Source organism: Streptomyces sp. NPDC002602 (assembly GCF_042889445.1).
Taxonomy (GTDB): domain Bacteria; phylum Actinomycetota; class Actinomycetes; order Streptomycetales; family Streptomycetaceae; genus Streptomyces.
In genome coordinates this window covers 1-53,317 of sequence record NZ_JBIAQX010000030.1, presented here as the reverse complement: position 1 = coordinate 53,317, position 53,317 = coordinate 1, and the positions used below count along the sequence as shown (strand labels likewise).

48 protein-coding genes, 6 pseudogenes and 2 CRISPR repeat arrays are annotated in these 53,317 nt (G+C 69.2%); of the genes and pseudogenes, 28 read left to right on the top strand and 26 right to left on the bottom strand.

Annotated elements, in window-relative coordinates:
* Positions 1 to 531 precede the first annotated feature (531 nt).
* The gene (locus ACFYW3_RS38015; RefSeq protein WP_389388886.1) at positions 532 to 1,431 is read left to right on the top strand and encodes a phosphotransferase; all 900 of its coding nucleotides are present in this window, start codon (positions 532 to 534) and stop codon (positions 1,429 to 1,431) included.
* A 9-nt stretch (positions 1,432 to 1,440) separates the two neighbouring features.
* Here ACFYW3_RS38015 and ACFYW3_RS38010 read toward each other — a convergent pair whose 3' ends face one another.
* The 5 genes from ACFYW3_RS38010 to ACFYW3_RS37990 all read right to left on the bottom strand — a co-directional run bounded on the left by ACFYW3_RS38010 (position 1,441) and on the right by ACFYW3_RS37990 (position 5,795).
* The gene (locus ACFYW3_RS38010; RefSeq protein WP_389388885.1) at positions 1,441 to 1,824 is read right to left on the bottom strand and encodes a transposase; all 384 of its coding nucleotides are present in this window, start codon (positions 1,822 to 1,824) and stop codon (positions 1,441 to 1,443) included.
* A gap of 48 nt (positions 1,825 to 1,872) precedes the next feature.
* Complete coding sequence (locus tag ACFYW3_RS38005) at positions 1,873 to 3,414, bottom strand: hypothetical protein (protein WP_389388884.1); 1,542 nt, start codon at positions 3,412 to 3,414, stop codon at positions 1,873 to 1,875.
* Positions 3,411 to 3,746, bottom strand: a complete 336-nt coding sequence (locus ACFYW3_RS38000) for a helix-turn-helix domain-containing protein (RefSeq protein ID WP_389388883.1) — start codon at positions 3,744 to 3,746, stop codon at positions 3,411 to 3,413. The genes ACFYW3_RS38005 and ACFYW3_RS38000 overlap by 4 nt, the downstream gene beginning before the upstream one ends.
* Positions 3,743 to 4,867, bottom strand: a complete 1,125-nt coding sequence (locus tag ACFYW3_RS37995) for a tyrosine-type recombinase/integrase (RefSeq protein ID WP_389388882.1) — start codon at positions 4,865 to 4,867, stop codon at positions 3,743 to 3,745. The genes ACFYW3_RS38000 and ACFYW3_RS37995 overlap by 4 nt, the downstream gene beginning before the upstream one ends.
* A 310-nt stretch (positions 4,868 to 5,177) precedes the next feature.
* Positions 5,178 to 5,795 carry a hypothetical protein gene (locus ACFYW3_RS37990; protein WP_389388881.1) on the bottom strand — a complete coding sequence of 206 codons (618 nt, stop codon included), beginning with the start codon at positions 5,793 to 5,795 and terminating at the stop codon, positions 5,178 to 5,180.
* A 34-nt stretch (positions 5,796 to 5,829) separates the two neighbouring features.
* Between ACFYW3_RS37990 and ACFYW3_RS37985 the strand changes: the two genes are divergently transcribed.
* Both ACFYW3_RS37985 and ACFYW3_RS37980 read left to right on the top strand, forming a co-directional pair.
* Positions 5,830 to 6,030: a hypothetical protein gene (locus ACFYW3_RS37985; RefSeq protein ID WP_389388880.1), complete on the top strand. Its 201-nt coding sequence runs from the start codon at positions 5,830 to 5,832 to the stop codon at positions 6,028 to 6,030.
* A 73-nt stretch (positions 6,031 to 6,103) separates the two neighbouring features.
* Complete coding sequence (locus ACFYW3_RS37980; RefSeq protein ID WP_389388879.1) at positions 6,104 to 7,579, top strand: hypothetical protein; 1,476 nt, start codon at positions 6,104 to 6,106, stop codon at positions 7,577 to 7,579.
* A gap of 19 nt (positions 7,580 to 7,598) precedes the next feature.
* On the opposite strand, the pseudogene ACFYW3_RS37975 reads toward ACFYW3_RS37980, so the two are convergent.
* Together ACFYW3_RS37975 and ACFYW3_RS37970 are read right to left on the bottom strand one after the other, a co-directional pair.
* Positions 7,599 to 8,455 (bottom strand): annotated as a pseudogene (locus ACFYW3_RS37975) (MFS transporter); the annotation flags it as partial.
* Positions 8,452 to 8,871, bottom strand: a pseudogene (locus ACFYW3_RS37970) (ArsR family transcriptional regulator); the annotation flags it as partial. The pseudogenes ACFYW3_RS37975 and ACFYW3_RS37970, both read right to left, overlap by 4 nt.
* Before the next feature lie 23 nt (positions 8,872 to 8,894).
* On the opposite strand from ACFYW3_RS37970, the gene ACFYW3_RS37965 reads away from it, so the two are divergent.
* Positions 8,895 to 9,497: a recombinase family protein gene (locus ACFYW3_RS37965; RefSeq protein ID WP_389388878.1), complete on the top strand. Its 603-nt coding sequence runs from the start codon at positions 8,895 to 8,897 to the stop codon at positions 9,495 to 9,497.
* Positions 9,498 to 9,656: 159 nt separating this feature from the next.
* Here the strand turns inward: ACFYW3_RS37965 and ACFYW3_RS37960 are convergent, their stop codons facing one another.
* Positions 9,657 to 10,211 (bottom strand): barstar family protein, encoded by a 555-nt coding sequence (locus ACFYW3_RS37960; RefSeq protein ID WP_389388877.1) that lies wholly within the window; start codon positions 10,209 to 10,211, stop codon positions 9,657 to 9,659.
* Between the two features lie 313 nt (positions 10,212 to 10,524).
* Here ACFYW3_RS37960 and ACFYW3_RS37955 point away from each other — a divergent pair, with 313 nt between their 5' ends.
* A complete protein-coding gene (locus ACFYW3_RS37955) occupies positions 10,525 to 10,695 on the top strand; it encodes a hypothetical protein (RefSeq protein WP_389388876.1) in 171 nt (56 codons plus the stop codon).
* Between the two features lie 228 nt (positions 10,696 to 10,923).
* Here the strand turns inward: ACFYW3_RS37955 and ACFYW3_RS37950 are convergent.
* Both ACFYW3_RS37950 and ACFYW3_RS37945 read right to left on the bottom strand, forming a co-directional pair.
* Positions 10,924 to 11,130 (bottom strand): annotated as a pseudogene (locus tag ACFYW3_RS37950) (Tn3 family transposase); the annotation flags it as partial.
* A 229-nt stretch (positions 11,131 to 11,359) separates the two neighbouring features.
* Positions 11,360 to 13,297, bottom strand: a complete 1,938-nt coding sequence (locus ACFYW3_RS37945; protein ID WP_389388875.1) for a BTAD domain-containing putative transcriptional regulator — start codon at positions 13,295 to 13,297, stop codon at positions 11,360 to 11,362.
* Between the two features lie 112 nt (positions 13,298 to 13,409).
* Between ACFYW3_RS37945 and ACFYW3_RS37940 the strand changes: the two genes are divergently transcribed.
* The gene (locus ACFYW3_RS37940) at positions 13,410 to 14,288 is read left to right on the top strand and encodes an alpha/beta fold hydrolase (protein WP_389388874.1); all 879 of its coding nucleotides are present in this window, start codon (positions 13,410 to 13,412) and stop codon (positions 14,286 to 14,288) included.
* Between the two features lie 351 nt (positions 14,289 to 14,639).
* Here the strand turns inward: ACFYW3_RS37940 and ACFYW3_RS37935 are convergent, their stop codons facing one another.
* Positions 14,640 to 15,626, bottom strand: coding sequence for an alpha/beta fold hydrolase (locus tag ACFYW3_RS37935; RefSeq protein WP_389388873.1), 987 nt, complete (start codon positions 15,624 to 15,626; stop codon positions 14,640 to 14,642).
* Between the two features lie 145 nt (positions 15,627 to 15,771).
* Here ACFYW3_RS37935 and ACFYW3_RS37930 point away from each other — a divergent pair, with 145 nt between their 5' ends.
* Complete coding sequence (locus tag ACFYW3_RS37930; RefSeq protein WP_389388872.1) at positions 15,772 to 16,377, top strand: helix-turn-helix domain-containing protein; 606 nt, start codon at positions 15,772 to 15,774, stop codon at positions 16,375 to 16,377.
* Positions 16,378 to 16,538: 161 nt separating this feature from the next.
* A complete protein-coding gene (locus ACFYW3_RS37925; protein ID WP_389388871.1) occupies positions 16,539 to 16,721 on the top strand; it encodes a PmrA in 183 nt (60 codons plus the stop codon).
* Between the two features lie 63 nt (positions 16,722 to 16,784).
* On the opposite strand, the gene ACFYW3_RS37920 is transcribed toward ACFYW3_RS37925, so the two are convergent.
* Complete coding sequence (locus ACFYW3_RS37920) at positions 16,785 to 18,344, bottom strand: MFS transporter (RefSeq protein ID WP_389388870.1); 1,560 nt, start codon at positions 18,342 to 18,344, stop codon at positions 16,785 to 16,787.
* A gap of 115 nt (positions 18,345 to 18,459) precedes the next feature.
* Here ACFYW3_RS37920 and ACFYW3_RS37915 point away from each other — a divergent pair, with 115 nt between their 5' ends.
* From ACFYW3_RS37915 to ACFYW3_RS37895, 5 genes and pseudogenes are all read left to right on the top strand, one after another.
* On the top strand, positions 18,460 to 19,401 hold the full coding sequence (locus ACFYW3_RS37915; protein WP_389388869.1) for a TetR/AcrR family transcriptional regulator C-terminal domain-containing protein: 942 nt from the start codon (positions 18,460 to 18,462) through the stop codon (positions 19,399 to 19,401).
* Positions 19,402 to 19,804: 403 nt separating this feature from the next.
* A complete protein-coding gene (locus ACFYW3_RS37910) occupies positions 19,805 to 20,350 on the top strand; it encodes a hypothetical protein (RefSeq protein WP_389388868.1) in 546 nt (181 codons plus the stop codon).
* A gap of 20 nt (positions 20,351 to 20,370) precedes the next feature.
* A complete protein-coding gene (locus tag ACFYW3_RS37905; RefSeq protein ID WP_389388867.1) occupies positions 20,371 to 21,582 on the top strand; it encodes a sensor histidine kinase in 1,212 nt (403 codons plus the stop codon).
* On the top strand, positions 21,579 to 22,256 hold the full coding sequence (locus tag ACFYW3_RS37900; RefSeq protein WP_351751814.1) for a response regulator transcription factor: 678 nt from the start codon (positions 21,579 to 21,581) through the stop codon (positions 22,254 to 22,256). Before ACFYW3_RS37905 ends, ACFYW3_RS37900 begins: the two co-directional genes overlap by 4 nt.
* Before the next feature lie 282 nt (positions 22,257 to 22,538).
* Positions 22,539 to 23,232: a CRISPR direct-repeat array (repeat unit 29 nt; unit sequence CTGCTCCCCGCACGCGCGGGGATGACCCC).
* Between the two features lie 7 nt (positions 23,233 to 23,239).
* Positions 23,240 to 23,332 (top strand): annotated as a pseudogene (locus tag ACFYW3_RS37895) (IS5/IS1182 family transposase); the annotation flags it as partial.
* A 9-nt stretch (positions 23,333 to 23,341) separates the two neighbouring features.
* Here the strand turns inward: ACFYW3_RS37895 and ACFYW3_RS37890 are convergent.
* From ACFYW3_RS37890 to ACFYW3_RS37875, 4 genes are read right to left on the bottom strand one after another with little or no spacing between them, the layout of a single operon-like run.
* On the bottom strand, positions 23,342 to 24,505 hold the full coding sequence (locus ACFYW3_RS37890) for a cysteine desulfurase family protein (RefSeq protein WP_389388866.1): 1,164 nt from the start codon (positions 24,503 to 24,505) through the stop codon (positions 23,342 to 23,344).
* The gene (locus ACFYW3_RS37885; protein ID WP_389388865.1) at positions 24,502 to 25,446 is read right to left on the bottom strand and encodes a hypothetical protein; all 945 of its coding nucleotides are present in this window, start codon (positions 25,444 to 25,446) and stop codon (positions 24,502 to 24,504) included. The genes ACFYW3_RS37890 and ACFYW3_RS37885 overlap by 4 nt, the downstream gene beginning before the upstream one ends.
* 17 nt (positions 25,447 to 25,463) lie before the next feature.
* Positions 25,464 to 26,090 carry a hypothetical protein gene (locus ACFYW3_RS37880; protein ID WP_389388864.1) on the bottom strand — a complete coding sequence of 209 codons (627 nt, stop codon included), beginning with the start codon at positions 26,088 to 26,090 and terminating at the stop codon, positions 25,464 to 25,466.
* Between the two features lie 5 nt (positions 26,091 to 26,095).
* A complete protein-coding gene (locus tag ACFYW3_RS37875) occupies positions 26,096 to 26,641 on the bottom strand; it encodes a hypothetical protein (RefSeq protein ID WP_389388863.1) in 546 nt (181 codons plus the stop codon).
* A gap of 290 nt (positions 26,642 to 26,931) precedes the next feature.
* Between ACFYW3_RS37875 and ACFYW3_RS37870 the strand changes: the two genes are divergently transcribed.
* Positions 26,932 to 27,918 carry a LysR family transcriptional regulator gene (locus tag ACFYW3_RS37870; RefSeq protein WP_389388862.1) on the top strand — a complete coding sequence of 329 codons (987 nt, stop codon included), beginning with the start codon at positions 26,932 to 26,934 and terminating at the stop codon, positions 27,916 to 27,918.
* 28 nt (positions 27,919 to 27,946) lie between these two features.
* On the top strand, positions 27,947 to 29,287 hold the full coding sequence (locus tag ACFYW3_RS37865; protein WP_389388861.1) for a methyltransferase domain-containing protein: 1,341 nt from the start codon (positions 27,947 to 27,949) through the stop codon (positions 29,285 to 29,287).
* Between the two features lie 26 nt (positions 29,288 to 29,313).
* Here ACFYW3_RS37865 and ACFYW3_RS37860 read toward each other — a convergent pair whose 3' ends face one another.
* Positions 29,314 to 29,631, bottom strand: coding sequence for a nucleoside triphosphate pyrophosphohydrolase (locus ACFYW3_RS37860; RefSeq protein ID WP_351751828.1), 318 nt, complete (start codon positions 29,629 to 29,631; stop codon positions 29,314 to 29,316).
* Positions 29,632 to 29,775: 144 nt separating this feature from the next.
* Here ACFYW3_RS37860 and ACFYW3_RS37855 point away from each other — a divergent pair, with 144 nt between their 5' ends.
* Entirely contained in the window at positions 29,776 to 30,057 is a 282-nt protein-coding gene (locus ACFYW3_RS37855; protein ID WP_389388860.1) for a hypothetical protein, read from the top strand.
* 14 nt (positions 30,058 to 30,071) lie between these two features.
* Positions 30,072 to 30,716, top strand: coding sequence for a hypothetical protein (locus tag ACFYW3_RS37850; protein ID WP_389388859.1), 645 nt, complete (start codon positions 30,072 to 30,074; stop codon positions 30,714 to 30,716).
* A gap of 414 nt (positions 30,717 to 31,130) precedes the next feature.
* On the opposite strand, the pseudogene ACFYW3_RS37845 reads toward ACFYW3_RS37850, so the two are convergent.
* From ACFYW3_RS37845 to ACFYW3_RS37830, 4 genes and pseudogenes are all read right to left on the bottom strand, one after another.
* Positions 31,131 to 31,273 (bottom strand): annotated as a pseudogene (locus tag ACFYW3_RS37845) (IS5/IS1182 family transposase); the annotation flags it as partial.
* 43 nt (positions 31,274 to 31,316) lie between these two features.
* Positions 31,317 to 31,931 (bottom strand): DUF3995 domain-containing protein, encoded by a 615-nt coding sequence (locus tag ACFYW3_RS37840; RefSeq protein WP_389388858.1) that lies wholly within the window; start codon positions 31,929 to 31,931, stop codon positions 31,317 to 31,319.
* A gap of 10 nt (positions 31,932 to 31,941) precedes the next feature.
* A complete protein-coding gene (locus tag ACFYW3_RS37835) occupies positions 31,942 to 32,535 on the bottom strand; it encodes a GGDEF domain-containing protein (RefSeq protein ID WP_389388857.1) in 594 nt (197 codons plus the stop codon).
* 1,735 nt (positions 32,536 to 34,270) lie between these two features.
* On the bottom strand, positions 34,271 to 35,161 hold the full coding sequence (locus ACFYW3_RS37830) for an alpha/beta fold hydrolase (RefSeq protein WP_389388856.1): 891 nt from the start codon (positions 35,159 to 35,161) through the stop codon (positions 34,271 to 34,273).
* An 86-nt stretch (positions 35,162 to 35,247) separates the two neighbouring features.
* Here ACFYW3_RS37830 and ACFYW3_RS37825 point away from each other — a divergent pair, with 86 nt between their 5' ends.
* Positions 35,248 to 35,724, top strand: a complete 477-nt coding sequence (locus tag ACFYW3_RS37825) for a MarR family winged helix-turn-helix transcriptional regulator (RefSeq protein WP_389388855.1) — start codon at positions 35,248 to 35,250, stop codon at positions 35,722 to 35,724.
* A gap of 3 nt (positions 35,725 to 35,727) precedes the next feature.
* On the opposite strand, the gene ACFYW3_RS37820 is transcribed toward ACFYW3_RS37825, so the two are convergent.
* The 3 genes from ACFYW3_RS37820 to ACFYW3_RS37810 form a co-directional block, all read right to left on the bottom strand.
* Positions 35,728 to 35,922 carry a hypothetical protein gene (locus ACFYW3_RS37820; RefSeq protein WP_389388854.1) on the bottom strand — a complete coding sequence of 65 codons (195 nt, stop codon included), beginning with the start codon at positions 35,920 to 35,922 and terminating at the stop codon, positions 35,728 to 35,730.
* A 47-nt stretch (positions 35,923 to 35,969) separates the two neighbouring features.
* Positions 35,970 to 36,443: a nuclear transport factor 2 family protein gene (locus tag ACFYW3_RS37815; protein WP_389388853.1), complete on the bottom strand. Its 474-nt coding sequence runs from the start codon at positions 36,441 to 36,443 to the stop codon at positions 35,970 to 35,972.
* A gap of 191 nt (positions 36,444 to 36,634) precedes the next feature.
* On the bottom strand, positions 36,635 to 37,024 hold the full coding sequence (locus tag ACFYW3_RS37810) for a MerR family transcriptional regulator (RefSeq protein ID WP_327387774.1): 390 nt from the start codon (positions 37,022 to 37,024) through the stop codon (positions 36,635 to 36,637).
* Positions 37,025 to 37,103: 79 nt separating this feature from the next.
* Here ACFYW3_RS37810 and ACFYW3_RS37805 point away from each other — a divergent pair, with 79 nt between their 5' ends.
* Both ACFYW3_RS37805 and ACFYW3_RS37800 read left to right on the top strand, forming a co-directional pair.
* Entirely contained in the window at positions 37,104 to 38,294 is a 1,191-nt protein-coding gene (locus ACFYW3_RS37805; protein WP_351751847.1) for an MFS transporter, read from the top strand.
* A 33-nt stretch (positions 38,295 to 38,327) separates the two neighbouring features.
* Positions 38,328 to 38,495 (top strand): annotated as a pseudogene (locus ACFYW3_RS37800) (NADP-dependent oxidoreductase); the annotation flags it as partial.
* Positions 38,496 to 38,623: 128 nt separating this feature from the next.
* On the opposite strand, the gene ACFYW3_RS37795 reads toward ACFYW3_RS37800, so the two are convergent.
* Positions 38,624 to 39,034 carry a hypothetical protein gene (locus tag ACFYW3_RS37795; protein ID WP_389388887.1) on the bottom strand — a complete coding sequence of 137 codons (411 nt, stop codon included), beginning with the start codon at positions 39,032 to 39,034 and terminating at the stop codon, positions 38,624 to 38,626.
* Between the two features lie 364 nt (positions 39,035 to 39,398).
* Between ACFYW3_RS37795 and ACFYW3_RS37790 the strand changes: the two genes are divergently transcribed.
* Positions 39,399 to 39,944 (top strand): AAA family ATPase, encoded by a 546-nt coding sequence (locus tag ACFYW3_RS37790; RefSeq protein WP_351751852.1) that lies wholly within the window; start codon positions 39,399 to 39,401, stop codon positions 39,942 to 39,944.
* Between the two features lie 144 nt (positions 39,945 to 40,088).
* Here ACFYW3_RS37790 and ACFYW3_RS37785 read toward each other — a convergent pair whose 3' ends face one another.
* Positions 40,089 to 40,307: a hypothetical protein gene (locus tag ACFYW3_RS37785; protein ID WP_389388852.1), complete on the bottom strand. Its 219-nt coding sequence runs from the start codon at positions 40,305 to 40,307 to the stop codon at positions 40,089 to 40,091.
* Between the two features lie 2,070 nt (positions 40,308 to 42,377).
* On the opposite strand from ACFYW3_RS37785, the gene casA reads away from it, so the two are divergent.
* From casA to cas2e, 7 genes are read left to right on the top strand one after another with little or no spacing between them, the layout of a single operon-like run.
* Positions 42,378 to 46,901 (top strand): type I-E CRISPR-associated protein Cse1/CasA, encoded by a 4,524-nt coding sequence (gene casA, locus ACFYW3_RS37780; protein WP_389388851.1) that lies wholly within the window; start codon positions 42,378 to 42,380, stop codon positions 46,899 to 46,901.
* A complete protein-coding gene (gene casB, locus ACFYW3_RS37775) occupies positions 46,898 to 47,632 on the top strand; it encodes a type I-E CRISPR-associated protein Cse2/CasB (RefSeq protein ID WP_389388850.1) in 735 nt (244 codons plus the stop codon). Before casA ends, casB begins: the two co-directional genes overlap by 4 nt.
* The gene (gene cas7e / locus ACFYW3_RS37770; RefSeq protein WP_389388849.1) at positions 47,629 to 48,858 is read left to right on the top strand and encodes a type I-E CRISPR-associated protein Cas7/Cse4/CasC; all 1,230 of its coding nucleotides are present in this window, start codon (positions 47,629 to 47,631) and stop codon (positions 48,856 to 48,858) included. The genes casB and cas7e overlap by 4 nt, the downstream gene beginning before the upstream one ends.
* Entirely contained in the window at positions 48,855 to 49,631 is a 777-nt protein-coding gene (gene cas5e, locus ACFYW3_RS37765) for a type I-E CRISPR-associated protein Cas5/CasD (protein ID WP_389388848.1), read from the top strand. Before cas7e ends, cas5e begins: the two co-directional genes overlap by 4 nt.
* The gene (gene cas6e, locus ACFYW3_RS37760) at positions 49,631 to 50,341 is read left to right on the top strand and encodes a type I-E CRISPR-associated protein Cas6/Cse3/CasE (protein ID WP_351751861.1); all 711 of its coding nucleotides are present in this window, start codon (positions 49,631 to 49,633) and stop codon (positions 50,339 to 50,341) included. Before cas5e ends, cas6e begins: the two co-directional genes overlap by 1 nt.
* Positions 50,338 to 51,285 carry a type I-E CRISPR-associated endonuclease Cas1e gene (gene cas1e / locus ACFYW3_RS37755; RefSeq protein WP_389388847.1) on the top strand — a complete coding sequence of 316 codons (948 nt, stop codon included), beginning with the start codon at positions 50,338 to 50,340 and terminating at the stop codon, positions 51,283 to 51,285. The genes cas6e and cas1e overlap by 4 nt, the downstream gene beginning before the upstream one ends.
* The gene (gene cas2e, locus ACFYW3_RS37750; protein WP_389388846.1) at positions 51,282 to 51,629 is read left to right on the top strand and encodes a type I-E CRISPR-associated endoribonuclease Cas2e; all 348 of its coding nucleotides are present in this window, start codon (positions 51,282 to 51,284) and stop codon (positions 51,627 to 51,629) included. Before cas1e ends, cas2e begins: the two co-directional genes overlap by 4 nt.
* An 83-nt stretch (positions 51,630 to 51,712) precedes the next feature.
* A CRISPR array of direct repeats spans positions 51,713 to 52,907; the repeat unit is 29 nt; unit sequence CTGCTCCCCGCACCCGCGGGGATGACCCC.
* Between the last annotated feature and the right edge of the window lie 410 nt (positions 52,908 to 53,317).

The following is a 53,317-nucleotide window of genomic DNA, read 5'->3' as shown; positions in this document are numbered from 1 at the left end:
GCACCCGGGAGCTCACCATCCGGCAGAAGCAGCTCGACTCGGCGGCCAAAGAGCGAGCCGGACGCCGCGGCGCCCCGTCCACGCCTCCCCCGGCCCTAAGCACTCGGTTCCCGGTCTCCGGTTCGACTTCGAACCACCGGCGACCCGCGGCGTGGTCGGGCAACCGTCCAGCTGCACTTGGTCGTCCTTCGGAGCATGGCCCAGCCGACTCCCGCACCCCTGCCAACTCCACCCGGCTGGCCGCACTGCGGTTACGGCGGCACCCCACAGAACCCGGTCGGATGCCCTGGCATTCGCGTGCCCGGCCACACCGAATGTCTCGCCCACGTAATCGACGCCGACCGTAACGCCTAACTGACCAGCCAGCGCCCTGCGCCCGCTGCGCGACCCGGACGCGCCGGATCTGGACGAGGACGACGACGGGGGCGAGCCGGACTAGTGGTTCTGCTCGATTGTTCGACGGGAAATAGATCGGCTGCGGGCGCGTCACCCCCTGAGGGACGTTCGACGTCGATCAGTAGGGTTCGTCCTATGGACTTCCCTCGTATCGATGCCGGCCAGCTCGACCAGTGGTGTTCGCACCACCTCGGATCGAGGATTGTGGCCGAGCGCTTCCGGAGCGGTCGGCTTTCGGTCGTGATCGGTGCCGTGCTCGCCGATGGCCGAGAGGTCGTCATCAAGGTTCGGAAGCCGGCTGCCCGTCTCGAAGGCTGCTTCGCCGTACAGAGTCTGCTGAACGCTTCTGGGTATCCGGCTCCTGCGCCGATCCTCGCACCCACTCCGCTCGGGGGGTGGACTGCCAGCGTCGAAGCACTGGTCGAGGGAGGGGATGAACTCCCGTCTTCGGGGCGGGCTCCGTGGCCGTTCGCGTCGGCTCTCGAAGCGCTCGTGCGCACCGCCCGTCCGTTGGCCGCCGATGTTGACCTCCAACCGAAGCCGTCGTGGAACCGCTGGGACCATGACGAGCCCGGGGCGTGGGCGACCGCCGAGGACGTCGAGCAGCCCTTTCACTTGGTAGCGGGTCCGGACTGGCTCGAACGGGCCGGCCGGGCTGCGCGCGAACGGATCGCTTGTTGGCAGGCACCGAAGGTCATTGGCCACGGCGACTGGTTCCGGGAAAACTTCCGCTGGCGCGGTGAAGAGCTCCACGTCGCGTACGACTGGGACAGCGCAATCGTGGAGACAGAGGCGGTGATCGTGGGTATCGCCGCAGCCTATGTGGCCCCGTCCGTCGAGGAGTCGGCGGCGTTCCTCGCGGCGTACCAGGAGGTGGCCGACCGGCGGTTCGAACGGGATGAGCTTGAAACAAGCTGGGCAACCAGCCTTTGGCTGCGGGGGTGGAAGTCCAAGCGGCAGGTGGTGACCGGCGAGCCGATACGGTCGCTGTCCGAGAACGAGGCGATCCGGCTGTCCGTGCTCGCCGGGCTCTGAGCGCCACGCCTAATGACTTGTTACGCAGCCGCGGATGGGTGATTCGCGAGCGAAGTTGCCCTTTGGCTCGGCTCGTGAGTTGTGCCGGCGGATGTAGGCGTTGATGGCGGTGTTCTGCTCGTCGCGGCTGCGGTGGTCGGTGCCGTTCAGGGCGAAGTGGCGAAGCGCCGCGAACTCGGACTCGATCCAGTTCAGCCATGAGCCGTAGGTGGGAAGGAAGACCAACTCGACCTTGTTCGCCGCCGCCCAGGCCCGAACGTTCGGGTGTTTGTGCGGGGAGGATTTGTCCAGCACGACATGGAGCCTGCCGCTGAACAGGTGGACCCCGTCGTTGCGGACGCCCCAGATGTCGGGAATCTTGTCGCCGGAGGAATCCTCCGAACCCAGGAGCATGGGCCAGTCCGCGCGACCCCCGGCCTTGGTACTGGTGGGCTCGCGTATTCAACTGTCGCGGGTTCCCTTGGGAGCCCAGTCCGCTGGTGACCGGCTGTGGTCGCCTGCTGCGTATCGGCTCCAGGTCCCGCCGCTCTCTCTGAGGAGGCGGCTGGTGGTCTTGTCGTGGTAGCCGAGGGCGTCCGCGACGACGGGGGCGGGAAGTTCGAGGAGTTGTTGTCGGATGGCGGCGCCGCGGGCGGCTGCGACCGGGATGCCGATCTCGCCCAGGAGTGAGGACATGTGGTCGGGACGGGCAGGCCGTCCGGCCCGGCGGCCGGGGAAGAGCCAGCGGGATGCCTGGTTGGTGGCGGTGTTCATGTTGTCTCGGTCCGCGATGTGTGCCAGCAGCAGGGCCGCGACCGGCGCGGGGACGGGGGACGCGGGCTCCCCGAGTCGCAGAAGAGTGGTCTCTCCGTCGTGGAGCACGTCGTCGATCGTCAGTTGGACGATCCGGGTCAGGGGTTGCGCGTAGAGGAGGACGATGACGCCGGCGACGCGAAGGCGCATCGGGGTGTCTGTGTCGGTCAGCAGCTGGCCGAGTGCGGCCAGCCGCTGGTCCTCGCTCAGCGCGGGTCGTCTGGAGATCTTCATGGTGGGGATGGACAGGGAGCGTGGACAACGGCCGCTCTGTCTGGCCCAGTTGAGGAAGGCCCTCAGGCAGGTGCGGCCGTGTTCGGTGTTCTCGGCGAACCAGGCGTCGATGTCGAGCTGGCCGCAGGATGAGAGGGATCTGTCCCGGGTGCTGAGCCACCGAAGGAAGGTCGTCGCGTGCTTGATCTGCTCGGCTGCGAAGCGGCGGACGCTCGGCGTGATGTGACTCCGATCGGCCCGCTCTCGTAAGTGGGGAAGGACGTGCCAGGTCGCGAAGAGCTTGATCGTCTTGACGTGCTCGGGATCGGCGATGTCGGCCAGGTGGCCGGGCAGCCATCGCTGGAAGGAGCAGATGTACTTGTCGACGGCGGGCAGGACTCCGCTGGCCATCAGGAGTTCTTCCAGATGAGCCGCTGCCCGCCAGGGCTGCAGTTCGTGGAAGGCGTCGTGGATCAGGGGGATCTCGCCGAGGCCGAGCCGCCGCAGCATCTGGGAGGCGTTTCCCGGCTGGCTGCGGCGCATCTCCAGCCAGGCCAGGCCGCTTCTGGGCTTGTCCATCGACACCAGCAGGTCGAGCAGGGGCGTCAGCGCGGGGCGGACGCGGCCCGTTCCGTCGTCCAGGAGGGCGGTCAGCCGGTCGGTGAGGGTGCAGCGTTCGCAGAGCCGGCCGCCGAGGAGTTTGCCCTCGAAGCCGCAGCGCGAGCAGTCGAAGGTCTGGGAGAAGCCGGCGCAGGTCGTGCAGATCGCGGAGCCGTTGACGGGGTGAAGTCCGGGGAGGGCCCGGTCCTGGCCGCATCCGGGGCAGGTGCCTCGTGTTCGCACCGCGCGGTCCGAGCAGGTCCGGCAGACGTATCCGTCCGGCCAGGTGCCGGCCTTGTGTCTGCGCTGGCCGCAGCGGCAGCACTCGGCCATGTACCAGCGTTCGTACTGCTCGTCGGTGGCGTAGGGGTGGCTCATGCGTCGGGCAGGATGCGGGCCGCGCGGGGCCGGAGCGTCGCGACGTTCGCGGGCGGGGTGGGCAGGTCCCCGGTGGCGGTCTTGCGGACACCGGCGTTCTCAGCGGTGGTGGTCACCAGGTCGGCCGGGGTGCAGGACAGGATGTCGCAGAGCGCGGACAGGACCTGCAGTGACAGCCGCTCGGGTGTCCCGGAGACCAGGCGGTGGACCTGGGAGGCGGACAGGTCGATAGCGCGTTCGCGCAGCAGCGGCACCAGCTCGGTCGCGGTGAAGATGCGGCGCTGGGCCATCAGTTCACGTAGCCGCCAGGTGTAGCCGACCTTGCGCTTCATGCCTGCTTCCCGTTCTGGGCCTGGAGGGCAGCGGCGACGGTGGCGTCCAGGTGGCGGCGCAGGGTGCGGGTGCGGAAGTCCGAGGAGACGCAGGTGTAGATGGACGTGGTGCTGGCGTGCTCGTGGCCGACCTGTTCCTGGACGAAGCGGGGGTCCCAGCCGTCCTCGATGAGGTGGGTGACGTAGGACCTTCGGAAGGAGTGGTAGTCGAGCCCGTCGTCCAGGCCCAGGGCCTTGCGGTAGGCGATGAAGCGGGAGTTGATGCGCTGGCAGCCGATCCGCAGTCCGCGTTCGGAGGGCCAGGCTGCCGGGTTGCCGTCGGTGCCGAGCAGCGGGCGGACCTCGGTGAACCACTCGTCCAGGACGTCGGGGGTCCAGCCGAACACGGTCAGCACGCCGCGGCGTTTGGGCGGTGAGCCCTTCTTGGCCTTGCCGAACCGGACCTGGCAGCGGCCGAACTCGCCGTACTCGGCGCCGTGCGGGTTGCGGCCGAAGTCGGCGGCGTCGAGCATCCGCGTCTCGTTGCGCCGCAGCCCGTAGGCGTAGGCGGTCTTGAACAGGGTGGCGTCGCGGAACGCCGGCAGCCAGCCCTTGCGGCCGAAGGCCCGGATCCGGGCGACCTCGTCGTCGCAGTGCTCGAAGAACGCGTGCAGCTCGGCTTTGGTGAACGCCCGCTTCTTCGCGTCGGCCTCGTTGTCCTGGACGTGCACCGCGGTGTTCCACTCGTGAACGACCTGGACCGGGTGGGTGCCGAACCGCTCCTCGCACGTGGCCGCCCAGTCGTAGAGCGGGTCGGTGACGAAGTGGCAGAACGCCCGGACCGCCTCCGAGTAGGAGCGGATCGTGGAACGGCGCAGATCCCGCAGCGATCGCAGGTCGCCGAGCCACTCGTCGACCATCGCCGGCGTCCAGAGCCACGGGTAGGTGTTCACGTACGCGGCGAAGGCCTTGACCGTGTTCTCCCTGCCCTCCACCGTCGTCCGGGCCAGATTCCGCGCGAGCTGCTGGTTGGCGAACCCGGTCAGCATCGCGGTGAAGATCTGTTCCTCCGGCCGCAGCAGCGCGACTCCGTCCACCAGGTGCCGCCGTGCCTCACCTGGGATCGACCCGTTGAACCCCACCGGTCCACCACCCTCCGTCACTCGCATCACACGCGAGAAAACCGCATCTGATGCGAGTCGGCGGACAAACCCCAGGTCAGTCAGCCGGACGAGTGACACCAGCTGGCGTCGCCCTCACGTCCGTCGCTACCGTCGCCACCAGCAGGCCGGGCCAAATTCCGTGGTCAGCATGCTGGTTGGCACCGCAGCCCAGGACGATTCGCGAATCGTCGCGAGTTCGCATCAGATGCAATTGGCGGCGCTTGGTACAGCGGTACAGCGGTTAACGCCAAGCCGGTGATCATGGGATCGGTGCAGGTCGTGGGCGGGACTACCGCAGCTCGGCGTTCGGGTGGGGCTGGGCCTGGAGCCGTTCGCGGAGGTCGATCTCTTCGGGGGTGAGCGAGTCCTCGGGCCGGCGGATGCGTACGGGCTTGGGCCGCAGCGGCAGGCCGTCGTCAGCCGCGGCTTCCTCGGCTTCCGCGAGCGCCCGGTACAGCGAGGCGACCGACGAAGACTTGCCCGCGTTCTTCCCGACCTTGATGGTCAACTTCTTTGCGATCTCGGGGACGGGGACGCCCTTGTCCTTGAGCGCGACGGCGAAGGTGAGCATGTCGTCGTCGATGACCTTCGGGCGTCCGCCGTGGTTGCCCTTGGACGCGGCGATGACCTGGCCTTCGAGGGTCTTCTCCCGGATGTAGTTGCGCTCGATCTGCCCGGCCACGGCGAGGACGGCGAAGAACATGGCGCCCATACTGCCCTTGGGGAGGACCGGACCGGCCAGTAGCGGCTGTACTACGAACTGGTGGGCGCGGTCGAACTGGACGCCGACGGCCCATTGTTCGAAGCACTGCCAGTGCCCGGCGTACCCGCGGGCGGTAGCAGCGGGGATGCCCTTGGCCATCGCGGCGCGGGCGGCGGCGGACAACTCCCGGCGGGGCTCGGCCACGACGGTCGTCTCGGCAACCTTGGTCGGGACGAGGGTGCCGCTGAGTCTGGCCGCGGTACGCCGGGAGATCGACCGGCTGATCCGGGCGACCCGGGAATGGGCGGCGGCCGCCGACGAGTACACCCGTGACCTTGCTCAGGAACTCGCGGCCGCCCTCATCCTGGATGCCACTCTGGCTCGGTTGTCCGTCGGCGACCCGGACGCCGAGCGCATCTTCCTTCCGGGCCGACGATGACGCCGGCGACAGGTCAGCAGCGGGACCGGTCCCTGGTGGCTTCGCATGGAAGCCCGCCTGGGATGCTGGCTGCATGGATGCTGACGATCTGACTCCGGTTCACCTCGACAAGGTGATCGACGGGTTGGCGATGAACCCAGCCCTGCCAGCTTCTATGGTCCGGCGACTATTCGCATGGCGGCGGGGCATGGGGAAGGTGGCGAAGCGTCCGGACCTTACCGAGGACATGATCGCCGAGATCGTCGCGATCGACGACCACTGGCTCCTGCACAGCCTGGCGCTCAACGACCGGCTGCCGGACCGGTTCCGCATCCGACTGGCCGCCCATCGGGACGGGGCGGTGCGGGCCGCACTCGTTGTCCACGCCGCGACCGCACCGAGGGAGGTGCTGGAACAGCTCGTCAACGACCCCGATCCACGGGTCCGTGAGTACCTGGCTCAGGGCCAACACACACCGTCCGACCTCCGGTCCCGCCTTTCCGCCGACCCCGACTCCGCGATCCGCGCCGCGCTGGCGAAGCACTGGCCACAAGCACCGGAGGCGGTTCGCCGCATCCTGTTGACCGATCCCGAGGCCAAGGTCCGGGCTGCGGCGTGTTCGACGTACTACGCGCGCCTGCCGCATCCGATACCGCCCTCGGACCTACTCCCGGCGCTGTTGGCTGACCCCGTGACTCGGGCGGGCGCGGTCATTCACGCCGTTCTCGACGCGGACACCCTCCAGCGGCTCGCCACAGATCCGGACAGCGAGGTTCGCGCTGAGCTCGCCCGGCATCCCGACCTGCCGCCGTTGGCCCGCGAGGCCCTTGCGGTCGATCCGGCCTTGGACGTCCGGGTGAAGGTCTTCGCTCGGCCTGACACGCCCGAGGACGTGCGGGCACAGATCCACGCCTCGGTCCACGAACTGTCGCACTCGGCGGCTGATCCGGGCCCCGCCGCGGACGACGAAACGTTCCTGCACTGGTTCCAGAACAAGTTCGCATCCACGGAACTGCGGATCCTGCGGCTGCCCTGGGTGACGGCCGATCCACTGCCGCACATCGACTCGCCCTACGTCAGCTTCCGAGTCTCCGCAGCCGCCAGCAAGGCCCTTCCCGCCAGCGCGGTGGCGCGACTGCTCGACGACGATGAGGAGATGGTCCGCCTCACCATGGCGCACACCGCCCCGCACCTGGTCGATCTCGCGACCGCCGAGAGCATCGAACGCCGCTACCGGCCCCGGCGGGACAAGTTCACGTTCTGGTGGGACACGGAGGAGGTCCTGACGTTCCCGCCGACATCCCTGCGCCGCTTCGCCACCGCCCCTGAGCCCCGGCTCCGGTCCTTCGCACCCCGCGATCCAGACCTGCCCCCGGAACTCGCCGAGAAGCTGGCCGCCGACTCCGAAGACCGCGTCCGCTGCGCGGTCGCGCCCCACCGCAACCTCCCGCTCCAAGCCCTGCTGCGTCTCCTTGCTGACTCCTCGGAGCGCGTTGCAGAAGCCGCCGGCGCCTCCTCGTTCCTTCCGGGCGAGCACATGGAGTGGCTACTGAACCGGGCGGGTCTGTAGCCGCCGACTCGCCCAGGCCTCCCGCGGCTCCCATTACGCTGCCCATCAGGCCGATCGCGGCCGGCCCGTTGCCGGACTCCCTGGCCCAGACGGGCACGAGCACCGCGACGAACGCCGCGTCCAGCAGGTTGGTGATCCCCACCATGGCGATGACGGTGAGCAGCAGCGGCTCGCCGCGCAGGAAGGTGAAGCCCTCGCCGAACCGCCGCCAGTAGCCCGGTTCCGTCTTCCCGGCCGCCGAGGGGGTTTCCTCGGCCTTGTGCCCCATGCCGCGAGGCAGCGCGAGTTTGATGATCACCGATCCGAGGGCGAAGCAGCCCGCGTTGACGGCGAGCGCGGTCAGGGGGCCGAGCAGCGCCACCAGGGATCCGCCGATCGCCAGGCCGATGGTAGAGGCGAGCCGCTCGATCACACCGGCCAGACCGGTGGCCCGCTCCAGCGGCACCCGGCCGCGCTCGGCCGCCTCCGGGACCATCACCTCGTTGGCCAGGTCGCCGGGTCCCCGGGCCGCGCCGATCAGCGCGACCAGAACCGGCAGAAGGGGAAAGGAGAGCAAGTCCAAAGCGCGGAGCAGGGGAACCGCGGCGGCGGCGGTCGCGCTGGCCAGATCGGTGGTCCAGGAAACAGCGCGCGGGCCGATCCGGCCCACCAGCGGTCCGGTGAACACCTTGACCACCACGTAGGGAGTCATCTCGCAGAAGGCGACCAGTCCGGTCTGGGTGGCGCTGCCGGTTGTGACGAGGACGAACCAGGGCAGTGCACAACGGAAATCCGCGTGCCGGTCAGCGACACGGCCATGGCCCCCAGCACCCCGCCCAGCGGCCGTAAGGACCTCTTGCCGGGTATGCCGCCGGCCTCCGAGGCGTCGTCGGTCATGACGTCGGGCTTCCTTCCTCTTCCTGAGGGCCGGAAGGGAGCGACGACACGGCGGGCGCATCCAGTTCGGGCAGGATCTTCGTGATCACGGCGACCCGTTCGGCTCCCTCGGGGGCACTTGCCGCAGTCTCCGGCGCGTCTCGCCGGTAGCGCGCGATGACTTCCGTCAACTCCCGGTACAGGGCGGCGGCTTCCTCGGGCGTGAGCCGCAAGGCCCAGTCGCTCATGTCGAAGGTGTTCCGCCATGCGCGGGGCATCGTCTGAAGCTCGTTCAGGGTCTGCTGCGTGCGCAGGGTGTAGATGGCGGCGACGGACTGCTGGTAGGCCAGTGCGGCCTCGGGCTCCCGCTCGGCCGGCTCCGGATCGTTGAACCAGGTAGTCCGGTGCACCGACCGCCACCAGCGCTCTCGCGCGTTGCAGCCTCGTGGGATACGCACGCGTGTCCACCAAGGGGCAGTTGCTCGACCGGCAGATCCACGCACTCAACACAGCAGGCTGCATCCGGATCTTCTCCGACAAGAAGTCCGGCAGGAACGCCGAACGCGAGGAACTGTGGAAGGCCCTCGACTACCTGCGCGAGGGCGACACCCTCGTCGTCCCGTCGCTGGACCGGCTCGGCCGTTCCATCCAGGACCTCATCGCGATCGTGTCCGGCCTGCGCAAGCGTGTGGTCGGTTTCACCTCGCTGCACGAGGCGCTCGACACGACCACGCCCGGCGGACGCCTGGTCTTCCACGTGTTCGCGGCGCTGGCGGAGTTCATCCGCGAACTCATCGTGCAGGGCACCAACGAGGGCCTGGGCGCCGCCCGCGCCCGCGGCGCCCGACTCGGCCGCCCGCCGGCGATGACGGAGGAGCAGGTACGTCACGCCCGCGACCTGCTCGCCCGCCCGGAGAACACCGTCACCTCGATCGCGAAGCTCCTCGGCGTCTCCAGGAACACGATCTACAACTACGTGCCCGAACTGAAGGGCGGTCGCCTCGCACTCGCCGAGGCAACGAGCACCCCGGAACTGCCCCAACCCACCAGGTCCGAGGACTGATCACCGCCGTTTGCGGCTGGTGACAGCATTCTTACCGGCGCCCCTGCTTCAAGCCGTCCCCTGAGGCCATCGCTGAGGCACCAGCCTGCTCGCGCCCGGCAACAGCAGGCGCTGAAGCCGGCCAGGCGCCCCGTCCCCGAGTCACTTGGGTGCCTGCGGCTACCGGAGCACGACCGTGACGCCGCACCGTTCGAGGAGCCGCACGATCTCCTCGAAGTAGGAGAGCCGGCCCTCCGGATCCTCCACAACGTCCGCCAGTGCGCGGCGTGCGACTTCGGAGTCGTGCCAGGTCAAGGTGAAGGGCGGGGCCACTCCGAATCCACCGCACAGGCAGTCCTTGAAGGCGTTCCACTCCCGACCGAAGTAGCGGCCAGGCCCGAGCAGGGCCTCGGCGATCGCGCAGTGCAGCCCGGGGACGTCCGTGACGAACCGGCCGTCGAGGTGGTACTCGCCGCCGGAGCGGTCCGGTCTGGGCGCGGGCGCCCGCCAGGCACGGGTGGCCAGGTCCAACCACGCTGCCCTGCCCTGCGAGTCGTGCGGAGCCCACATGTTGGGCTCCGCAGGCGGGCCCTGATACCACTCCGCCCAGATCGGGCGGGCCGCCAACGATGGCCGATCGTCTCCACCATCGGTGAGGGTGATGTCGACGAGCGTGCCTCCGAGCACGGACGGTCGCACTCCAGTGATGGCCAGGCCCACGGTGCGGGAGGCCATCACGGCACCATGGCCGATCCAGCATCAGGAGGTGGGCCCAGTCCCGCTCCGACCGACGAGGGCGCCGCAGCGCCGCGAGCAGGGGCTCCGCAGGCTCGCAGCCGATCAGCTCCATCGGTACGGGGGCCGGGTCCACTCGCGCCTTGAACAGGCCGTCCACGCCAGAGCAGCGGCCTGCGCTTGCCGCAGCGGTGGTCGTTCCGGCGAAGAGCTCGAAGCGTGGTGTCGCAGGCAGCTCGAAGAAGCTCTCATCGTTCCTGACGCCGGCGCCGAGCACGATGTCGTACCGCGTCGGGTCGCCGGGGTGGGGCTGATGAGCCACCACGACCGCATCGACGAGAGTCCACCACTGAACGGGCTTCTCGTCGTCCCAGACCTCGACGCACACGTCGCCCAGACTCCGGAGCGAGACATCGGGCTCGGCCAGAACCTCGCTCAGGAAACCGTCGGGGCGGCATCCACGGAGGGTGAGTACCTCCCGTGACGGCAGGACGGGGTCGACGAACAACCCTTCAACACCCGCGCACCTCCCCCAGAGCTGTTCCACGCCGTCTTCGTCCTCCTGAACCAGGAGGTACTTCACCGGAAAGCCCCGGCCCCACCTGGCGTGATCTGCGACGCGCACCCAACCCCCGAACATGCGAGCAACCTTCGCACCCACGATACGGACCCGCCTGGCCCGGGAGGACGGAGGACGGCTACTCGCCCTCAATCACCTCTCGTCGACGGCGCTCAGATCGCGCAGGGGCCGCAGGCCACCGGGCAGCTCCGGTAGTTGGAAGGAGTACCGGCCGAGCATGTTGACGTGGTGCCGCACGAATGGGGAGAGGCGGGCCACGTCTCGGTCGCGGACATCGAAGCCGTCGGCGCGGAGCCGAGCGACAGCAGCGTCCATGTAGCGGGTGTTGAAGAGCACCAAGGCCGGGCGTCAGCTCCATGCGGGAATCTCTCAGAACTGTCGCAACTGTTCATTCATGAGAATCGCCGAGCGTCACACCTGTTGCCAGGAGTTGCGAACGGACCGCTCGGCACCCCCCACGATGCGGTCGTCGGCAGGGACCACCAAGGCTGTCGCCCAGATCGCCACGACGGCCTTCACTGACGGGCAGTGGATCACCACGGGCTCAGGGTTCGCGTATTGCGGTCGCTTACCCCGCTCCGGCGCACGCCTGCGCCTCGGCCAGGTAGCGCGCCACCGGGCCCAGGGTCAGCATTCCGCCGGCGGCGCCTGCGTGTTCGGCACGGGCATCGCGCAGGGCAGCCGCAGCGTGCGCGGCGATTCCGCGCTCGCCGAGGCGTACGGCGGCGCGGGCGGTCAGGCACCACATGGCCTCCTGCATGTGGTCACGCGGTGGTTCGGGCATCGCGGCGAGGGTGGCACGGGCTTCCTCGACCCGGTCCTGGGCGAGCAGCACGAGGGGTCGCGTCCACGGCCTGTACGGGCCCCAGTCGAGGTGCGGGTCGGTGGGCGCGGGCCGGTCGTGCAGCAGGCGCAGTCCCAGTAGGGCGAGCGGGAACAGGCCGCGGTGCAGCCCCGGCATTCCGGCCGTCCGGAGGGTGTCCTCGGCAGCGCGGTAGTGCGCTGCCGCCGTGGCGGCGGTCGGTCCGCCGGGTTCGGTGCTGCCGGCGGCCGTGGCCCGGGCCCTGAACCACCCGGTGAGGACGGAGACGAGGGGCGCCTCGGTGGTGGCGGCGAGCTGGTCGGCTGCGTTGGCGTGCGAGGTCGCGGAGTCGAGGTCGCCGAGAGCCGAGGCGGATTGCAGGCGGACGAGTCGGCCGAGTACGGCGAAGTTCGGCAGCTCGTGCCGGGTGGCCAGGTCGAGGATCTCGGCGCCGGTCCTGTCCCGTGCCGCCGCGAGCCCGGGGCTGCTGAAGGACTGCAGGAACACCCCATTGAGGGCGAAGGCCAGCAGGGCGGGATCGGACAGGTGCCGTGCCAGTGCCTCGGCCTGACGCGCCGCCCGCTGCGCGTGCTTCAGCTCGGTCCCGGACAGATCGGCGCTGCGGCTCTCGACGGCGATCGTGGCCAGGAGGCGGGCGCGCAGGTCGGCGGGGCCGTCCGGGCCGAGCGCGGTGAGCGTGCGCTCGGCAGCCGCGACGACGGTGCGGGACTGCTCGGGGTCGTCGGCCCGGCTCCAGATGGCGGGCACGTCGTAGGCGCCGATGATCCGGGCGGTCAGGCAGAGGTCTCCTGTGCGTTCCGCCGCCTGGATGGCGGCGAGGCGGTCGCGCCGAGAGTGGACGAGGGCATCGCCGCCCGCCAGTGCGAGGGTGCGGGCCAGATCCACGGTGGTGCGCGGGCCGAGCCGGATGCCGGGACCGCTCCACGCGGTACGTGTTCCTTCGGGGCGCGCGGACCCGTTGAGGATGTCCGTCTCCAGGCGTTGGAGGTCGGCACCGGGGTCGAGTCCGAGTTGGTCAACGAGCATCGTGCGGGCGCGGCGGAGGGTGGCAAGCGCGTCGGCCTGGCGGCCCGCGCGGTAGAGCGCGCGGGCAAGGAGCTCCCAGGCCGGCTCGCGCCACGGGTGTTCGGCGACATGGGCACCCAGTTCGGCGACGAGATCGGCCCCTTCCCCGCAGTCGAGGAGGATGCGGGCGCGCAGTTCCACCCCCTCCAACCTCAGTTCCTCCAGCCGGGTCCGCTCGCGCTGCGCCCATGCGGAGCCGGTCACATCGGCGTAGGCGGGTCCTCGCCAGGCCGCGAGTGTCGCGCCGAGGTCGTTCACCACGGCGGCGTTGCGGCGGGCTCGGGCCAGAGTGTCCTGGAACTGATGGACGTCCACGTCCTCGCGCGGCAGGCGCAGCGCGTAGCCGGGACCTTCGGTGACGATGACGCGCGGCGGATTGCGGGGCGGTCGGTCGGGTTCGAGGGCGCGGCGCAGCGCGGCGACGAAGGTACGCAAAGCGCCAAGGGCGCGGGCAGGCGGATCGGTCCACAGGTCATGGACGAGGGTGTCGGTGGTGACCATCCGTCCCTCGGCGGCGACGAGCCGGGCGAGTACCTCACGATGGCGGGGTCCGCCCAGGTCAACCGGACTGCCGTCGTCGTGGAGGGCCCGCACCACACCGAGCACGTCGATTCGCATGCCCCCATCCTCCGTGCCGGAGGCCGGCTGCGCCCAACCGTACTGATCGGCTGCTGATCGCCGTCGCCCAAGCTGATCCGGTCAAGTCCCCGACCCGAAAGGGTGGTCCTTCATGACGCTCACCATTCCCGGCTTCGATCACATCCGCCTACCCGGTGCGGACGGTGTGGAGCTGGCTGCGGCTGTCGGCGGCAGCGGCAGCCCGGTCGTGCTGTTGCACGGTTTTCCCCAGACCCACCTGATGTGGCGACACGTAGCCGAGCGGCTCGCCGACGAGCACACGGTGATCTGTCCTGACCTGCGGGGCTACGGCGCCAGCGACAAGCCGGCGGCCAACGACCCCGATGTGTACGCCAAGCGCACCATGGCCGCCGACGCCGTGACTCTGGCGGCGGCGCTCGGCCACGAGCGCTTTGCCCTCGTCGGTCACGACCGAGGCGCCCTCGTCGCCTTCCGGGCGGGGTTGGACCACCCCGAGACCATCACGCACCTGGGCATCCTCGACATCGTGCCGACGCTCGACATGTGGAACGTCCTGCGCGGTGCCTCGGCGGCGGTCGGCTACCACCTCTTCCTGATGGCGCAGCCGCCGGGCCTGCCGGAGGCGATGATCGCAGGCAGCGCGGACGCGTTCTTCGGCTCGTTCCTCGACGCCTGGGCCAACGACCCGACCGCCATACCGGAGGATGTGCGTGCCGAGTACCTGCGGGCGAGCGCCGCGGCGGTGACGTCGATCGTCGCGGACTACCGGGCCTCGGCGGACATCGACGTCACGCACGACCAAGCGGACCTGGACGCCGGGTCGCAGTTGGCCATGCCCGTGACGGTCGTCCAGCAGGACTGGGGCGCGCAGCTCGGCTACGACGCTGCCGCGGTGTGGAAGGCGTGGGCGCCGGACCTGGACCACCGGCTGACCCGCGCCGGGCACTTCATGGCCGAGGAGGCACCCGACGAGATCGCGGCCGCGATCCGGGGCCTGCTGGCCCGCTGAGCCTCCTGTTCCCGACTCGCCGGCTGGGCCACGGTCGGTCGGCGAGCGCCAGGTTTTCGGCAATGGACCGGTTCCGGGCTCTGCGAGAGACCAGGATCAGCTCCAGTCCCGGGTGCCGCCGCACCCCCCTGGTCATGCCCATATGTCCATTGCCGCGATGGCCGGCACGCCGGACATGGAGGAGGGAGAGAAGGAGAAGGCCGCAGCGGTGATCGCGACGGTACTCACGATGTCGACAGCGTTCTGCGCGCGGGGAGGTTGATCTCCTCGGGGGTGAGCGGGTCCTCGGGCCGGCGGATGCGTACGGGCTTGGGCCGCAGCGGCAGACCGTCGTCGGCCGTGGCCGGCGGTTCAACCCGTGAGGGTGTTGAGCCAGCCGATCAGCAGACGGTTGATCTCCTCGGGGCGTTCCTGCTGGATCCAGTGGCCGCAGCCCTCTACGAGGTAGGAGGTGGTCAGGCCGGGGAGGGTGGCGGGGAAGGCGTCGATGGCGTCGGACATCCAGGTGGTGGAGGCGTCCAGGGCGCCGCCGATGAACAGGGATGGCTGCTTGATCGGAGCTCCGCGGTGGGGGGCGAGGTCCTCCCAGTCGCGGTCCACGTTGCGGTAGCGGTTGAGGGCGCCCGTCAGACCCGTGCGCTCGAACTCTCCGGCGTAGACGTCGAGGTCGTCCTCGGTCAGCCAGGCCGGGAGGATGCCGGCGGGAAAGCGGTCACGCAGCAGGCCGCCGCGGGCGACGAAGTGCGGGTCGGGTTCGCCCTGGGCGGGCATGGTGTCGGCGGACAGGGCGGCGTAGAAGCCCGCGAGCCAGCCCCGCACGTCAGGCTCGATCTCCATCTCGGCGCGGCCGGGCTCCTGGAAGTAGGAGACGTAGAACTCCTGCTCCGGTCCGCCGATCTGGCCGAAGACGTCGGTGGGGCGGGGGCCGCCGGGCGGCGCGTACGGGACGCTCAGCAGGCCGACGGCCCGGAAGGTTCCGGGGTGGAGCAGGGCGGAGGTGGCGGCGATGTTGGAGCCCCAGTCGTGGCCGACGACCACCGCGTTCTCCTCGCCGAGGGCGTGCACGAGGGCGACGTTGTCCTCCACCAGGTCCACCAGCCGGTATGCGTCGGTCGCGGCGGGTTTGGAGGAGCGGCCGTAGCCGCGCACGTCGATCGCCACCGCCCGGTAGCCGGCCGCGGCGAGGGCCGGGAGCTGGCGGCGCCAGGAATACCAGGACTCGGGGAAGCCGTGCACGAGCAGGACCAGCGGGCCGGTGCCCTGCTCGACCAGGTGCAGGCGCCCGGCAGGGGTCTCGACGGTGCGGTGGCGGAGTGCGGCGGACGGCTCGGGCTGCATGGGGTCTTCTCTCGGTTCGCGGGTGGACGCAGGTACGCATCGATCATGCGGCGCAGCGACCGTCCACCGCGATTGCCCTTGCCACTCTGGCAAACTTGCAGGACAGGACGGTGGGAGCGGCACGTCCGGAAAGGGGGCAGAGCGGGTGGCAGGCGACGACGTGGCCGACACGCTGGCGGCGATGGGCCCCCGGCTGCGGGCCGCGCGCGAACACCGCGGCTCCACGCTCACCGGCGTCAGCTGCGCGACCGGCATCTCCCCGAGCACGCTGTCGCGGATCGAGACCGGCCGACGCAAGCCCACCCTGGAAGTGGCGCTGCAGTTGGCGAAGGAGTACGGCGTCTCCCTGGACGAGCTGGCCGGCACCGCTCCCGCCGTCGAGCCCCGCACCTCCGCGCTCCAGCGTTCCGGCGACGACAAGGCGGTGCTGCCGCTGACCCGGTACGTCGGGGGCCTGCACGCCCACAAACACGTCCTACCCGCCGTCCAAGAACCGCCCGCGCGGCCCCGGCAGGTCTCCCACGACGGCTGGGAATGGCTGTGCGTCCTGTACGGGCGGCTGTGGCTCGCACTCGGCGACCAGGACCTGGTCCTGAGTGCCGGGGACGTCGCCGAGTTCGACACCCGCAATCTCCATGGGGTCGCGAACGCCGGCCCCGGCGGCCCGGTCGAGTATCTGATCATGTTCGGGCCGCAGGGAGAGCGCCTGCGACCGCGCACCCCGCCCGCCCCCGGCCTCAGTGCCCGGTAGCGAGCACGGGTCCGAGTAGTTGCGCCACAGGATGCAGCGCTGAGATTGATCATGGCCGTGGGGTGGGAGTTCTCCGTGCCCCTCTGTCCTCAACACGGGTCGTCCTGGTGCCGCATCCCGTCGTCCGCAGGTAGACGCGGGCGAAACGGGCCGCCGGCTGAATGAGCCGTACCGGGTGGGCGACCGGATCGCGTAGCCGTCACACGGCCGGTGCCGCCGAACCCGCCCGTTCGCGTTCCCGCCACGCCTCCGTTCGCTCCCTGGAGCGGTACGCACGCCCCGGCGTCGACTCCGTCGCCCGGCACGTCGCCGAGCGCGACCCGGCCGCCCGCCGCCGCAAGTGAGCCCTCAAGAGTTGACCTCGCGGCTATTCGCTCTCCTGGTGTCCGAACCAGGACTTCCGGCCATCACAACGCGAGTGTCGCGGGCCGCGGGTCGACTGATTCCGTCGGGCGCCTCGTCTTGCCCGCACCCCTCAGCCATGTGAACGAGAAGAGGCAAGCTGCGGCCATGACAACGGCCGCGCCGACGGCGGCGAAGCTCATCCCGTGTGTGAAGGCGTCGCGCGCGGCCGCCAGTACGGCATCGGCCTTCTCGTCGGGCAGTTGGGACGCGGCGGCCGTCGCGCCGCCCAGCGTTTCCCGCACGGCTTCGGCCCGCGGCACGGCAGAGGGCAGCGCGCCGGCCATGTCCCGGCTGTAGACCGCTGCCCCGATGGATCCCAGGATGGCCATGCCCAACGCTCCGCCGAGCTCCTGGCCCGACTCCAGCACGGCCGCGGCTGATCCCGCGCGCTCCGGCGGGGCCGCGCCGAGGGCGAGTTCGTTGGCGAGGGTCATAGCGGCGACCAGTCCGCCCGCGTACAGGGAGACGCCTGCGAGGGTGAACCAGAGTGCCGAGTCGGTGTGCACCTGGGTCACCCAGAGGAACCCGCAGCCAGAGAGGAGGAAGCCTCCTCCCATGACGTACGCACGGTCCATGCGCTGCGCGAGCGCAGCTCCAGCCGGGGCCATGATGGCCACTCCGGCGGCCGGCACCAGGCCCCACAGTGCGGCGTTGAACGGGCTCAGGCCGAGGACGGACTGCAGGTACTGGGTGAGGAAGACGGCCATCCCGACGGTGGCGAACATCGCGAGGAGATTGGCGAACACCGGGCCGCCGAAGGTACGCCGGCCGAGCAGGCCGAGGTCGATCATCGGATGCGCGAGGTGCTTCTGGCGGCGGACGAAGACGAAGCCGAGCACGAGCCCCACGCCGATGGCGAGGGCCGGCAGCGGCTCGTACCCGTGCCGGGCCCATTCCTTGATGCCGTAGATGACCAGGAGCACAGCACCGAGGGACAACACCGCGCTCAGCAGGTCGAAGCGCTCGCGCTTCGCCGACTTGAACTCAGGCACCAGGAACGGCACCAGCACGACCAGCAGCACCATCGCGGGCAGGTTGATCAGGAAGACCGCACCCCACCAGAAGTGCTCCAGCAGCAGACCGCTGACCACGGGCCCCAGCGAAATGCCCGTCGTCATGACGCCGGTCCACAGGGTCACCGCCTTGCCGCGCTGCTTCTCGTCGTGGAAGAGGTTGCGAATCAGGGCGAGAGTCGAGGGCATCAAGGCGGCGCCGCCGAGACCCAGCAGAGCGCGTACGGCGATGAGCAGTTCAGCCGTGTGCGCGTACGCGGCGGCGACCGAGGCCGCTCCGAAGAGCACCGCTCCCGCGAGCACCAATGCGCGCCGGCCGATCCGGTCGCCGAGCGCACCCATCGTGATGAGGAGCCCGGCGAGGACGAAGCCGTACATGTCGAGGATCCACAACTGCTGCGTCGCGCTGGGCTCCAGGTCCTGACTGACGTAGGGAATCGCGAAGTACAGGACCGAGACGTCCATCGAGACCAGGAGCAGAGGCAGCATCAGGACGCCCAGGGCGGTCCATTCCTTGCGCCCCGCGCGGGGGCCGGGTGTGTTCTCCATGGACGGCAGGGAACCGGGAGCCGGCGTACGCCGCAAACAGATACCTAGTGCACTCCGCCGTGTCTCGGTCTCCAGCAGCCTGAATGCCCTGTAAGTGCACTAGTACAGTGCAGTCATGGCCATGGAACCGCCCTACCTCCGCATCGCCGGCGACATCCGTCGGCGAATCGCCTCGGGTGAGCTCGCACCCGGCGACCGCATCCCTTCCACCCGGCACATCACCCAGGAGTGGGGCGTCGCCATGGCGACCGCGACGAAGGCGCTCTCCACCCTGAACCGGGAGGGTCTGGTGCAGGCCGTGCCCGGCGTCGGCACCGTGGTCGCCGAGTCAGGACGAGAACGGTCCCCGGCTCCGCACCAGGGACTTACCCGGGATCGGATCATCCGCACCGCGATCGCTCTCGTCGACGCCGAAGGGCTCGCCGCGCTCTCCATGCGCCGAGTCGCAACCGAGTTCGGGGTTTCCACCATGGCGCTCTACCGCCACGTCCCGAGCAAGGGCGAGCTCGTACGGCTGATGTCGGAGACCGTGTTCAACGGAGAACCGCCGGGGTCGCGACCGCCCGGCTGGCGCGCACAACTGGAACGGGAGGCCCGCTGGCTGTGGGCCCTGTACCAGCGCCATCCCTGGCTGGCACGGGCCATGGCCGCCCTCACCCGGCCGATGGCCTCACCCCACGCGATGCGGTACACCGAGCGGGTCCTCAGCGCCCTGACCGGCCTGGGGCTGACACCGACCCAGATCCTCCACGTCCACCTCGCGCTCCTCGGGTACTCTCAGGGGGTCGCGGCGGCCGTCGAGCTGGAGTCGCAAGCACGACAGGACACCGGCATGACTCCGGAGGAGTGGATGGCCTCCAACGAACCGCGGATGGAGACGATCCAGACCGCCGGGTCCTATCCGATCCTGTCCACTCTCTTCGACCAGGAGGACTCCGGCCTCGAACTCGACGCCCTCTTCGAGTTCGGGCTCGCACGGATGCTGGACGGAGTCGAATCACTCATCGAGCAATCTGGGGCCAGGGCTGCTGGGGCTCACACTTGGCGGCCGAGCTGAGAAGCTGGCCGTCAAACTTCTGACAGCAACACCGGTTTCCTGGTCCGTTCCTACTCGGCCCCCCACCCCGCCCGCCGAGTCTGGGTGAAGCGGGGCGTCCACGGCAGGTGATCGAGAGCACCTGCGCCGGCCATGCCCGCCGTCCTACGCAAGTCCCCCGGTTCCCACGGCCCCGGCTTCCTCCCCAAGGGTTCCAGGGCCGGGACGCGACCGGCTCTCGCGTCCCGCCTGGTCCACGACTACGCTCGTTGGGCCAGGTGGGACGCCCTTGAACCCCCTCCGTGCCTCGGCCACGTCCTCACCGCCCACCACCGCCCGGCAGTGACGCGGCGCGTCGATCTCCACCCGTACCTCCACCCGTGGGTCCAGGTGTGAACGGGCGCGCGACAGCAGTCTTGAGGGCATGACCACAACCGACTGGATCACCGACATCGCCCTGGTACTCATCGTCTTCCGGCAGTTGCGGGAAGGCCGTCTGGGCCCCAAGTCCTACCTTCTCCCGCTGGGCATCGTGGCCTTCGTGGCCTCCCAGTACCTGACGACCGTCCCCACCGCGGGCAATGACCTCGTGCTGATCGGCGCGCTGGTCGCGGCCGGCGCGGCGCTCGGCATCGCGGGCGGTGTGTACACCCGGATCCGCAGTATGGACGGACACCTCTTCATCAAGGCGGGTGTCGTCTCGGCGGCCTTGTGGGTGCTCGGCATGGGCGCACGCATGGGGTTCCAGGTCTGGGTCGACCACGGCGGTGGCGACGACGTGGCACGGTTCAGCGCCACCCATGACATCACCACCGCCGATGCCTGGGTTGCGGCCTTCGTGCTGATGGCGCTCACCGAGGTGGTCACACGGCTGGCCACGATCTTCGTACGGAGCCGCCGGGCGACTCGGGAGCAGGAGCTGCCCGTGGGTGCGCGTGCTCGCGAGGCCGTGCTCGATCGCGCCGCCTGACGGTGGGCTATGGTCGCGGCGTGTCCGCATCTGTCAGTGCCGCCGGCCGGGGGCCGGCCCCGGACTCGGGGCCCGGCCCCCGGGTCGCGCCCCGCCAGGATCCACGGCTGCATGGGGCCGTCACCCTGGCGGTGATCGTCAGCGCGGTCGTGACGGTCCGCCCGCTGGGATTCGACGGTCGCGGCCTGGTCGTGGCCGCGCTGATCGCGGTGAACGCGGTGGCACTGATGGCACGCCACCTTTCCGAGACCAGGCTCCCGCCCCGCGCCGCCCTCGTCTGGCTGACGCTCGGGGTGGTGGCGGCCGCCGCTTTGATCGGCACCGCCCGAACCGGCTCCGGCTACCTGTTCGCGTACTTCCTCGTCGGCCACATCGGCTACCGGCTCCCCCTCGGGCAGGCCCTCTCGCTCGCGGCTCTGGCCGGCCTGCTCTGCAGCGGCGTCCTGTTCTTCCGTCTCGGCCCCGGACACGAACTGCTGCCCTGGGCCGTGGGCCTTACCGTCGCAGTCCCGGTCGTGGCCGGAATCCTGAGCCGCAGCAGGCAGCGCGCCGTGGAGGCGATGATCTCGTCCGCCGAATCCGCCGAGCGGGCCGCCCGCGCCGAGGCCCGTACCTCCGTACTCATCGAGCGCGCCCGCATAGCCCGGGACGTCCACGATGTGTTGGCGCACTCGTTGGCCGGCATCAACATGCAGTTGGAGTTGGCCGACGCCCTGCTCGACACCGGTGACCTGGAGAAGGTCCGTGAGGCGAACAGCAAGGCACACAGCCTGGTCAGGGAGAGCCTCAAACAGGCCCAGTGGACCGTACACGCGCTGCGCGAGGACTCCCTTCCGCTACTCGAGAGCCTGACCGCGATGGTCGAGTCCTCCGGTCACCGGGACGCCCTCACCGTCACCGGAACCGTCCGTGAACTGCCGGCCCAGGTCACCCAGAACCTGCTGCGCATCGCGCAGGAGGCCCTGACCAACGCGGCCAGGCACGCGCCGGGATCCGACGCCCGGGTGGAACTGACGTTCCAGGCCGGATCCACGACGCTGAGGATCCGTAACGGACCCACGACGGCGACCGGCGAGGCGGGCGCGGACGTGGGCACGGACGTGGGCAGCGGGATGGGGCTGATCGGAATGCGCGAACGCGTGGCGCTGCTGGGTGGCACCATTACCGCGGGCCCGGTCACGGAAGGGCACGATCGAGGCGGCTGGCAAGTGGAGGCGGTGATCCCGGTATGAGTGGACCGACCGAGAGCGAGCAGCACCTGAAGGTGATCGTCGCCGACGACCAGGCCGCCGTCCGTGAGCCCCTGGCCGCGGTGCTCGGCATGGCGGAGGGCATCGAGGTCGTCGCCGCCGCAGCCGATGGCACGGAGGTGCTGGCAGCAGTCGCCACAGCGGCAGCAGCGGTGGACGTCGTCCTGATGGACCTGCGCATGCCGGTGATGGACGGCATCGAGACGACCCGCCGACTGAGCGAGGAGCACCCGCAGATCGCCGTCGTGGTGCTGACCACCTTCGCCGACGACGATTCGATCCTGGCCGCGCTGGGCGCCGGCGCTCGCGGCTACCTGACGAAGAACGCGGGACGGCAGGACATCATCCGCGCCATCCGCGCCGCCGCCGCGGGCCAGGCCGTGCTCGACCGGGAGGTCCAGGACCGGCTCCTTGCCACCGCCCGCGCGCGGCCAACGGCCACAGCGCAGCCTTCGCCACTGCCGCAGGACCTCACCTCACGCGAGCGTGAGGTCCTCACCCTCATCGGCCAGGGACTGCCGAACCGGGCGATCGCCGAGAAGCTCTTCATCAGCGAGGCGACGGTCAAGACGCACATCAACAACCTGTTTGCCAAAGCGGACATCCGGGACCGCGCCGACGCGGTACGCCGGGCGATCGCGGCGGGCCTGGCCTGACCCCGACCGAGGAATCACGGCACCGGCCATGGGTAGGGGTGGGCATTGCCATCGGCTGCAAATGCTGCCTGATCACCAGCGGCACGACCCTCGCCTTCCGAACCCGAGACCACATGAACACGCTCCCCAGGTTCACCGCCACGTGGCTCACAGGGGGCCGGCCGTCGCCCTCGAACCGGCGTTGCCCTCCAACGCGTTGGAGGGCTTTCACCTGATATGCCGGACTCACTGGAAGTGCTTCAAAACGGCAGCTGAGCCAGGTATCGTCCCTGCTCAGCAAGCCTGCTCCCCGCACGCGCGGGGATGACCCCGGTGGTCCGCGAGACCATCGACTCGTTCCACTCTGCTCCCCGCACGCGCGGGGATGACCCCCACGCCGAGGCCGACCTCCTCGACAGGTACGCCTGCTCCCCGCACGCGCGGGGATGACCCCGGGTCGATGCGCTCCCGCGATCTGCTGGCTACCTGCTCCCCGCACGCGCGGGGATGACCCCTCGGGGTTGGAGACGTAGCCGACGTGGGCCAGGCTGCTCCCCGCACGCGCGGGGATGACCCCTACCTGTCCACGGTCACGGAGTCCGTCGACCCCTGCTCCCCGCACGCGCGGGGATGACCCCCACTTCCAGAACTCGCCGAGGTCTTCCGTTGTCTGCTCCCCGCACGCGCGGGGATGACCCCGTTTCCCCAGTTCACCCGGGGTCTGACAGAAGCTGCTCCCCGCACGCGCGGGGATGACCCCTCCAGGCCCGGCGCAGAGCTCGTCCCTGCTTCCCGCACGCGCGGGGATGACCCCATCGCGCACCCGCCGATGGAGGAATGGACGATCTGCTCCCCGCACGCGCGGGGATGACCCCCTCGCCGCCGTCACGCACGACACCCTCGGCGACTGCTCCCCGCACGCGCGGGGATGACCCCTACCTGTGGCAGCCGTCCATTCAGGCCGGCGCCTGCTCCCCGCACGCGCGGGGATGACCCCGTGGCGCCGACCTTCCCGACGCCCCCGCAACTACCTGGCCTTTCTCGGGCTCGCCGCACCCATCTGCTGCCACAAACGGCTCGTCCGCCTCACCCCATAGGACGCAGCCTTATGCGGCGCTGGAACGAGGCGGCCGGTGCCTGGCAGTGGCCTGAGCGATCAGTACCGCGGCGCGCTCCACCTCGGCGGCCGTGGTGGTGCGGCCGATGCCCAGGCGCAGGGTGCGGCGGGCCTGGGTGCGGGTGAGGCCGATGGCGGTGAGGACATGGGAGGGTTCGCCGGTGCCGGTGTTGCACGCGGATCCGGTTGCGGCGGCGATGTCCGGGAGGTGGTCAAGGACGTCTGCGGCTTCGACGTTCGGGAGGGTGAGGCTTAGGGAGCCGGGGGTCCGGCGGCTGGGGTGCCCGTTGACGGTGGCGCCCGGGATCGCGTCGAGGAGCCTGTCCTGGAGGCGGTCGCGCAGGGCGCGGATCTGGGTGAGGGCAGGGGCGGTGTCGCTGGTGATCAGGTGGGCGGCAGCACCGAGGCCGACGATGGCGGGAACGTTGAGGGTGCCGGCTCGTAATCCGCGTTCCTGGCCGCCCCCGGTCTGTTGGGCGGTGAGGAGGGTTCCGCCGCGGACGTAGAGGGCGCCGATGCCCTTGGGTCCGTAGAGCTTGTGGGCGGAGAGGGAGGCGAGGTCGACGCCGAGTTCGTCGGCGTCGAGGAGGCCGTATCCGGCGCTCTGTGCGGCGTCGGTGTGCAGGAGGATCCCTCGGTGGGCGGTGAGCTGGGAGATGACGGCGATCCGTTGCAGGGTGCCGATCTCGTTGTTGGCGTGCATGACAGAGACGAGGACGGTGTTCGGGGTGAGGGCGGCGGCGATGTCCCCGGGATGGACTCGTCCGTGCTCGTCGACGGCGACGCGGGTGGAGGTGTAGCCGTGGTGATCGACGAGGCGTTGGACGGCGGCGAGGACGGCCTTGTGCTCGATCGCGCTGGTGACGATGTGGCCGCCGCAGGGGCGTTTGGCGAGGGCGCCGCCGACGATGGCGAGGTGGTTGGCCTCGGTGGCGCCGGAGGTGAAGATGACCTCGACGGCGTTCTTGGCGCCGATGAGGTCGGCGACCTGCCGGCGGGCGGTGGCGACGGCCTTGGCCGCTGCCCGGCCGTAGGCGTGGGCGCTGTTGGGGTTGCCGTACTCGGTGGTGAGGTACGGCAGCATCTCCGCCAGGACGCGGGGGTCGAGTGGGGTGGTGGCCTGGTGGTCGAGGTAGATCGGTCGGTTGGTCACGCTGTCTCCTTCTTGGCCCGGGCGGCGGCCGGCGCGGCTGCGGAGTACTTGCGTTCGCCGTCGACGAGGTCCCAGTAGACGGTGCGAGGCTCGCCGAAGACGGAGAATGCGGTGGCCAGACACCGCCAGTTCCGATTCGGCTGGGCCCGGGTGAGGACGAAGGCGTCCTCGAACAGCTTGGCGGCGCGCCGCATCAGGGCCGGGCGCGGGTCCTGGGGGCCGAACAGCTGCAGATAACCGTGTTCGCGGAGCCATGTTTCGGCGTGCTCGGGCTGAGGGTCTCCGGCGAGTTGTCCGCCGTCGGCCAGGGTCTGAGCCGCGAGGCGCTCCAGACGGCGGCGCCGGCGTGCTTCCTCCCCACCGGGGCAGTGGTCGCCGCTGAACTGCCACTCGTTCCAGCGGGGGGTGGTGTAGTGATCCCAGTCGACGTCGTCGAGCTGGGCGGTGACCTGGGGCGGCAGTTCACCGCGGGTGAGGTCGGCGACGTCGTAGCCGGGGCCGAGCGCTTCGAGGGTGAAGGTCCCCCGGACGCCGGGGCCCGGGCGGTCCATGCGGATCATGACGGTGAGTCTGTTGGTGAAGCGGTTGGTGGGGCCGGCCAGGATGACCGCGCGCCCGTCGGCCAGCAGGGGCTGCGCGCGGTGCGCGATCTCGCCGATGGGGAAGGTGTTGCCGCCGCGGTAGTAGGCCTTCTTCTCGACGCCGCCGTCGGAGCGGATCATCAGCCTGTCGGTGCCGAGCGCGGTGGCGAGGGCGTGGGCGGAGGTGCGTATCTCGGCCGGGCTCTGGCCGGGCCGTAACAGGGCCGCGTTCAGGGTGGGGAGGCCGAGCGAGTGGAACAGTGCCATGGTCTGCCACTTCGGCCAGCGCCGGTCCCTGGCGGCCGCCACGAGTTCCTCGGCGCTCTGCGTGTGCAGCGGGCGGGGCAAGGGAATCGCCATGATGCTCCCCCTCGTCGTCAGGCGGTTGCGGTGGCCCGGATGGCAGAGGTCAGCGTGTCGTAGGTCTGGTGCCGGTTCTCGGTGAAGGGGTGGTCGCGCCAGTCGTACCGCTCGCCGATGCCAAGCTGGTCGGCGACGACGCGGCGGACGAACTGGCGTGCGAACCGGCCGTCGGCGGGCCAGTAGTGGTGCTCGCCTGGGCGCGGGGAGAGGTACAGGTACGAGGTCTCGGCGGCCGCGGGCAGGTCGACGAGCGAGGAGAGGCGCCGGCCCGGGCCACCGACCTTTTCGTACGCGGCCAGGATGGCGTCCGGGTCCGGTACGGGGATGAGGTGGAGGTGAGCGTGGCTGCAGCAGGAGGCGCCGAGCTCGCAGTCCCGCGGTCCGTGCTCGGCGACGATGGTGGGCCCGTAGTGGGCCTGGATCAGGGTGCGCATCGACTCCAGGCCGGCGGCGACCTTCGGGAGGTCGTCGGACGGGACGTCGGCGGCGGCGTCGAGGTGCTCCAGCGGCATGTAGAGGGAGTAGCCGGGGGTGAGGCAGCCGACGGTGGGCAGGAGGGCCCAGCGGTCGATCGTCTCGGTGATGATGCGGGTCTTGGGCTCGCGCGTGGTGAACTCGGTGCAGAACTGGCAGTCGTCCATGTCAGTCACCCTTTGTTCGGGTCGACGAGTTCGTCGGCGTAGCGGCTTCGCAGGTTTGCGGGACGGCCGTAGAACGGGTGGGCGGTCGCGGCGGGGCCGCCGCCGCGGAGTTGGAGTACGAGGCGGGCCAGCGGCATGCCGTGATGCAGGCGCAGGGTGGCCGGGCTGTGGTTGACGAGCTCCAGGGTCAGATGGCCGGCCCAGCCCGGCAGGACGAACGGGCTGGTGACGTGGATGGCCAGGCCGACTCGGGCCAGATGGCTCAGACCGCCGATCATCCCCACGACGTCCGGGCCCAGGGAGACCGGCTCGGAGGCCGGCGCCAGGATCATTTGCCCCGGCGCCAGGTCGTACGTCGTCCAGTCGGCGATCTGCGGGCCGTACAGGGTGTCGATGCCGGCCTGGTCGGCCAGGTCGACGACGGCGTCCGGCGCGACGATGGGTTGGATCGGACCGCCGAGCTTCAAGAGCAGGCCGTCCCCGCGCAGTTCCCCGTCCCACGTCACGGCGCCGCTGTTGATGTGGTCCTTGATGGACGCGGCTGAGAGCATGACTCACCCCCGGAATTCAGGCATCGGTGTGGTGACCGCCGCCATGTCCGAAGGCGACTGAGGAAATGTTCCCGTGGGTAGCTCGCCATGTCTCCATGTCCACCCGAACATTTCAAGGTTTTCCTGGCGTGAAATGCGGTGAAGTCCACTACTCCTGGCCGCTGGGACAGTGCAAGCTGGTGGGGTGGTGCCCAGGGGAGGGGAAGCACATGCCGCCGTTGCCATCCGGCCCGCTCAAAGTGCCTGGTCCCGAAGGGTTCCGGGGCGATCTGCTCGCTTGTTCCCCGGATTTGCTGGACCTGACGTGGGACCAGATGCGCACGCTCGTCGTCGTCCACGAGGAGGGCACCGCCCTCGCGGCGGCCCGGCTGTTGGGCCGGGAGCAGTCGAGCGTGCAGAAGCAGCTCGACATCCTCAACCGGAACTTCCAGGCGCTGACCGGTGAGCTGGTGGTGGTCAAGCAGGGCCGCGGCCGCGATCTGCTGTTCACCCCCACCGGGCTGGAGGTCGTGGACCGGATCCGGTCCACGTTCTCCGACTGGCTCCAGGGCATCGCGAACTCCCGCCGCCGGCTCGGCTCCACCCTGACCGTGGGCACCACCGAGTTCACACTTCCCTTTCTGGCCCGGGTGTGGGAGCGGGTGGAGCGGGAACTGATGGCGCGGGAGGTGGAACTCAAGATCGTTCACGTCCGCACGCGCGACTTCCGCCAGCGCCTGGACTCCAATCAGGTGGACCTGTTGTGCGGGGGCCTGGCCGCACCGGTCGGGGACAGCCTGCTCGCCCCCGAGTACGACTTCCTGGAGTGGCACCGCGAAGGCCTCGCCCTCCTGACGAACCTGTCCGTCCGCGAGCTGCCCGCCCGGCGGGTCGGCGTCGAGCGGCTGCGAAGCCTGCCGCTGGTCATCCCCTCCCGCGGGGTGATCGCCGACTTCGTCGAGCGCTGGTACGGAACGGACTTCCGCACCCACCTCCAGGTCGTCGCGGAGATCGACGACATCTACTACGGGCTGGCCCTGCTGCGCTCCGAGATGACCCGCGGCTGCATGCTCTGCGCCCGCTCCATAGGCGAGGCCGCCGTCGCGGGCCGGCTGCCAGGCGGCGAGGGGTTCCGCCTGGTCGAGTTCGCCGACGACTTCGACCCCATGCTCCAACTCGTCTCGGGCGTCTTCGCCCGCAAGGGCGAGCGGGACACCTACGACGCCTCACACCCCTTGAACGTGCTCTGGGAGGCCTTCCGCGAGGAAGCCGCCCCCGGCCGGCCGATCCCGCTGTGACCATCCCGTCCGCCGAAGGGCACTTCTGATGCTGCTGGCCTCGATCAACCTCAACAAGCGGCTCGGCGCGGACGGCGCACGGGCCCGGTTCGCCGCCTGGCTCCGCGGGCACGATGTCGCGGTCATCGTCGCGCAGGAGCCGTACAAGCCCGCCGACCGGCATCCGCCGCTCCTGCCCGGGTACGTCTTCGCGGGCGGGGACGGCCACCTCGCCACCTGGGTCCGCGAGGACATCGCCACCCCGGCCGTATCCGCGCCGACAAGCTGGGCGCAGCGCGTGGAGCTGGGCTGGCTCACCATCCTGCAGGTTCACCTCGACGCCTACACCAGCGCGGCGCGCACCACCCAACTCGGCGAGCTCGCGGCGCTGGCCGCCGCCGAGGGCGGGCGTCCGTTGCTGATCTGCGGGGACTTCAACCTCGCGCCGCGGTCGCAGGACGGCCTGTACGACGGGGAGATCAGCGGCTTCACCGCGGGCACCGAGCGCAAGGCGCTGCACCACCTGCTCCAGGCCGCGTGTCTCGTCGACACCACCGGCACGGACGAGGAGGCGGACTTCACGTTCGAGCGGCTCTTCACCGGCAAGCTCAGCCGCTTCCGGTGTGATCTCGCCCTGCTGAGCGACCACCTGGCCGCCTGGGTCCCGGTCGCGGCCCGACACGAAGTCCGAACGGGGCCGGAGGCATTCACCGACCACTCCGCGATCCTGCTCAACCTGCCGATCACCCCGGAGGTCGCGGAGCCGGACGACGTCCTGTTCGCGATCAGCGACCTGACGGGCAAGCGGCCGGCGGCCGCGGGCGCACGCTCGTACCAGCCGCACAAGACCGCGATGAGCCGCCAGGCGGCCTCACCGGCGGCCCGTGCGGTCACCGGGCACCTGACGGGCCCGCTCGGCATCCGTACGGTCCTCGATCACGGGTGCGGTCGAGGGGCCGACGTCGCCCACTACCGGGCCGCCGGGCTGGATGCCGACGGGTACGACCCGCACGAGGGGTTCGGCTGGCCCCGCCCGGAGCGGGAGGGCTACGACCTGGTGACCCAGATGTTCGTCCTCAACGTGCTGCCCGACCCGGGAGCGCGGATCCGCGCGCTGCAGGACGCGGCCGCGTTCGTCCGCCCTGGCGGGCGCGTCGTGGTCGTCACCCGCTCCCCCGAGGAGATCACGAAAGCCGCTGCCGGCGGCAGTTGGACGGCCCATCATGACGGCTACTGGTCGAGCGAGGGGAAGGGGACCTTCCAGCGCGGCATCAGCGCGGCGGAGACCACCGCGCTCGCCCGGCACGCCGGCCTCGCCCCCGCGGTGGGGGCGGCCGGGCTACCCCTGCCCGGGGTGAGTCACATCGTGCTGGTCAAGCCCGAGCTGTAGGGGTGTTGCGGGAACGGCACCGCAGGTCAGCGGTTGCCGGTCCAGACGATGCGCTCCGCGAAGCCGCCCCGCTGCTCGGCCTTGGACGCCCGGATCTTCTCCAGTTGGGCAGGGTCGACGCCGAGGTCCGCCGCGAGGGCGAAGGCTACTTCGAGGACGTCCGCGAGCTCCTCGGGGGCGTCGGTCTCGTCCGCCTCCATGTACTCCGCCACCTCCTCGGCCAGCTTCGCGCGGAGCCGCTCTCGGTACTCCGTCGGATCGGCCACGTAGACCTCCGGCTCGGCTCCGTCCGCGCGGATGATCTGAGGAATCCGGTCCCGTACCAGCTTGCCCGTGGTGAGCACGTACTCTCCTGCACCAGTTCGTCCTTGGCCGGTCACGCGACCGGCCCCGTGTTGTCCGAGCGTAGAGTTGGCGCCTCATCGGGCGCCATCAGAACCAGGAATCCCACCCGAAGTGGTCAGTCCTTCAGATCCGCGTGAGCGCTCGTGAGGAGCGTCCTTCTCTGGGCTGAGGACCCTGCGCACGAGGCCACCGTTGTGACGCGGCTGAAGAAGTCCGAATACGGGGCGGCCGTTGCAGAGTACATTTCCAGCGGCAGATGTGCCGATATCCCGGGGTTCAAGAAGCCTGACGGTCTCCTTTTCCAGGTAAAGCAGAAAGATATGATGCCGGCTGTGCACCGGGCGATGGAGCATGCCGCGGAGTTCCAGTCCAAGGGGCTGCAGGGAATCGAGTTCGAGGTTGAGCTTCCCGGCCCCAAACCTTGAGGAGTTTGCCGACCATGCTGATGCGCGCGCCCAAAGAGAGCGGCTCGTGGTCCTGGAATCTGGAGGACGTCGAAGAGCCCGGTCTGGAGTTCGCGCTCATGACCGCGGCGCGCATGAGTGCGGTGCTGGAGAAGCACGCCTTGCTGGTGCCGGCCTCACTCGAGTGGGACTGGTTCCAGACCGGCAGGGGCGGCCTCGGTGTTCACAGCCGCCTGAACCTCGCCAGGCGTTCGCTCGACGAGCCGGCACTGCCCGACGCGCTCCGCGCCTGTCGACCGACCGGTCATCCGCAGGCAGAGATCGGTGGAATCCTCGTACTGGGCTCGGGCACTTGGTTCGACGCGGACGGAGAACGACACAGGGAGTACCGTCTCGTGGAACTCATGGTGGCTCCCTACGAGACGGACCTCTGGATTGAACTGTCCGTACATCACGATATTTGGGGTCAGTGCGATTTCCGGGGCGAGCCCCACCCTGCCACCCATGCCAACAACGCACCGCGGCTCGCCTCGGCCCTGCAGGAGCTTGACCAGGTGCTCGCAGTCGCGGCGGAGCCCGGCGAGCCGACGTACTACGGCCAAGCCGAGGGCTACGGGTTGAGCGCCCCGGACATCATCGACGGGCGGGGACCGGACCTCACTGATACGACGTGGGGGTAGGCGAGCGGCGGATCGCGGCGTAGAAGCCGTCGGAGGAAAGTCACTTCGACGGCTCCTTGTTCAGCCTCGGACCGGTTGGAGGCGGCGGAGACCGAAATCAGGATGTCGGAGCGCATGATCGTCAACGGAATGAGGGCTCTCTTCCGCCTGGCTGAGGTCTCGGAGGTGGGAGTGAGGTGGGAGTGGTGAAGCGCTCGAAGTCGTCGCCCACCGCCGGCACGGTGGTGGGCTCGTGCAGAGGAGGGCACCCCGGAGCTTCAGGCCGACGGGCTGACCATCTCATCCGAGATCCGCTCCCGGCTCTCTCCGCTGGTCCATGAACACATCAAACATCCATCTCCATGGCCGGTACCCCGATCGTCCGCTCCCACGGCGACGGCTCGCTGTCTCGGTGCCGGACCCTGGACAGGGCTGCGGAAGACTCCACGGCCGCCCCTTCCGGACCACGTCCGTACCCTGCCCCGCAGAACTGTCACCAGCTTCCCGAAGACGCGCGGGTTCAGCCCGGCGAACGGGGCTGTCCAGGACGGTTCCGACGCTGTGATCACACCAGCCATCACAGGATCATTTCACCCGTGACCGGCAACTGCGTGGTAGCCGTCAACCAATCCCGGTGACTACCGAGGCCAAAGACAGGAGCAACGCGCCCAGCGCCCCCGCAGAGCCGTAAAGCCTCACCTCACGCCGGCCATCGTGACGGCGGACATAGCGCGTGGCGGCGGCGGCAAAGACCAGGCCACCGGCAATGAACCACGGCCCCCACAGGTAGAGGTACCAGCGGGTCAACCCGACCAGATCAGGCGCCACAGCGCGCGCCTCAGCCTCAACCAGCACTCCGTGGATCACGAACTGACATCCATGCCAGACGAGCAGCACTGTCGCGCCGCCGCCACAGAGCACCATCAATCGACCGGTCCACTTGCCGCGACGGCGCGTCAAACCGATACCGACCAGCGCTCCGAAGAGCTTCAGGAAACCGGTCACCCACAAGACTGCCAGGAACCACGTCACCCGGTCATGAGCAAGCTTCACCAGCGGCGGAGCCACCGTCGCCTGGATACCGAAGGTGCCTCCCAACGCCCAGACGAAGCTGGGTACCGCGAACAGGAACCCCCATGCCGCAACGGTGAACCCGGGCCACCTGCCCAGATGGAGGCCGAGCGCCCAGCTCAGGGGCGGACGGACTGTATCGCCGAAAGAATGCTTGATCGTCACAACGCCAGCGTCACTGAACCTCTACGACAGGGCGTCGTCCTGGCGAACGATCACGCTCCCCCGCGCGGGGGAGCCACCTTTGATCGCGCTGGCGACTGACGGGCAGCAACGACTCGCATTCGAGCAGCAGTTCGCGCAACACGGCGGGATCCGGCCGCGCCTTCCCGGCGTGGAGAAGGACCCAGTCGCGCCGGCTGCACGGGTGCGGACTGTTCTCCGGGCTCTTCCCCACGAGGATGCAGGCCGCCCAGGGCTGACGGACTGTGATGCCGGGGATCCAGTCGCCCTCGGACAGAGTCAGGGCGCTCATGCGGCCCGCCCCCACAGGGGACGTACCCGGAAGGCCGGCCCTGCGGCCGTCGTCCAGGGTGACCGGCGTGTGCAGCATCCGGACCAGCTGCTCCAGGCGTTGCGCGCGGCGGCCGGCGGTCAGCTGAAGAACGACGGCGAACTCGTCGCCTCCGAGGCGGCCGATCGCGGCGCGGGGGCCCGCCCAGGCGGTGAGCCGGGCGCTGATCGACGCGAGGACGGCGTCGCCCGCCGTGTGGCCCATGCCGTCGTTGATCTGCTTGAAGTGGTTTTCCCGGACTAAGAGTTCGGTCACGGTCGCTGTTTCTGACCCGCTCCTGCCGCATAAAGCCCTTGTGAACGGAGGCCGCTCTCGGGAGCATGAGGGCATGACTATGTCCCGAAGCGGCGATGCCCCGTAGGCGTCCGGCAGCCGTCCGAGCTGCTGTAGTCAAACGACCTGGCCACGGATCGCCCGAAGTGCAGGGCCTGTCGCGTTCCGCATCCGAGGCGGTCGCCAGGCTGGAGTCGCGCGCCTTCGGTGCCGGCGCTGTGGCGCGAGCGTTCTCCATCTGGAAGCGATCCGTTCAGGGCCCGGAGCGCTTCCTGCGATTCCGCGATGACGACTGCGGTGTTATGGAGTGCTGCCGCACTCACCTTGCTGCGCGAGACGTTCTGGACTCTGCCGTGAGACAGCTCCCTGCCCCGGCTGCGCGCGAGTTGCGCAAACTCGTTGCCCCATACGACGAGATATTCGAGTCGCGGTCGGTCGTTGACCCTGGAGTACCGGCTTCGGGCCTGTGGTGGCACCGCAGGTTCGTCCCCTAGACCGGGGTGCTGTGCGCGTCCGACCAGGGAGTTCTTTTGGACTATGTGGTTCGACGTCGCGGACACCATGATGGATCCCTCCATGAGAGTGGGTGCGAGGTGCGGCATGCTGTGGAAGGTGGGCCGCACCTCGCGGGTTCGGCGATCGCCATGACGGTCTGATCTGGGGGATGCCGAGCTCCGTGATCGAGGTCTGGCTTCGCTCGCGAGTCCCGTCCACGAGCTCGGGATCCACCGTGCCGTCCGGCCCGACGAACACCGGGTCGCCGGGCCGAAGGCCGATCCGGGCCACCGCCGCCGGCAGGTCCTGAACCCTGAGGACGCCCTCCACGAGAAGGACGCCCCACCGGTCCGGGTCCGGGACCCACACCACTTGTCACTTGGTCAACCGAAGCCTCCCCTGACGCTTGAACTCAACGAATCATCAGGGAAGTCGCGTCCACGATCGTGGTGAGGCCGCGGGCGAGGCGGGCGTCCAGGAGGAGGTTTTGGATCTCCACGGCGACGGGGGTGGCGGACTGGTCGGTTTCGGAGTCGGTGGCCAGGCGTCGGTAGAGGTCCAGGGAGACGCGTGTCAGGTGTCGGGGTAGCGGGCGGCGAAGGTGGACTTGCCGGAGCCCGGCGGGCCGACCATCACGCAGACGGCGCCGGCGGGGAGGTCCAGCGGATTCATCTCGGGTCCTTACGATCGGTGGGACGGTGCCTGGCCGCGAATACTGTCGACCCGAGCCGCGTGCGCGGCGAGCCGGCCGACGATGTCGCGGAGGTGGTCGGCTGCTGGTCCTGCGACGCTTTCGCGTCGTATGAGGCCGGCTGCGAAGGTCCGTGACGTGTCCGCGAGTTCGACAGCGGTCTCGGCGAGCACGCTCAGCGACTCCTCCGATTCCGGCCCTGGCGCCGGGTTGCGGTCGGGCCGGTTCACAGAGTGCCTCCGTCCTGGGGGTCCCCGGACGCGAGCCGGTACGGGCGGAGGGTCCAGCGCACCGGCTCGCCGGCCGTGTCCTGGCAGCCGGGGCAGTGGTCGCCGAGGGGGCTGTCGAGGAATGCTGACCCTGGGCCCGGTGGCGCGCTACCTGGCCGAGGCGCAGGCATGCGCCGGAGCGGGGTAGGCGACCGCAGTCCGCGAGCCCGGGGCGGGAGGCAACGGCGCTGCCCCGGCTCGAGGCCGCGTCAGCGGCAGGCCGGAGAGGGCACGGAGGGTGGCGGTGCAGGGACTCGGTCGTTCAGCGGCTTCGGTCGACGCGGTCGACGAAGTCGCCGACCGCGGTGGCGAAGGCGGCGGGCGCCTCCTGCGCGACGAAATGCCCGACGTCCGGGATCGCGACCGCGGTGACGTCGCCGGCGACCTGGCGCATCGTCCGCTCGGTGAAGGGGGCGTTGATGCCGTCGACGGCGAGCACGGGAACGGTCAGCGGCCGCGACTCGGCCAGTGCCCGCATCCGGTCGCCGCCGGTCAGGGAGGAACGGTAGAGCCCCTCGGTGCCGCGCCAGCCGCCCGGCCGCGCGTAGGTGCGGGCGAACTCGTCGAGGTCGGCCTCGGTGACCGCGCCCGGCACCGTCGTCATCACCGAGACGGCCCAGTCGAGCATCACTCGCTCGCGGCCGGCCAGGAACAGCTCCGGAATTCCCGGGGCGGCCAGGAATCCCACGTGCCAGGAGCCGCCGTTCCTCACGTCGGCCAGCGTCTCCCAGCCGTACCCCGGAAGGGTGGTCTCGACGCCGGTGAAGCTGAGGACGTCGTCGGGGTGCGTGGCCGCGAACGCGAAGACCGGCCCGCCGCTGATGTCCTGGCAGGTCACGTGTACGGGACCGACGCCGAGGTGGGCGACCAGCCGGTGCAGGTCCTCCGCCATGGTGGCCACGTCGTGGTCGCCGTCGGCGATGCCGGAGTCGCCGAAGCCGCGCAGGTCGACGGCGAACACCCGGTGGGTGGCGGCGAGCAGCGGGATGACCTCGTGGAAGGCCCACCAGGACTCCGGCCACCCGTGCACCAGCAGGATCGGGGAGCCGGTGTCGCCCGCCGAGACGTAGTGCAACGTGGTGCCGTTGACCTCGGCGGTGTGGTGCGTGACGCCCGCCACTGCGGGCGAGGCGGTCACGAAAGAGCTGGTCATGCGATGACCCCCAAGATAGACAACCAGGTTGACTCCAGTGTTGGTCAACCTGGTTGTCCAGTCAAGGGAAGATCTAGACTGTGGTCATGTCCTCACGATCCGGCGCCGATCTCGCCCTGCTGCTCCTGGGCAGCTATCGCAATCTGGTGGACGAAGTGGTCCGGGAGCTGGCGACCCGGGGATACCCCGACGCCCGGCCGTCGCACGAGTACGCGATCCGGGCCATCCGAGCCGGAGCCGACAGCGCCTCGGACCTGGCCCGCAGACTCGCCATCACCAAGCAGGCCGCGGCGAAGACGATCGCCGCGCTCGTCGAACGCGGGTACGTCACCACCGAGACCGACCCCGCCGACATCCGCCGCAAGAACATCCGGATCACCGATCACGGGATCGGGCTGATCACCGAGAGCACGGCGATCTTCGACGAGGTGCGGGCCCGCTGGGAAGTGCGTCTGGGCACCGCCGAACTCGCCGAGCTGGAAACGCAGCTCGCCCAGTTCGTCGGCGACTCGCCCATCAACCTCGACGCTCCGGGCTGGGCGGCGGGACAGGAACTGCGCTAGCGGTCAGCCGAGGGTCGTGATCGGCCGGCCGGCGCCGCTTTCGGCGCCGCTTTCGGCGCCGCTTTCGTGGCCGCCTTCGGGGCCGCCGGAGACATCGGCGGGGCCGAGGAATTCGCGTGTGTACAACCGTTTCACGCCACCGGGATGCCGGCCCACCTGCTCAAGCTCGAGCCGGCCATGCGGACGGTGGACTGTCACTCCCCGTGGCGCAGAACCCTTGACGGCCGGTCGGCTGGGAGCCGCTCTCATGACTGGCCGGGCCCGTCGAGGCGTTCCGTGGGACCGGCGAAGGAGAGGAAAAGAGTCCGCGTGGTGAGCAGCCAGGCATCGTTCACCTTGTGGAACGTGTCTTCGTAGTGACCCACCTGAACCGGGGGCCGCGGCGGTACGAGGCCCCCGCTGTAGCCGTCGACACGGTACGTGGTGAAGTAGGTGGTGGCGGCGGCGGTGTCCGCAGAGGTCACGGTGACCAGGATGTTGGTGCATATACGGCGTGACAGCCGATCTGCGGGCCGGTTGCCGAAGTAGGTGCGCAGGGCGTCGTGACCCGCGATGCGGCGGTCGCCGGCGGGCCATTCCCAGGTGCCGTCCTGCGTGAAGAGGTCCGCCACCGAGCCCGGGTCCCCGAGGTCGAGCCGGTGGACGAACTCGATGACCAGCCGCTCACAAGCCCGCTCTGCGAGCAGGCGTTCCATCGAGTCAAGAGTTTCAGCATTCATGATCGACTCATATCAGGTCGTCCCTGGTTGCGACAGCCCCACCCGAACTCGGAGCCGGTTCCGGTCTCATCGGGATGCGCAAACCACTGACCGCTGCTCGTCGAGGACCGGCTCGAGGCTCGACGGCTTCGGGGTGCGCTTGGGCCTTCTCGTGCTCGGCGAGCGCCCGGTAGATGTGAGAGGCGATTCGTTTACACGTCGAGTGAGGCCAGTGCCCGGCGAGTGACGTCGGCCGGGGCCGCGGCGATGACGTCATTGAGTGCGTCCATGGAGGTCTGAAGGTCGCTGATGACCCGAGCGATTCGGTCGCGCTCCTGGTGGAGGTCGGCGAGCAAGTCCGAGCAGGTGGGGACGAGTCGGTCGCCGGTGTCCCGCAGGCAAGGCAGGACCGTGGTGATCGTCGAGGTGCCCAGGCCCGCGGCCAGCAGGCTGCGGATGCGGCGGACGACGGCAACGTCCTCTTCGACGTATTCCCGGTAACCGCTGGGGCGCCGCTGCGGATGGAGCAGGCCCTGTTCCTCGTAGTAGCGCAGCAGGTGCACGGCCACGCCGGTCCGCCGAGACAGCTCACCGATGCGCACATGGACCCCCTGATGGTCGCGCGGGCTTTGCCCGTTCGACTTGACTCTCATACCGATGTGAGACTTTAGCGTCTGCGGCATGAAGGTGAACAAGGGTTTCGCGACGCTCGCCGCGTTGTGCGCGAGCGTCTTTGTCGTGGGTACCTCGGAGTACCTGATCGCCGGGCTGTTGCCCCAGGTCGGCGCTGATCTGGACGTCTCTGTGGGCACCGCCGGACAAGCGGTGACCGCATACGCGCTCGGAGTCGTGATCGGAGGGCCGCTCATGGCCCTGCTGACCTCGCGCCTGCCGCGCAAGGGGCTCGCCATCGGCCTGATGCTGCTGTTCGCGTCGGGCAGCGCGATCAGCGCCGTGGCGCCGTCGTTCGGCCTGCTCCTGGTGGGCCGCGTGGTCTCCTCGCTCAGTCACGCCGCGTTCCTGGCCCTCGCGCTGGTGACGGCGACCCGGGTGGTCCCAGCCGAGAAAACGGGCTCGGCCATTGCCACCGTCGCCTCCGGATTCACCGTGGCCACGCTCCTCGGAGTACCCCTGGGGGCACTGCTCGGGCAGGGCGCCGGATGGCGGGCTCCGTTCACCGTGCTGACCGTTCTGTCCCTGGTGGGCGCCATGCTGCTTGCCGCCGTACTGCCCCGGCAGGAGGCACCGTCCACGCGACTGCGCGACGAGATACGCGTAGTGGCACGTCGGCCGGTCATGCTCGCCATCGCCACAACCGCAGTGGGCTTCTCCGGCGTCGCCACGGTGTTCACCTACATCGCCCCGCTGCTGACCCGTGTCTCCGGCTTCTCCGCCACGGCGGTCTCCGGTCTGCTGCTCGCCTACGGCGCGGGCAGTTTCCTCGGCAACCTCACCGCCGGAAAGCTGACCGACAAGTCGATGGGCGCCACCGTACGCGGGGTCTTCGGCGGGCTGGCCGGGACGCTCTTGCTCGTCCCGTTCGCCGTGGTGTGGCAGCCCACCGCGGTGGCCGCGGTCCTGGTACTCGGCCTGCTTGCCACCGCGACCATCGCCCCGCTGCAGGGACTGATCCTGCACCACGCGGGCGCTGCCCCCAATGTGGCGGTCGCCGTAAACGTGGGCGCCTTCAACCTCGGGGCCGCAGCCGGCTCGGTCATCGGCGGCGCGATCGCCGCCGCCGGCGCTCTGCGGTGGACCGGCCTGGCGGGCGCGGTGCTGAGCCTGATCGGATTGGCCCTCACTCATCTCGTCCTGCCTCGGACACGGACGTCGGCGAAGGATGCCGAACACGAAGCTCCGATCGCCGCCTGATTCCCGTCCACTCACCTCGTAAAGGAGGTCGCCATGCGAGCGATCCGAATCGCTCGCCACGGCGGGCCCGAAGTCCTGTCCGTCCGTGAGGTCCCCCAGCCCGCTCCAGGAGCCGGCGAAGTACTGATCCGTACCGTCGCCAGCAGTCTGAACCCGGTGGACTGGAAAACCCGCGCAGGGGAGATCGGGCCTGAACTCCCCGCCACCCTGGGATGGGATCCGGCCGGAGTCGTCACCGCCGCCAACCGTCGCTGTCGTTCAGCGGTGCCCGGCCCGGGTCGGCTCCTGTGCAAGCGTGGCGGGTGGACCTCACCGTCCACCCGCAACCGTCACCCGAACACGTTTCTGCCGCAATTGCCGTGCGCGGTACCGAGGATCTGCGAAGCCTGCTTTCCGGTGAGTTCAAGCTCCTGTTTGGTCTTCTTGACCTGGTCGACGAGGGCCTGGCCACCGGCGGCGCAGAGCGCGTTGCCATGAGCAACGAGTACGTCATCGCTGATGCGGTCCAGATCCGGGTGGTTCTCCCGGATCGTCTTGAGGTAGAACGACGGCACTGTCAGCCCGCGCACTTCAGCCGGGGCCGTCGACGGGCTTCCGGACGGGGCGGCCGAGGCGGGCACGGACGCGGCGGCCGGTGTCGCCGAGGCGCTCGGTCCACGGTCACCGGACGGGCCGCATGCCGAGGCGCCGAAAGCGGTGAACGCAAGACAGACGACGAGCAGGGGCAGACGCTTGTGCATGAATCTCCTGGTACATAGGTGAACCGAGAGATTCTCCCCCATGCCCAGCGTGCCCCACGACTGCATTTCCTCGGGCGGGATAGCGGGGCTTCACCACTGACTGATCATGACTCGATACGCGCGCACTGGGGTCCGCCAGCTGCTCTCGTGATGCGAGCTGACCTGAGCACAGACTTAGACGGGTGACACATCTACCGGTTCGCTGAGCCGGGACCTCCGGTACCAGCTCAAGTCGGTGGGAGCCGGCGGAGAGTCGGCGGGGAGGCGCGGTAGGGGGAAGGACTGCTCTCGGACCGCGGCCTGTCTCGCTGATCCGCGCACAACTTGTGTGCACGAGACCGGCACTTGGTGGCAAGGTGACGCCATGGATCAAGCGGAGGTGTTGCTAATCGCGGGGCGTGCCGGCGTCGGCAAGACGACGGTGGGGTGGGAGGTCTCAGCGCGTCTGCGCGCTGCGATGGTTGCCCACTGCGTCATCGAAGGCGACTTCATGGGGCAGGCCCACCCTGCTCCGGAAGGGGACCCCCGCCGCACGAAGATCGCCGAGCGCAACCTGACGGCGCTGTGGTCGAACTACGCCGAGCTCGGGTACCGCCGCTTGATCTACACGCACACGGTGAGCGTTCTGGCCGAGAACGAGGGCATGTTCCAGCGCGCCCTGGGTGCCAACGCCAAGATCATCCGAGTCGTGCTCACCGCCTCGGATGCCACCGCCCTTGAGCGGCTGACCGGTCGGGAACGGGGCTCGGAGCTGGAGCAGGAGCTGGCGAGCAGCGCCCGTAAGGCGCGGATCTTGGATGAGCAGACGCCCCCGGAGACGCTGCGAGTGGTGACCGACGGACGTTCCGTGCTCGACATAGCGCGTGAGGTGGTGGGTGCTACAGGCTGGCTGCCGAACACTTCTGGTTAGGCTTCCTCGCCGCTCAGTGTCGGGTCCCGATGAGGGTGTATGGCATGGCATGGCAGTGAGCTGGAGTGCAGCCGGGTAGCCGGGTAGCCGGGTAGCCGGGTAGCCGCCAGCGAGCTTGTCCGTTTGCAGGGCCAGGCCGCGCCACTACGGCGGTGACTCGGCCCAACCCTCCGGCCCGATCTCCCGCCACTCGACGAGTTCGGGGTCGGTGAGGTCAAGGTCCTCAGCGTTCTCCAGCCCAGCCGCCTTCAGGAACACTCCGATGTCGGACGGCCTGTGGGCCACGCCGATTGCGACGTCGTCGTAGCGGACATGCCGCCACCCGTTCTCGTCGGGTGGATAGATGACCGGGCGTCTGTGCATGACCTCAGCCTGAACGCGGCCTGGTCGGTCCGCACCCGGAGGTGATCCAGACGGCCTCGGGACGAGAGGCCGAATCTCGGGTGGGCCGGTCAGCTTTGCGGAAGAGCCGGCTGTCACCGGGGAGTCTTCATCCCCGCCGATGTGGGGACCGGTGGACCCGCTCGTATAGATCTCGGGCCGTGCAGGCCCGTCCCCGCAGAGCAGGGGGCACTCAAAGCACTGGATCAGCCCATATCTGGGCTTCGGTGTCGCGGCGCGGCATCTTTGCACTGTGGCCGTTGAGTCCGAGAACTTCACCTCACCGCCTCAGCCTGGTACTTAGGGGGGCGTCGGCCACATGCTGCCGTCGGGACGAGCAGCAGACGGCCGACCTGCACGCACGAAGTTGGCGTACTCGTCTTGGACGATGCCTTCGACTTTTGTCCGCGGACAAAAGTCGGCACGTCGGATCAGCGTGTCAAAACAAGGCCGCAGCTTAGGCGCGGGCCTGGCCGAGGTCGCTGGACAGAGTCTCCACCAGCGTCTCCGGGGCGGTGGCGGTCAGGGATCCATGGACTTCAGTCCGCGCAATGCGCAGAACCTTGTGCTGCGCGGAGCTGGCTACGGTGGGCAGCATTCAGAGGCCGAGATCGGCTGGCCCGGCCGTGGCGCCAATGCGGACCACACCGCCCCCCAGCCCCCGCCGGTTCCCCTTCGGCCTGGAGACGTCGAAGCCACGCCGAACAGGTCGAGCTGTGCGAACGGCCCCAGGCCAGGCCCCACCCGATTGCCGAGCTGCGGTAGGCGCTTCCGACCGCTATGCCCCAAGGGCGCTGAAGGTCGGTTCATTCCCGCGGGTGCGGGGAGCAGCCGGCGAGGCACTGCCGGTAGATGTAATCGGGTTCATTCCCGCAGGTGCGAGGAGCAGCCAAGGCTCAGAGCAGAGGACCGGGCTATCTCGGGCTCATCCCCGCGGGTGCGGGGAGCAGGCAATGACCTTGCGGTTGGCATACAGCGCGCCGGGTTCATCCCCGCCGGTGCGGGGAGCAGGCTTGCTGAGCTGGCACGATATCCGGCTCAGCTGCCGTTTTGAAGCACTTCCATTGAGTCCGACATATCGAGGAATTCGATGGCGGGTGTGAAACGCAGGGCACGAGACCACCTCGACGACGAGTGCTTCGCCCCGAGCTGTTGTGGCCCGTTGTGGCCCGCGAGCTGGCATCCGTCGCCGAGCTCAGCCGCCTGTGGCCCATGGTGGCTGCCTGGGCGCTCTCCCGCACGAATGCCGCTCGGGCATGTGAGGCTCTACGCTCCGGCGGCTCGGCCGCATTGGCTGCCGGGTGGCCAACTGAGGCATTCTCCCGTGCGTGGGGGCTTCCGTTGGTACGTTTCCTCTGAGTGCTGCCTCGTATGCCGAACAGCCTCACCTGCTCCCTGCCTCAAAGGGATGACCCCCGTGCGTGCGCAGCGCGCCGTTGCTCCCCGCTCTCCGCGGGGATGATTTACGAACGAGAATCTCGTCCGGCGTTGAACCGCAACCGTGCATGTGCAGCACGACGAAACCGAGCAACGCGCTTGAACGAGAAGTGACTTGAGCATGAAGCGGCTGCGATAAGGTCAGTGCCTGACGGCTACTCAGGAACGCCTGGCGCGTCGTCAGGCCTGCGCGTCGCGCAGGCCGAGCCCGCCTGGTTCCTAGGCCAAGTGGCGGGCTCGACCTCTACCCGCAGAAGGGATTCGCGAGTGTCTGGAAGCTTAGTCCCAAGGTTCTCCCCGGTCACCAACGGGCAGCAGTCACAGTCGTGGCTGCTGCCCGTACTCGTTGCCGGACTCACGGGAGGTGCCGGTTCGCAACTGCCGGTGGACGCGTGTGGATCCGTGTCACCGTCCTCGTCGTCGTGCTGGTTCTCGTAGTCCGCGAGTCACTCACACGAGTGGTCTCGGCGGAACCGGGCTCATGCCGCGGTTGATGCCCTGATCATGGGCGGGCTCACCCGCACGAGTGAGCGAGGGGAGCCCGCCTTTCCGCTGGAACAAGGTTCCAGCCGAAGTGGCGGAGCTGCGAAGACCTGCGGTCCTGGGGGGATCGAGATGCAACACGAAGAACCGCATTGGAGTGCCGGACTGACACCTGCCGCGCGCGCGGTGTGGGCCAAGTACGACAAAGATGCGTCGAAGTGGCTCCAGTTGTGGCGTCACATGGCCGACTCCGCCGCCATGGCGGGGCGCCTCTGGGACGAGTGGGCCCCGCACAACGTGAGAAGGCTTGTTGCCGACAGTCTCCCGGGCGGGGATGACGATGCCAGGTCGCTGATCGTGTGGTTGGCGGCCATCCACGACATCGGCAAGGCGACGCCGGCATTCGCCTGCCAGGTCGAGGACCTGGCGAAGGGAATGGATTCGGCGGGGCTGGAGATGCCGACCCAGAAGCAGTTCGGGGACGCACGCAAGCGTGCACCCCACGGCTTGGCCGGGCAGGTCATCGTCGAGGAGTGGCTGGAGCAGCAGGGGTGGTCTCCGCGCGCGGCGATGGCCTTCGCCACGCCTGTGGGGGGCCATCACGGTGTGCTCCCCGGGCACGAGCAGTTCTCATACCTGCACCAGCACACCGAGTTGCTACGGACACCCGGACGCAGCGAACAACGGTGGGGTGAGGTTCAGACGGAGCTGCTGGAAGCCTGCGCTGCGGCCTATGGAGTTCAGAGCCGACTGCCGCACTGGCGTACGGTCAAGCTGCCTCAGCCCGTCCAGGTCGTGTTGTCGGCCCTGGTGATCCTCGCGGACTGGATCGCGAGCAATTCGGATCTCTTCCTCCTCACTCCGGAGGAGCAGCCTCGCGACGAGGCGACACGCATCGAATCCGCTTGGCGCGGTATCGAGCTTCCGCGCCCTTGGTCCCCGGCGACCGTGGCGGACGGTGCTCAGGGCCTGTTCGAAGCGCGCTTCGCGCTCTCCGAGATCCGCCCTCTGCAGGAGGAGGCGGTCCGTCTGGCACGTGAGACCCCGACTCCCGGGCTGATGATCGTCGAGGCGCCGATGGGGGAGGGCAAGACGGAGGCCGCGCTCGCCGTGGCGGAGATCTTCGCTGCCCGTACAGGTGCCGGCGGGTGCTTCGTCGCATTGCCGACCCGAGCCACCGCGAACGCGATGTACAGCCGCTTGCGCAGCTGGCTGGCACGATTGCCGGGCGAGGGAACCCACACCGTGTCCCTGGCTCACTCCAAAGCCTTCCTCCAGGATGACTTCGCGCGCGACCTGCGTGCGGGGTCCCGCACGATCGCCGCTGTCGACCTTGACGGGATGACTGATTCGGTCCGATCCGTGCGAGACGACCGGTGCGCTGCCGCGTCGGAGTTGGTTGCGCATCAGTGGCTGAGGGGCCGGAAGAAGGGCATGCTGGCGCCCTTCGTCGTCGGCACGATCGATCAGCTGCTCTACGCGGGCCTCAAGAGCAGGCATCTGGTGCTGAGGCATCTCGCCCTCGCGGGCAAGGTGGTCGTGATCGACGAGGTCCACGCCTACGACGCCTACATGAACGAGTACCTTGAGCGCGTCCTGTCGTGGCTCGGCCATTACAAGGTGCCGGTCGTCATGTTGTCGGCAACGCTCCCTGTGTCCCGGCGCAAAGCCCTGGCCCTGGCGTATGCCGAGACGGCTGCCGGGCGAGACGACCTGCTGGAGAGTGACCGCTATCCGTTGATCAGCGTGATCGCGGAAGGCCAGGACACCACGGTCAGCACCCCGCCTGCGGCCGCCGATCGGCGCAGCACGATCAAACTGGAGCAGCTGGACGACGGACTGGGCCCCCTGGCGGACCGGCTGGAGAGCGAACTTGCCGGAGGCGGCTGCGCGCTGGTGATCCGTAACACCGTGGACCGTGTTCTGGCGGCGGCGGAGGTGTTGCGCGAACGCTTCGAACCGGAATCGGTGACGGTGGTCCACTCCCGCTTCATCGACCTCGATCGTGCTCGCAACGACGATGAACTGGTTGCCACGTTCGGCCCTTCCGGAAAGCGTCCGGTGGACCGGCACATCGTCGTGGCGAGCCAGGTGGCAGAAGCCTCACTGGACATCGACTTCGATCTTCTGGTGACGGACCTCGCTCCGGTGGACCTGATGCTTCAGCGCATGGGACGTCTGCATCGACACCGTCGTGGAGACGGGCAACGTGAGCGCCCGGAGGGCCTGCGCGAACCCAAGTGCCTGGTCACCGGCGTCGATTGGGAAGCAGAGCCGCCGGCCCCCGAGTCGGGATCGGCAGCCGTGTACGGGGGACATGTGCTGCTGCGCTCCCTGGCTGTGCTGCGGCCCCACTGGGCCGGTCGGCCCGTGGTCCTGCCCGATGAGATCAGCACGCTGGTGCAGAGTGCGTACGGGAACGAGGTGCCCTCCGTGCCGGCCTGCTGGGAGGAGGCCATGGAGAGAGCGCGTGCCGAACACGAGCAGAGCATGGCGAAGCAGCGTCGGCAGGCGCAATCGTTCCGAATCGACGACGTCCGCAAGAACGGACGTTCCCTCATCGGCTGGATTGACGCCGGTGTCGGTGACGCGGAGGACACCCGGGCCGGTCGCGCCCAGGTCAGGGACAGTGACGAGTCCTTGGAAGTCCTCGTCATCCAGCGACGTGGCGACGGTACGTACGCCACTCTTCCCGAACTGGACCGCGACATGGGAGGGCTGGACCTTCCGATCGACGCCGTCCCACCTCCCCGCGCGGCCAGAGCCGCCCTGGCGAGTGCGTTGCGACTGCCCTACCACTTCAGCAAACCCTGGCTCATCGATCGCGTGATCGCCGAACTGGAGCAGTTCTATCCCGAGGCGTGGCAGGTCAAGGAGAGTCACATGCTGGCCGGGGAGCTGTTCCTCGTGCTCGATGAGGATTGTCAGACCCGCCTGGCAGGCTTCGAGGTTCGGTACAGCAGAACCGACGGCCTGGAGGTCACTCCTGCCGGCACCAAGGAAGTGAAGTTGGTGAAAGGCGTGCCCAATTTCGATCTCGTCTCTCGTCCGTGGTTGCCCGTCCAGTTATGTGACGGATCAGCGGCGGAACTCTCCTTGAAGGAGGTATTCGCCCGCGCGCCCGACATCCGCCGGCTCGTGGGCGACGTTCCCACCCAGGAGTTCGCGCTGATGCGTCTCCTGTTGGCCATCCTCCACGATGCGGTGGACGGCCCCGAGGACATCGACGCCTGGCAGGAACTGAACGAGAGTCCGCAGCCGCTCGCCGCTGTCGGACCGTACCTCGACCGACATCGCGAGCGATTCGATCTCCTCCACCCCACGCAGCCTTTCTTTCAGGTGGCGGGCCTGCGGACCCAGAAGGACGAGGTGGCTTCCCTCAATAGGATCGTGGCCGACGTTCCGAACGGGGATCCCTTCTTCACGATGCGCCAGCCAGGGGTTGAGCGACTCTCTTTCCCCGAGGCTGCCCGGTGGCTCGTCCACACCCACGCCTTCGACACGTCCGGGATCAAGTCCGGCGCCGTGGGGGACCCTCGGGTCAAGGGCGGGAAGGGCTATCCGCAGGGTGTCGGATGGTCGGGAAACCTCGGGGGGGTGTTCGCGGAGGGAGACGATCTCCAGCAGACACTGCTTCTCAACCTCGTCGCCACCGATACACCCGGGCTCATCATGGACAAGGACGACCGTCCCGCGTGGCGGCGCGAGCAGTGTGGCCCGGATGTGCAGAGCGATCTGCTCTCCAGGCCCTCCGGCCTCCGGGACCTGTACACATGGCAGTCCCGTCGTGTTCGCCTCCACCATGACGGCGAGGCCGTCCACGGTGTGGTGCTCGCCTATGGCGATCCCCTCCCCGCATCGAACGCCCACCAGTTCGAACCGATGAGCGGTTGGCGCCGCAGCATTCCGCAGGAGAAGAAGCTCGGCTTGGCAACGGTCTATATGCCTCGCCAGCACGACCCCACTCGTTCTGCCTGGCGTAGCCTCGCCTCTCTCCTTGCTTCCAACACGGAGGATCAGACGGTCCAACGCGACGGACCCTCCCCGTACCTCCGAGCCGGGGTACTGAAGTGGATCGCCGAACTCACCCATGTAAGAGCCCTGCCCCGAAACCTGCTGATTCGCCCCCGTCTGATCGGCGCGGTCTACGGCACGCAGCAGTCGGTCATCGATGAGGTCGTCGACGACGGCTTCGAGATGTCGGTGGTCTTGCTGCACGAGCGCGATGAGAGGTACGCCAAGGAAGCCATCAGGGCAGTCGAGGACAGCACCAAAGCGGTTTATGCCCTGGGTGACCTTGCCGCCGACCTGGCCAAGGCTGCTCGAAGGCTCACCGACGCTCCGCGTGACACGGCGCGCGACCTGGGATTCGGCCTGCTCGACGGGCCATACCGGCAGTGGCTGGCCGAACTCGGCAACTCGGAAGAACCCGCCGATGCCCACGCCGGCTGGCAGCGGACCGCCTACTGGATCCTCCGTGACGCCGCGAGAACACTCCTCGGAGATGCCAACGAGACCAGTTGGCTCGACAACGCCGGCTCCGCACGAGCCTTTGATGCACGGCTCAACAAAGCGCTCGGAGAGCGTGACACCGCCTCAATCGACACCGACGGACCCAGGCAAAACCCAGACCTGGGCAAGGAGGCAGTCCAATGACCGAGAGCGCGCCGCAGATTCCAGCGCCTGCCCCGCCCCCGGAACAGCCACCGATGCGAAGCACGGTGAAGACGAAGGAATTGGGACCTCTGGGCCAGGCGGTCGCCCAGCGGATCCGGGTCCTTCAACACGACTACCAACATGACAACTCCCAGGCCGTTCAGGCTCTCGCGCGTCTGCGCAGGGGCGTCGGTCGCCAGGCCACCGAGATGCCGGACCTTTGGGGCCTGGTGGGCATGGAGCAGTTCTACGCAGCCCAGGCCTACCGCATGGACGAGGCAGAGGCTCTGCGTGCCGAACGCGCCGCGCATGTCGCCGTGACCCTGTGGGCCCTGCACCAACAGTCCAACCGTACGAAGCGGATGCATGTGTCGGGGGGCGCCTCCCTGGGGGCAGCCGCGCGACGCCTCATGCCAGGCAACGACTCCGACGAGTCGATTCGCAAGCGGCTGACGCGCGCGGGGACCGCGACGTCGTTCGACGTGCTGGCCCAGCGATTGCGCGAGCTGGTGGTACTCCTGCGCACGGCCGAGATCCCCCTCGACTACGGCCTGCTCGCCGAGCAGCTCCACCAGTGGCAGAGGCCCGGTGGCGCGAGTCTGGTCCGTCAGGCATGGGGCCGGACTTTCCACGCGTTCCGTCCCGCGACCGACTCCGGTCGGCCGCCGGGAGAAATGGCCGACGAGGCCGCAGCCGAAGCCGACACGAATCAGACGAAGGACGAGACATGAGCCGCACCATCATCGACGTACACATCCTGCAGACCGTCCCCCCGAGCAACATCAACAGGGACGACACGGGCGCTCCCAAGAGCGCCGTCTACGGAGGCGTTCGCCGCTCCAGGGTGTCCAGCCAGGCGTGGAAGAAGGCAACCCGCAAGGCGTTCGAGGAACTGCTGGACCCGGCTGAACTCGGGGTGCGCACGAAGAAGGTGGTGGACACCCTCACCGAGCGCATCATCGCGCGAGAAGAGTCGCTGAGGGCAGTGAAGGCGGAACAGGTATGGCCGATGGCGGCCGAGCTGATTCACGCAGCCACCGGTGCCAAGATCGAAACGCCCACGCGCAAGACTCCCGCGAAGGGAAACAAGGCGGGCGCCACTGAGGACGTCGTCGAGCCCCAGGCCCCGCAGTCCTCCTACCTGCTCTTCCTCAGCGCTCGCCAGCTCGACGCGCTCGCGGAGCTGGCCATCGAGGGCATCGCCAAGAAGGCGGAACCCAAGGTCTTCCTGAAGGAATCCGATGTCAAGGCTCGGGCGAAGAAGGCAGCCGCGACCCGGCACTCCGTCGACATCGCACTCTTCGGCCGGATGGTCGCCGACACCACCGACATCAACGTCGATGCCGCTGCTCAGGTCGCCCATGCTCTCAGCGTGCACCCCGTGGATCTGGAGACGGACTACTTCACCGCCGTCGATGATCAGAACAGCGATGCCGAATCCGGCGCGGGAATGATCGGCACCGTCGACTTCAACTCTGCCACCCTCTATCGCTATGCGGCCGTGGACGTTGATCTGCTCGCCAAGAACCTGGACGCCGGTCTCGCCGACGAAGAACGTTCCGGGGAGCCTGTCCGTCGCGCGGTGGAAGCCTTCATCGAAGGCTTCGCCCTCTCCATGCCCACCGGCAAGCTCAACACCTTCGGCAACAACACCCTCCCGGACGCCGTCGTCGTCAAACTGCGCTCGGCCCGCCCCATCAGCTTCGTCGGCGCCTTCGAGAACCCGATCGCTCAAGGCGACAGCAGCGAAGGTCACGTCAGGGCGGCCTGCCAAGCCCTGGCAGAGCACATCCCGGCCGTCGAAGGCGCCTTCGGTGCGCCCGCCGACCACACATGGATCGTGCGCGTCGGCAAGCAGACCGAGGAGCTCGCCTCCCTCGGCGAGCAGGTCAACCTGCGAGAGCTCGTCACCAAGGTCGGCGAGGTCGTTGCGGACCGTCTGGGGAAGCGTGGATGAGCGTCCTGGCCCTACGCCTGGCCGGACCCCTTCAATCGTGGGGTTCATCGGCCCGGTTCGCCCGCCGCACCACTGAGACGGCCCCCACGAAGAGCGGTGTCCTCGGCATGCTCGCCGCCGCGCTCGGCCGGGACCGCAGTGCCGACCTGTCAGACCTTGCCGCGCTCGCGTTCGCCGTACGGATCGACCAGGCGGGCACCCGCCTGCGCGACTTCCAGACCGCGCATCACGCGGACACGGACAAGCCCATGCCGGTCTCGGAGCGCTTCTACCTGGCCGACGCCGTCTTCGTCGCCGCGGTCGCAGGCGACGACAACCTGATCAGCGCCCTGGATGCGGCCCTACGGGCGCCCGTCTACCTCCCTTACCTGGGCCGGCGATCGTGCCCTCCGCAGGGGCCCGTCGACCTTGGGATCAGGGACGGGGACGACCCGGCAGCCGCGCTGCGGGACGAGCCGTGGCACGCTGCGGCGTGGCACCAGAAGAAGCACCGGAAGAAGGAGTCGGTCTCGCTGCCGGCTCTTGCCGAAGCCGTGGCCGGAGGGCCACGTGGAGGCACGGTTCGAGATCAACCTCTCAGCTTCGACCCGTCCCACCGCCACTACGCCCTGCGCAACGTCGTATCGATCCTGATCGACGTGCCGAACCCCCACCATCGACCCGACAAGCACGGGGAACCCGCGTCTCGACGTCCTCCGGTGCCTGTTCCTCGCCATTCGCCCGAAGCTCTTCTCGCTCCGCTGCCACCGCAGTTCCCGCTGGACGGCCACTGATGTACCTGACCCGCTTCCGCATCAACACCGCGCGTCTCGGCGCCCGTAACCTGCTCTCCTCTCCCCAGCACATGCACGCCGCAGTGATGTCGTCGTTTGCCGGCGCACTGCCCAGTGACGACAACACCCCACGCATTCTGTGGCGCGTCGATCGCAACTCCCGGGCCGAGGCGCTTCTCTTCATCGTCAGCGAGGAGCGCCCCGACCTCACTCACCTGGTCGAACAAGCCGGGTGGCCCACCACGGCCTCCTGGCAGACGTACGACTACAAGAGCTTCCTCGATGGACTCACCACCGGCAGCGTCTGGGACTTCCGCCTCACGGCGAACCCGGTCCACCACATGCGGCGCACACCCGAGGAAGCCCGCAAGCGCACCGCTCACCGAACCCCCCGCCATCAGATGGGATGGCTGCTCGACCGCCAGGAGCTCGCCGGCTTCAAGGTTCTGGAGACGCCGGCGGACAAGCGCCGACTGGCACAGGGCGATGAGCACCAACTGACGGTCCGCAACGAGCAGCGACACCGATTCGGCAAGACCGAAGCGGCGACGGGCCAAGCCAACCGGGTACCACTGGTGACGGTCACTTTCGACGGCCGTCTGGAAGTCACCGACCCCATGGCCTTACGCCGCACCCTCACGCTGGGGCTCGGCAAGGCGAAAGCCTACGGTTGCGGCCTGATCACCCTCGCCCGAGGCGGTGGCCGATGACGACCGTCGCCCAACGTCGAGCTTCGTCCCCCCGCGAACTGACGCGTGTCGCCGAGCGGATCTCCTTCATCTACCTGGAGCGGTGCATCGTCCACCGCGACGCCAACGCCATCACCGCCGAGGATGCCGACGGCACCACCCACATTCCGTCCGCCACCATCGGCACACTGCTCCTCGGTCCGGGAACGCGCATCACCCACCAAGCCATGGCAGTCCTCGCCGATAGCGGCGCCGCGGTTGCCTGGGTCGGCGAGCACGGGGTCCGCTACTACGCGGGCGGCCGAGCGCTCAACCGATCCTCGGCCCTCGTGGAGGCGCAGGCCACACGCTGGGCCAACCGCCGCACGCGGCTGGACGTCGCCCGCGCGATGTACCGACTCCGGTTCCCCGACGAAGATCCGTCCGGCCTCACCCGACAGGAGCTCCTGGGGCGCGAGGGACGCCGCCTCAAGGAGTGCTACCGCCTGCAAGCCGACCGCACCGGCGTTCCCTGGAACGGGCGCCACTACGTTCCGGGGGACTTCACCGCGGGCGACGCCCCCAACCAGGCCGTCACCGCCGCCGCGCAGTGCATGTACGGCGTGGCTCACGCGGTTGTGGCCGCGATGGGCTGCGCCACCGGACTCGGGTTCGTCCACTCGGGACACGAACTGTCCTTCGTACTGGACGTGGCCGACCTGTACAAGACGGAGATCGGCATCCCCGTCGCGTTCGATGTGGCTGCCGAGAGCGATCAGGACGTCGGCTCGCGCACCCGCCGCGCCCTGCGCGACGCGATCAACAAGACCGGCCTGCTCGACCGCTGCGTGGACGACATCAAACTGCTGCTGCTCCCTGACGGGCCTGCCGCCGGACCCGACGGAGAGGACCGCGTAACGCTCCAGTCGGACCGTGACGTCGCCGTACCCGCCGGCCGCAACTACTCGGACGAGGCGACCTGGTGACGATCATCGTCCTTACTCAGTGCCCGATCGGCCTTCGGGGCTTTCTGACCCGGTGGCTCCTCGAAATCTCACCTGGAGTCTTCATCGGAGGCCCGTCAGCGCGCGTCAGGGCAGCGCTGTGGGACGAGGTGAAGCAATACGCAGGCATTGGACGGGGTCTTCTGGCGTACAGCACCAACAACGAGCAGGGATTCGCCTTCGAGACCCACGACCACAAGTGGCAGCCCATCGACCGTGAGGGCGTCACCCTGATCCACCGCCCCAGCACTCCGGTTGCGCCCAAGTCTCCGACGACGGCCGGGTGGAGCAACGCATCCAAGCGGCGCCGCTTCGGAAACCGTTGAAGTCGGATTCATCACTAATGCCGGAATCTCTACAAGTGCTGAAAAACAGGCCTGCGCGAATATAAAGCTGCAGGTCACGGAGCCTGCTCCCCGCACCCGCGGGGATGACCCCAGCAGGACGATCAGAAGCAGCCCGAAGAGCATCTGCTCCCCGCACCCGCGGGGATGACCCCCAGGCCTTTTCCTGGCACGCCCGGCATCAGGCCTGCTCCCCGCACCCGCGGGGATGACCCCATCGTCTTCGACCGTCAGCTCGTATTGGGCATCTGCTCCCCGCACCCGCGGGGATGACCCCACCTCGCCGAAGTCCGGCGCGAGGCGGCGGACCTGCTCCCCGCACCCGCGGGGATGACCCCGCCCCCGTCGAGGAAGGACAACCCCTGTGAGCCTGCTCCCCGCACCCGCGGGGATGACCCCTGGCCCCGACTCCTCCTCGAGGCGTCCATGCGCTGCTCCCCGCACCCGCGGGGATGACCCCGGTCGGGTCAGTGTGCGGAAGGCCGCGCCCATCTGCTCCCCGCACCCGCGGGGATGACCCTCCGGTCAACGGGCACGTCCCGCCAAAGACCCTCTGCTCCCCGCACCCGCGGGGATGACCCCTTTTCGACGTACAAGTTCGTGCCGTACACGAACTGCTCCCCGCACCCGCGGGGATGACCCCTTCCCCCCGACGACGGCTTTGAGGCCGTCCCGCTGCTCCCCGCACCCGCGGGGATGACCCCGACTGCGACAGTGGTAGTGCCACCTCCTCCCGCTGCTCCCCGCACCCGCGGGGATGACCCCTGGAGGTTGCAGGCAGCGTCGTTGGGCCCCTGCTGCTCCCCGCACCCGCGGGGATGACCCCACGATGAAGAGCGCGCACGTCGCGGACGCGCGCTGCTCCCCGCACCCGCGGGGATGCCCCCCCCGGATGACCACGGCCAGGCAGGACCGCCTGCGCTCCGCTGCTCCCCGCACCCGCGGGGATGACCCCCACCCATAGGTGGGCATCGCGAGGGCCACGACCTGCTCCCCGCACCCGCGGGGATGACCCCTCGCGTGTCAGGCTGACACGTCCGATGTAGCCCTGCTCCCCGCACCCGCGGGGATGACCCCCCGTCAAGTAGACGCGGATGTTCTCCCAGGTCCTGCTCCCCGCACCCGCGGGGATGACCCCTGCGCGGTGCAGGTGTCCGGATCGGGGGTGGACTGCTCCCCGCACCCGCGGGGATGACCCCTGCGCGGTGCAGGTGTCCGGATCGGGGGTGGACTGCTCCCCGCACCCGCGGGGATGACCCCGGACCCGATCAGTTGGCCGTCACGGGAAGCACATCGAGACGCTCCTGCGAGAGAGTGATGCAGCCTGTGGCTTCTCCTCAGGGGCTGAACGCCAAGGCCTTCACGTACGAACACCCCCGGGGCAACCTTCCGCGCGAGCAAACGGCGGAGTGACTTGCGTCATACCGATCTGACGGAGGAGGAGGCGCTTCCTCCTCGGCTCGGGCGCAGGGGCCGGCCCGCCAGAAGGAACCGCCCCGATGTCAGATCTCTACAGCAACCCCGACCCTGACTTCGCCGTCGCCACCCTCGGGAGGGCGTTGCGCGAGCTGCTCACCACGCTCAACTCGGCGGCACCCGAGCACGACGCCTACGGCGGCGAACACGCCTCCTGGCGGCTCATGCTCCGGCCCGCCGCCGATGACCAGGAC

Excerpts from the sequence above, each read along its gene's own strand:
- ACFYW3_RS37815 (WP_389388853.1), bottom strand. The coding sequence starts at position 36,443 with ATGAATGCTGAAACTCTTGACTCGATGGAACGCCTGCTCGCAGAGCGG.
- ACFYW3_RS37865 (WP_389388861.1), top strand. The coding sequence starts at position 27,947 with ATGCTGCTGGCCTCGATCAACCTCAACAAGCGGCTCGGCGCGGACGGC.
- ACFYW3_RS37830 (WP_389388856.1), bottom strand. The coding sequence starts at position 35,161 with ATGACCAGCTCTTTCGTGACCGCCTCGCCCGCAGTGGCGGGCGTCACG.
- ACFYW3_RS38015 (WP_389388886.1), top strand. The coding sequence starts at position 532 with ATGGACTTCCCTCGTATCGATGCCGGCCAGCTCGACCAGTGGTGTTCG.
- cas1e (WP_389388847.1), top strand. The coding sequence starts at position 50,338 with ATGACGACCGTCGCCCAACGTCGAGCTTCGTCCCCCCGCGAACTGACG.
- ACFYW3_RS37915 (WP_389388869.1), top strand. The coding sequence starts at position 18,460 with ATGGCCATGGAACCGCCCTACCTCCGCATCGCCGGCGACATCCGTCGG.
- ACFYW3_RS37850 (WP_389388859.1), top strand. The coding sequence starts at position 30,072 with ATGCTGATGCGCGCGCCCAAAGAGAGCGGCTCGTGGTCCTGGAATCTG.
- ACFYW3_RS37795 (WP_389388887.1), bottom strand. The coding sequence starts at position 39,034 with ATGCACAAGCGTCTGCCCCTGCTCGTCGTCTGTCTTGCGTTCACCGCT.
- ACFYW3_RS37940 (WP_389388874.1), top strand. The coding sequence starts at position 13,410 with ATGACGCTCACCATTCCCGGCTTCGATCACATCCGCCTACCCGGTGCG.
- ACFYW3_RS38000 (WP_389388883.1), bottom strand. The coding sequence starts at position 3,746 with ATGAAGCGCAAGGTCGGCTACACCTGGCGGCTACGTGAACTGATGGCC.
- ACFYW3_RS37960 (WP_389388877.1), bottom strand. The coding sequence starts at position 10,211 with ATGGCCTCCCGCACCGTGGGCCTGGCCATCACTGGAGTGCGACCGTCC.
- casA (WP_389388851.1), top strand. The coding sequence starts at position 42,378 with ATGCAACACGAAGAACCGCATTGGAGTGCCGGACTGACACCTGCCGCG.
- ACFYW3_RS37980 (WP_389388879.1), top strand. The coding sequence starts at position 6,104 with ATGGATGCTGACGATCTGACTCCGGTTCACCTCGACAAGGTGATCGAC.
- ACFYW3_RS37785 (WP_389388852.1), bottom strand. The coding sequence starts at position 40,307 with ATGCACAGACGCCCGGTCATCTATCCACCCGACGAGAACGGGTGGCGG.
- ACFYW3_RS37935 (WP_389388873.1), bottom strand. The coding sequence starts at position 15,626 with ATGCAGCCCGAGCCGTCCGCCGCACTCCGCCACCGCACCGTCGAGACC.
- cas5e (WP_389388848.1), top strand. The coding sequence starts at position 48,855 with ATGAGCGTCCTGGCCCTACGCCTGGCCGGACCCCTTCAATCGTGGGGT.
- ACFYW3_RS37945 (WP_389388875.1), bottom strand. The coding sequence starts at position 13,297 with ATGCGAATCGACGTGCTCGGTGTGGTGCGGGCCCTCCACGACGACGGC.
- ACFYW3_RS37790 (WP_351751852.1), top strand. The coding sequence starts at position 39,399 with ATGGATCAAGCGGAGGTGTTGCTAATCGCGGGGCGTGCCGGCGTCGGC.
- ACFYW3_RS37805 (WP_351751847.1), top strand. The coding sequence starts at position 37,104 with ATGAAGGTGAACAAGGGTTTCGCGACGCTCGCCGCGTTGTGCGCGAGC.
- cas7e (WP_389388849.1), top strand. The coding sequence starts at position 47,629 with ATGAGCCGCACCATCATCGACGTACACATCCTGCAGACCGTCCCCCCG.
- ACFYW3_RS37955 (WP_389388876.1), top strand. The coding sequence starts at position 10,525 with ATGAGCCACCACGACCGCATCGACGAGAGTCCACCACTGAACGGGCTT.
- ACFYW3_RS37825 (WP_389388855.1), top strand. The coding sequence starts at position 35,248 with ATGTCCTCACGATCCGGCGCCGATCTCGCCCTGCTGCTCCTGGGCAGC.
- casB (WP_389388850.1), top strand. The coding sequence starts at position 46,898 with ATGACCGAGAGCGCGCCGCAGATTCCAGCGCCTGCCCCGCCCCCGGAA.
- ACFYW3_RS37885 (WP_389388865.1), bottom strand. The coding sequence starts at position 25,446 with ATGGCGATTCCCTTGCCCCGCCCGCTGCACACGCAGAGCGCCGAGGAA.
- ACFYW3_RS37875 (WP_389388863.1), bottom strand. The coding sequence starts at position 26,641 with ATGCTCTCAGCCGCGTCCATCAAGGACCACATCAACAGCGGCGCCGTG.
- ACFYW3_RS37880 (WP_389388864.1), bottom strand. The coding sequence starts at position 26,090 with ATGGACGACTGCCAGTTCTGCACCGAGTTCACCACGCGCGAGCCCAAG.
- ACFYW3_RS37900 (WP_351751814.1), top strand. The coding sequence starts at position 21,579 with ATGAGTGGACCGACCGAGAGCGAGCAGCACCTGAAGGTGATCGTCGCC.
- ACFYW3_RS37925 (WP_389388871.1), top strand. The coding sequence starts at position 16,539 with ATGAGCCGTACCGGGTGGGCGACCGGATCGCGTAGCCGTCACACGGCC.
- cas6e (WP_351751861.1), top strand. The coding sequence starts at position 49,631 with ATGTACCTGACCCGCTTCCGCATCAACACCGCGCGTCTCGGCGCCCGT.
- ACFYW3_RS38005 (WP_389388884.1), bottom strand. The coding sequence starts at position 3,414 with ATGAGCCACCCCTACGCCACCGACGAGCAGTACGAACGCTGGTACATG.
- ACFYW3_RS37910 (WP_389388868.1), top strand. The coding sequence starts at position 19,805 with ATGACCACAACCGACTGGATCACCGACATCGCCCTGGTACTCATCGTC.
- ACFYW3_RS37920 (WP_389388870.1), bottom strand. The coding sequence starts at position 18,344 with ATGGAGAACACACCCGGCCCCCGCGCGGGGCGCAAGGAATGGACCGCC.
- ACFYW3_RS38010 (WP_389388885.1), bottom strand. The coding sequence starts at position 1,824 with ATGCTCCTGGGTTCGGAGGATTCCTCCGGCGACAAGATTCCCGACATC.